Consider the following 57,671-nt stretch of genomic DNA (forward strand, 5'->3'; position numbering starts at 1 on the left):
CTTTAGTCTCTACAGAGCTAACCGTTGCAAGCGCAGTCATCATTCGTTAGATACCTTAGCTTTAAACTTTACTGATTGGGCAATACGCTTAGCCGTTGCTGGCGGAATATCCCCAACAACAGAGATTTCTTTACTGCCACTGATAAAACTGTGTAACGTGCGTCTACCTTGGCGAACCAACTGCCCTTTTGGTGAGAATTCATCGCTATCAGAAATATAAACCGAAAAGCTGAATAGACCATCGCTGAATAATTGGCTTTCAACCATTTTATTCGTTGTTGCCATTTGATATCTACTTAACTCTTTAGAGTTGAAGCCGTCAGGTATCCAACTCACCGTCCAATCACTTTCACTCACTAAACCTTCAGGTAAAGATAAGACTGTTGGTAATTTCGCTGTTTTAAGCGCGCCCATCGCATCTGCAATTTGATCATTAACTATGTATGAGATGGTTCTGTATTGCTCTAACACCTCTCCATCACGATCAAGAAGCTCTGCTCTTAATGGTAAGTGATTTTTTTCATCTACCCATAAAACATAGGAATAACGTAACCCATCTTTAGGGACGATTCGTAAAACTTGAGTGATATTTCCAGCTTCTCGATCCCGGCCGACTTTTATATAGTCGTAATATTTACTGAGATTATCGACATTACTATTAAGCATCGGAATGACAGGCGCGACCATATTCCCCGAAGCTATGGTAAAAGGCTCAACCCCAGGTTCTATGTAGCTAACTTCGCTACCTCGACGAATCACTTCTCTTACTGGTCCACTTAAATACACCAAATGAGCGAGTTGCTGGTTATCACTAACAGCGTGTCGATATAAGAGAGGTTCAATACTGCTCTTTTTAATTAGGATATACGAGAGTTCGTAATTTAAATGCTGGCTGGCTTCGTTCATTTGATGCAACAGAGCCTTTGCAGTTGGTTCTTCTGCAAAGGCTGGAGGAGTCATCAAACTGAACAGTGTCAGAGCACTGATCAGAATTTTTTTCATTCAACTACCGATTCTAAATGCTCATCAGTCGACTGCAACGAATCACCGTTCAATCTTAACTGTAATTCGTAATCTTGCAGTAAGGCGTGAACACGTTGACGTTGCTCTTGAAGATTAGCTTCAGATGCTGATTTCTGAACTGACTCACGAGTCAGGCTTACCGGCTCTGCAGAACCAGGAAACGGGATGGTCTGTAACACTGGCAGCTGCTCATTTTGAGGTAAAGATGGATCCGTACCTCCATATTGTTGCACGCCAATAATTACAGCAAAAGAGACACATGCCGCAACCGCTACTTGCCCAAATTGTTGTAACCAAGCTGGAAGTTGTCGTTTAGCGACCTTCGGTTTAGGCTGTTCTTCAATTGGGGTTACCTTGGGATCCGTATGTACTTCCTGGACCTTAGGCATTTGAGTATGTGCAGGCTCTAACTCTAAGGCTGCAGCTACATTATTTGCAATATTCCAATCAACATTCTCTGGCGCATCACCTCGCATTACATCACCAATTAAATGGTAATCTTGCCAAGCTGTCATGCTTTCTTGATCGGATTCTAACTCTGCAATTAGAGCTTCATCGATCATTTCACCATCCATGAGTGCCGAAAGCTTTTCTTTATCTGCCATTATTTTCACCATAATAATTACAAGTTTTAGCGCTGCAAAAGAGGTTTGATTTTCTTTTCCACCGCCTCACGAGCACGGAAAATACGCGAGCGTACTGTTCCTACAGGGCAATCCATTACTTCTGCAATTTCTTCATAGCTCAAGCCATCAAGCTCTCGCAATGTCATTGCAGTCTTTAAATCTTCAGGTAGCGCTTCTATCGCCCCAAAAACAACTTGCTTCAATTCTTTTGACAGCGCTAAGTTCTCAGGGTTCGATATTTCTTTTAAAGCACTGCCAGTTTCATAATATTCTGCATCTTCAGCATCAACATCACTTGCTGGTGGCCTTCGGCTCTGCGCAACAATATGATTTTTAGCGGTATTCACGGCAATTCGATATAACCAAGTATAAAACGCACTTTCACCACGAAAGTTAGGAATAGCGCGGTAAGCTTTAATAAAGGCTTCTTGTGCTACATCAGGTACATCACCGGAATTATTCACGTATCGAGAGATAAGGTTGCACACTTTATTTTGGTATTTGACTACCAATAAATTGAAAGCTTGTTTATCTCCACTCTGAACTCGCTCAATCAACACTTGATCGGTTAGCTGCTCGTTCATTCGAGCGGGTACTCCTATTGTTATAACCCTCACCTTCTCAGATATGGGCACTAATTATGCGAAATGTAGTATTGACACCACCGGCTACAAGAGCACTATTGTGACTCAACGAAATTTGGAAAGTTCCAATTTTCTACAAATTATTTGCCATTATTGTTTCACAATGTGATGTAATAAAAAATTGGTCTATCCCTTAAAATTGGGGATGCTTAACTAAAAGCAATGGTTTTGACCAAAATAATTATTTTTAGGTTGCTGTCTTTGTTGCGCATTTGCACAACGTTTAGGGCATATTGGACGTGATTGTGACGATACTATAATTACGCTTTCAGTATTTATGTCACGTAAAGGACAGAATCAAAACGAGAGTGGACAACTCTACTATAGCCCGGGATTTTAAAAGTTTTATGAACGCAAACCGTGAGCATCAGTGTGATGTATTAGTGGTAGGCAGTGGTGCTGCAGGCTTGTCGTTAGCCTTACGCGTTGCTGAACATGCAAAAGTAATTGTATTAAGTAAAGGACCACGTAGCGAGGGATCGACCTACTACGCACAAGGTGGCATTGCCGCTGTTTTCGACGAATCTGACAGTATTGAGTCACACGTTGAAGATACGCAAATTGCAGGTGCAGGGCTATGTGAAGAAGACACGGTTCAATTTATTGCTGAGAATGCAAAAGAATGCGTTCAGTGGTTAATTGATGGTGGTGTTCCTTTTGATAGAGACGAAAGCAGCACTGAAGGTGACCCTAAATATCACCTAACCCGTGAGGGTGGTCATAGCCATCGCCGAATTTTACATGCCGCAGATGCAACTGGCATGGCGATGCAAACCTCATTGCAAGATAACGTCAATAACCACCCAAACATTGAAATCTTCGAGCGCCATAACGCATTAGATTTAATTACTGAAGATAAAGTTGGTGGTGATAAGAACAAAGTTATCGGCGCTTATATTTGGAATCGTAATCAAGAACAAGTAGAAACGGTACGCGCTAAGTTTGTGGTACTGGCGACTGGTGGCGCCTCTAAAGTTTATCAATATACTTCAAACCCAGATGTATCTTCTGGTGATGGTATTGCTATTGCTTGGCGTGCAGGCTGCCGCGTGGCGAACTTAGAATTTAACCAATTTCACCCAACCTGTTTATTCCACCCTGAAGCAAGAAACTTCCTGCTAACAGAAGCATTGCGCGGTGAAGGTGCTTATTTACGTCGCCCCGATGGTTCACGATTTATGAAGGATTTCGATGAGCGTGGTGAACTTGCTCCTCGAGATGTCGTTGCTCGTGCCATTGATTTCGAAATGAAACGCCTTGGTGCTGATTGCATGTATGTAGATATCAGCCATAAGCCTGAAGAATTCATTACTGCGCACTTTCCGATGATTCACACTCGCTTAATGGATTTGGGCATTGATATGACCAAAGAACCAATTCCAATCGTACCAGCAGCTCATTACACGTGTGGTGGTGTTATGGTCGATCAGCAAGGTCAAACAGATTTAACTAACCTCTATGCGATTGGTGAAGTCAGTTATACAGGCTTACACGGTGCTAACCGTATGGCTTCAAACTCTTTACTTGAATGTGTGGTTTACGCTTGGTCTGCTGCTAAGCATATTGTTGAAAATATTGACCAATCTCAGCTGTGTGCAGAATTGCCAGCATGGGATGAAAGCCAAGTAACCAACAGTGATGAAGAAGTTATCATTCAACATAACTGGCATGAATTGCGTTTATTCATGTGGGATTACATGGGGATAGTTCGTACCGATAAGCGATTAGAGCGAGCATTACGCCGTATTCAAATGTTGCAGCAAGAAACTCATGAATATTACAGTAACTTCAAAGTTTCCAATAATTTACTTGAACTTAGAAACTTGTTACAAGTCGCAGAGCTAATGGTGAAATGTGCAATGCAGCGTAAAGAAAGCCGCGGCTTACATTACACGCTTGATTACCCAGAGTTAGCAAAAGATAGTGGACCAACAATTCTTAAGCCGACTAAGCAAAGTAACTGATCTAATTGTAATTTCACCCATTCTAAAACTAGTTAAGAATTTGGGTTATTAGAACTAAGCTGCATTAACGATAAGTATAATGAGTCCTATCACCAAATAATAAGGGAGCCTTGGCTCCCTTTTTTATCTTAATTTTGCCAATATCTTCCGATAGCATTTTTCATCACAACTGTCTCTCCATAACAAAACATGCTTTTGATTACTTAACTTAAACGCAATGAAAAAGTTAGACCAAATAAGATCAGATCGAATAATGTCATGCGAATTGGAATTTATGATCAGTTTGCCACTGTCAAACCAGTCAACTGAGCCCACTAATGGAGAATGGAAAAAATCTGAGCGTGTTGAGTGAATAAGAATGAGATAAAGACAGTAAAGAGATATTGATATTGGAATGCTAGAAAAAACTACTAAGCACAAAAGGCACCATAAAACAGTGCCTTTTGCTAGTAATGCATAGTTTGAACGATGAAGCCGTAGCTTAACGCACCTTGCTGAGGTTATGTGCAACAATCTTATCTACCATTGAAGCAAGCCCTAGATTCTCACTACGGCCGTGACCCATAATCCAAGTGAACAAATCAGGATCATCAGATTCAAGTAGCGACACAAAATCACGCTGCTCTTGATCTTGCAGTGAGTCAAAACACTCTTCAAAAAATGGCATAATGACAACGTCTAGTTCGAGCATACCACGACGGCAGCCCCATTTAATTCGTGCTTTCTGCTCTGCAGTGTACATTGGTTATCCTCACCTAATATCTATTTGGGTGGAGTGTAACAAGACTAACCTTCAGCAACTACTATGTGAGTCACAGTCCCCACCTAAGCTCGCAAAAAACTTAAATATTCGAAAAGTCATGCCATAAAAAATTAATCTATTAAAAACCTAAGCTGACAAAGAAATCGAACAGGATTAACATAGAGGTAAATGAATTGTTTAGGAAAAGAAAATGGATTGGCAAAATGAATTTCAGCCACTAGCTTACGCACCCAATGAAACGCTTCCCGAGCTTATGGTGACACACGTCTCTGATTGGAGTGCGATTACCATGGTAGGTGATGATAAAAAGTCATACTTACAAGGTCAGGTAACCTGCGATGTGGTGACTCTTCCTAGCGATATGTCGACACTTGGTGCGCATTGTGATGCAAAAGGTAAAGTTTGGAGTATTTTCCGTTTCTTTCATCACAATGGTGGCTATGCATTACTTCAGCCTAAATCTGCCATTGAAGTCGAACTACCAGAAATCAAGAAATACGCTGTATTTTCAAAAGTAGACATCACAGAAACAGACGATCAAGTTATCGGTGTTATGGGAGCATCTGCTAACGCATTTATTGATACCCTTTCAAACGATACAGGTGACGTACGTGTGATTGAAGGTGGTACAGCAGTAAAAGTCTCTGATGAGCGTTGGGCTTTACTAGTCAGTAGCGCACAAGTAGAGGGGCTGGTTGCATCATCTAATGCAGAAAAAGTATGCCAAGATTTGTGGCAATATTTTGAGATTATTGATGCTCAACCTCGCCTATCCAGCACTAATCAAAATGAACATATTCCCCAAGCATTAAACCTACAAGCAATCGGTGGGATCAGTTTTACTAAAGGTTGTTATACCGGTCAAGAAACTGTTGCTCGTGCTAAGTACCGAGGAATGAACAAGCGTGAAATGTGTATTGTTTCTGGAAGTACCACTGAGCCGCTCAACCTCAGTGGTTCAATCACGCTAGAAAGAAGTGTTGGTGATAATTGGCGTAATGCAGGTCAACTACTTAACGTGTACCAGTTCTCAAATAACCAAGCAATTGGGCTAATTGTTTTACCGAATAACCTGGATGATGACGTGAAATTACGTTTGGTCGATCAACCAACTACCGAATGGAAAATCTTACCGCTCCCATACAGCCTAAATGATGAATAATTAGTGTTGCACGAAACCCTAATAACTCAATATCTTGATGAACAGCAAGTAGAATATCACTTGCTCGTTCAGAGCAAGCCCACGACTACCATTGAAGACACAGCCCAAGAAAGAGGGATAGACCCAGCCCAAATGGTGAAGTGTATTCTTCTTCGAGATATGGGCGGACAATTAGCGCTTGCCTGTGTGCCAGGTGATCGTTCTGTTGATCCTAAAAAAGTTCGATCAGCTTTGAAATGTAGACGCATGACATGTGTTTCTCTAAACGAAGTCGAATCCATTACAGGTTTTAAAATCGGAACAGTTGCGCCACTTAAATTAAAATCATCATTACCAATCCTTTTTGATCCCTCTTTATTACAGCAAAAGATCGTCACGATCAGTTCTGGTCATAACATGATTGGCGTTGCGATAAACTGTGAGGCGCTTATTAAATTATGTTCACCAGCGATCGTTCCTCTTTGTCGGGTTCAGGACTAGTCATTAGCTCACAGAATTAAATCTAAAGTATTAACATGTTGCATATGAACGTGAAACACATCACAAGTAAATAATATTAATATAAAATAATTAATCATTTTTACAACATAAGTAGTCACTTTTAGTTTTATGCGGTAATCTAAATTTACTGGTTAGCCTTTAAGAAAAAGAACTGACTAGTGCAAGTGAATCCACTGAGTAATATCAGTATCCACTTTTGTGTAATGCATCTGTGACTATTCGCCCGTTTTTCTAAGACGGGCTTTTTTTATGCCAAAAATTTACCTTTCTCTTACACAAACAAAAAAATTACAACTATTCTTAAAAGCGTAACATTCATAATGCTTAATACGGCGAGTAGAAATCAGGATGGTTCACTGGCGCGTATTCTTTTGAGAAGAACCTCACGTTAAAGTAGATATTTGCGGTAATAACTGCACAGAGCAGCACAAATATCTAATTATGTTCAGTTCAACTGCATTTTACTCCAGTTTAATCACAATTCTCCCTTCGGAGTTTTCTTATAATATGCAGTGCTAGGTAAATATAAGGATAATAGAATGAGACTGTTTAAGCGCTATACACCAGGTATGATTGCTAAACATGTGAGTCGACTTTTTAAAGGACGAATCTACATTTACGGCGTTGGAAAATTTGAATTCGATAACGGAAAGTTAGTTTTGCCGGAAAGAGCAGAAAAGCGCCACTTCCAAACAGTGAAAGAAATTAACAGTGAGATAATGAAATTACGCTGTGCTTATGCATAGAATTCATCCTTCAAACTAATGTATTAATTTCAGTTCTAAAATTCTAAAAATTGAATAGCTCAAAAATACAAAGAATTAAAAAAGGGTTGGCTCATTGCCAACCCTTTATCATATATAATTCACATTAATTTGGGGTAACCGGTCGCTTTGCTAGCTCCGGTAGGTGACCAGATAAACCCAGAGCTCGCTTCATGATCTCATCTTTGGCTCCTGGTAACTGACCAGCGAGTTTCATTCCAATACCACGTATTAGTTTCTTCGCTGGGTTATCCCCTTCGAACAAGTCTTTAAAACCTTGCATTGAAGCAATCATTTTGGCGGCTTCTGCTTTACGCCATCGCTCATAGCCGCGTAAGTTGCGCTTCAGACCAAGGTCTTCCCCTGCTCTCCATAAACTTAAAAGCTCCTGAGCTAGGCTTGCAGCATCCAATAGACCGAGGTTCACACCTTGCCCAGCTAATGGGTGGATAGTATGCGCTGCATCTCCAACCAGAGCTACACGTTCAACCACGAAGTCTCGTGCATAGCGCATACGCAAAGGAAAAGCAAAACGATCGCCAACCACTTCACATAGACCTAATTTAGAATCAAATTCGGAGGTCAGTGCTTTATTGAATTCATGTTCAGACATGGAAACTAATTTATCGGCTCTATTAGGCTCAGTAGACCAAACAATTGAGCTCATGTGGCTATCTTGCATTGGCAAAAACGCTAAAGGTCCTTGTGGAGTAAAGATCTGACGAGCCACTGACTGGTGAGACTCAGCGGTTTTGATATTCGCTACAATCGCGCTATGACCGTAATCCCAATGAGTTAGAGGAATATCTTGTTGTTTTCGAACCCAAGAATTTGCCCCATCGGCTCCAACCACCAATTTAGCTGTCAGTGCTTGCCCATTGTCTAACGTTAACCAAGCCTCGCTTTCACCAATAGCAAGTGATTGGCATGTTGAAGGCATAAACAGCTGCACGTTATCCTGCTTTTTAACTTGCTCCAAAAGTGCCAGCTGAATCACTCGATTTTCAACAATATGTCCTAAGTTAGGCTGCGCTAAACGAGTAGAATCAAACTCGATACGAGCAAAGCTGTCTTGCTCCCATACTTCCATGGCTTGGTATGGCGCAGCTCGTCTTTGCTCTATCCCTTGCCATACTCCAAGGTTACGTAGTATCACTTCACTTGAACGGCTCAAAGCAGAAACACGTACATCAGGTAAGTCATTCAGCCCTTCAATTGGCTCTTTACCTTCAATCACTGCAATTCTTAAATCGCTGTCTTTTAGCGCTGCAGCCAACGCTAATCCGACCATACCACCGCCTACAATGGCAATATCAACACTTTGCATCATTTTTCTACCTTATCTTTCTATTAGGCCAAGCGTATGACGCAAAAGTGGACCTTTTAGTGGAGGGACATTATCAATTGCTGCGAGCCCTAGGTTTCGCCCTATTCTTGCCGCCGGCCAGTCATTAGAAAATAAATGGACTAAATTCGAAGTTAGATTAATAGTGGATTCTCTATCATACTCACGGCGTTTTCTAAAACGAACCAAGCCAGCATAAGCCCCAACGTCATCAAGTTGCTTAGATAACTCTTCAGCTAAAGAAGCAACATCGCGAATACCCAAGTTAAAACCCTGACCAGCAATAGGATGGAGGGTTTGCGCGGCATTACCAACAACGGCGAAACGATGGGAAATATTATACGGTCTATGACGTAAAATTAATGGGTAACAGGCTCGCTGACCCGTTTTCTGTAACTTGCCAAGTCGCCAACCAAATTCGTTTTGAAGTTGCTCAATGAATTCATGTTCGTTTAGAGACATAACACGTTCAGCTTCACTTGGTGGCAAGCACCATACCAAAGAAAGACGGTTGTCACTCATCGGCAATAAAGCAACCGGGCCGTTAGCAGTAAAACGCTCAAAAGCTCGCCCTTTATGCTCTTGTTCTGCAATGATATTTGCTATCACGGCAACTTGTTCGAAATCATGTTCATCAAGCTGGATTTGTAACTGCTGACAGCATGCAGAAATTGCCCCATCAGCAGCAACAAGAAGCTTTGACGTCAGCTTTTTACCACTTTGTAATTCAATATCTACCGATTGATTATGACGTTCAATCCCCGTCACTGAGTCAGGGCACAATAAAGTGATATTTGAATCAGCTTCTAGTTTCTGTTGGTAAATTCGACCAACATCAGCCAGCTCAACGACATAACCTAATGCATCGACAGAGTAATTATCACTGCGAATGTCTGTCATTCCTGCGTGATTTTTATCAGACACATGAATATGTTTAATAGGTGTCGTAACCGGCTCGATTGATTGCCATAGATTCAAAGAATCTAATATTTGAACGGTTCCATAAGACAATGCTATTGAACGAGAATCAAAACCAGGGTGTGAAAGGTGATCAACCTGGTAAGGTTCTACCACGGCAATAGACAATGCGCCTTTACTTAAGCGAGTAAGAGCAAGTGCTAACGTAGCACCTGCCATTGCACCACCAGCAATAACAACATCAAATTGAGCCATCATGACCTCGGAGGATAATGAAGAAATTAGTGAATAGTTGGTGTCGATTCTTCAGTCGGACGAGCACCAAACTCTGCATGAATAGTCAAAGCACATACTTTTACGTGCTCGATAACATGCTCTAACAACTGAGCTTGCTCTTCTAGATCATCTTCTTCATCGATACCTAGTTTTGCCATCTCTTCTAGATCAGCTAATGCTTCTTTTGCTTCTGTGGATGCTTTGTTTAACTTGGCACCTACAAGACCCAGTCCTGATATAAAATGATTGATCCAATCTGATACACCATCAGCTAAATCAAAAACACTTGCGCTCGCCTCTTCATCTGGCAATAAAAGAGATAGCTCCATGCCAGAACCTGTGACTTCACCAGTCGTCACTTTTAATGCCGCTTCCGCTAACGTAAGAACACGATCTGGCCATCCCATTCCTTCATTTGTGTAATCAAAGATAAGTGGCTGCCAACTTTTATCGTCAAGGCTTAAACCACCGCTTAGCATACCGGTCAATAAACCGTGCATTTCTGCTGGGTTTACCGCTAGGCTTGCTGATTGAAGTTCAGTGGCAACGGTTAGATAATCAGGTAAAGTTTTCTCACTCATCAGATAGCTCGCTTATTAGTCTTTGATACGATCTCAATATTCATACCGATCGTTCTTAATAATGGTAATCGTACCATTTCACCATTATTCACGTAAGCGTCGAAATCGACCAAATAACAAGATAGTGGATAGCAATTGTTCAATTTGTTGATTTACTGTGTGCTCAAGCTCTCATTTGCAAACACGAGGTCTGAAAAGCTTGAATCTTAATAGCGCTTTACCTATAGTTCTTCTCCCAGAGGGTAATACTTTGTCTTGCAGGTAAAGAACTAAATCTTTCAAGTAAAGAGCGAAAGTGCCTCAATTATTGCACTTCCTTATGCGTCATTAATTTAAGGAATGGCAAAGAGCGACAACCTTAGACAGCGCGTTAAAGAGTTCATCCATCATGAGTAATCAAGCGGTAGACGTTGAAATTTTAGGAAAACTGACTCGAGTCAATTGCCCAGCAGGTCAAGAAGAGTCATTAATTGAAGCGGCTGCAGATCTCGATAATCGTTTGAAAGAGATGGCTGAACGTACTAAGGTAACCAATGAGGTAAAACTCCTCACGATTGCTGCTCTAAATATTTGCTATGAATTACAAACTAAGCAAAATGATAACAGCCAAAAACAAAACGCACTGACCGAGCGAATGGAACTGCTCACAACATCTCTTGAAGATGCATTAAGTAAGGTCAAGCTAGGACAGCAATAGCGTACACAAATTTACCCTGGAGTGTTTGTCAGAGGATTCACGTCCCCGAGCCGATAAGCAATCCCTAAGGGTTAGTACTTGAGTGCTATTGAGCATACTCGGCTTGTACCGAGAAGCCTACGGTAATCATTGCTGATCCGCCTTGAACTCGCTGGTTCAAGGGCCATCTATTCTCAACGGCACTTTGGGGTATTCCTTCTATGAATTCACTATCTCGTAGCGAATTTCGCAAACAAATTCGCCATACTCGAAATGCACTTCCAAGTGATGTTCAGCATCAAGCCAGTATTGATTTAATTACTCAAGTTTCCACGCAGCCTGAACTCATCAAATCTCAACATATCGCGCTCTATATTTCAGCTGACGGGGAGCTTGATACTCAACCTTTGATTGAATGGCTTTGGGCTCAAGGTAAACAAACCTACTTACCAGTGCTTCACCCTTTCTCCCCAGGGCATCTACTTTTTCTGCATTACAATTCGACAACACCGCTGACTTACAATAAATACGGCATTATCGAGCCAAAACTCAACCAAACATTAGTCAAACCCGTTTCTCTGCTTGATCTCATTTTTACTCCACTGGTCGCTTTTGATACTCAAGGGCAAAGGCTTGGTATGGGAGGGGGGTATTACGATCGTACTCTATCCAAATGGTTCGAAACTGGAAAGGGAGCAAAACCGCTAGGGCTTGCTCATGATTGCCAACAAGTCGAGCGCCTTCCTACTGAAAGTTGGGATATTCCGCTGCCGAAAATCGTGACACCAAGTAAGACTTGGCAATGGGAAATTCATCGTTAAAGCGCTATAATCCGCCCGCAAACGTTAACTCTAACGCTCGTTCTATTAATTCAAACGCACTATCGTATTCAGGAGATTGGCATGACTCAAGATGAAATGAAGAAAGCAGCAGGTTGGGCAGCACTTAAGTATGTTGAAGAAGGCAGCATTGTAGGTGTAGGTACTGGCTCTACAGTGAATCACTTCATCGACGCTCTTGGCACAATGAAAGAAAAAATCAAAGGTGCAGTTTCAAGCTCTGTTGCTTCAACGGAAAGACTAGAAGCTTTAGAAATCAAAGTTTTTGAGTGTAATGACGTATTCAAACTTGATGTATACGTTGATGGTGCTGATGAAATTAACGCAGAACGTGACATGATTAAAGGCGGCGGCGCTGCATTGACTCGTGAAAAAATTGTCGCTGCTATTTCAGATAAATTTGTTTGTATCGTTGATGGCACTAAAGCGGTAGACGTACTAGGTAAATTTCCGCTTCCTGTAGAAGTTATTCCAATGGCTCGCTCTTACGTTGCTCGTGAATTAGTTAAACTAGGTGGTGACCCGGTTTACCGTGAAGGCGTAATTACAGACAATGGCAATGTTATCTTGGATGTTTACGGCATGGCTATTAAAGAACCTAAGAAACTTGAAGATACAATCAATGCCCTAGCCGGTGTTGTAACCGTTGGTTTATTTGCACATCGTGGTGCAGATGTTGTTATTACTGGTACCCCTGAAGGGGCAAAAATTGAAGAGTAATAACATAAAGTGAAAGCTACTTTCTGTTACTTCATTACAAGCGGTGCCTAAGGGCGCCGTTTTTTTTACTTTGCATCGTTAAAATTATGGCTTATTCCGTAATTTTCTTACCCAAAACAATTTTTTTTTGTTACTTTATTGGTCAGAAGACGCACAGGGAAATCGTTTGTCTCCTAACAAAATGGTCAGTTTATTCCCCTTTCGCCATTTTGTAGCACGTGCGCCGCATTTGCCCACCTTTCCCATTTTAAAGGACGAGAATAATGGCTAAAGTTTCACTGGAAAAAGAAAAAATAAAAATTCTACTTCTTGAAGGTCTTCACCCATCTTCTGTTGAAGTATTACAAGCAGCGGGCTACTCAAACATTGAGTACCACAAAGGCTCTTTAGCGGAAGACGAATTACTAGAAGCAGTAAAAGATGCTCACTTCATTGGTATTCGCTCTCGAACTAACCTTTCCCAAGAAGTCATTGATGCCGCTGAAAAACTCGTTGCTATCGGTTGTTTCTGTATTGGTACAAACCAAGTTAATCTAAACGCGGCAGCTGAGCGCGGTATTCCAGTATTCAACGCACCATTCTCGAACACTCGAAGCGTAGCGGAGCTGGTACTTGGTCAAGTGCTGTTGCTTCTACGTGGAATTCCAGAAAAAAATGCCCTGGCTCACCGTGGTATTTGGAAGAAAAGTGCAGACAACTCAAATGAAGCTCGTGGTAAACGTCTAGGTATTATTGGCTACGGTCACATTGGTACTCAGCTAGGTATTATTGCTGAAAACCTTGGTATGCGCGTCTATTTCTACGACATTGAAAACAAGCTATCTCTTGGTAACGCGACTCAAGTACACACAATGACTGAGCTATTGAATAAGTGTGATGTCATCTCTCTTCATGTCCCAGAAACAAATGAAACGAAAGACATGATGGGTAAAGAAGAGTTTGACCGCATGAAGCCAGGTTCAATCTTTATTAATGCTGCTCGTGGTACTGTTGTTGATATCCCAGCTTTATGTAATGCCCTAGAATCAGGTCACCTCTCTGGCGCTGCTATTGATGTATTCCCTACGGAACCAAAAACCAATGCAGACCCATTTGAATCTCCACTCATGAAGTTTGATAACGTGATCTTAACACCTCACGTTGGTGGCTCAACTCAAGAAGCACAAGAAAACATTGGTGTGGAAGTTGCCGGTAAACTAGCGAAATACTCTGATAATGGTTCAACTCTATCAAGTGTTAACTTCCCAGAGGTATCGCTACCACTACACACTGGTACTTCACGATTACTGCACATCCATGAAAACCGCCCAGGTATCTTGACTCAAATTAATACCATCTTTGCTGAAGAAGGAATTAACATTGCAGGTCAGTACCTACAAACCTCGGCAAACATGGGTTATGTAGTTATTGATGTTGAAGCGGACCGCTCTGAAGAAGCATTACTAAAGCTTAAAGAGATCGCCGGTACTATTCGTGCTCGTCTGCTGCACTAATCAGCCCTGATTATATCAAGCATAAAAAGGCTCTCATTGTGAGAGCCTTTTTAGTTGTATTTAGCCAAAGGTTATAGATTTTCAGCTTTTGGCCTATCGTAGTTAAAAGATCATTATGATCTCATTAGTCTTCTAACTGATAAACCACATCTACTCGATCACGAATAGTGATGGTCGAATCTTGGTAAGTGCTAGACTCAGTTCTTGCATCCATGGCCATGGAGCGCATGAGGACAGGCTGAACAGATTGGGCGTTATAATCAATTTTCCATACATCACCCAACTCTTTTTCAAAACCTGAAGCTAAAGACTTCGCTTTGTAAGAAGCATCTTTAATAGCTTCTAAACGCGCTTTCTCTTGATACTTAGCTTGGTCTCGAACTTGTAATTGAATATTATCAATTTGGTTGATGCCTTCACCCAATGCAATATCTAAATACTTATTTAGGTTAGTTAAATCAGTTACCTGAACGGTTACATTTCGAGATGCTCGGTATCCAACCAGTTCAGGTTTACCTGTTTTAGGGTAGTGATATTGAGGCGCCAGATAAATATTAGAACTATTAATACTCGCGTCTTCTACACCAGCACTTTGTAATTTAGTAAGAAAAGAGCTAACCACTTTATCAACTGTCGCTTTAGCTTGTTCTGCCGTCATGGTTGATTCCACCACTTTCACAGAAAATGTTGCCATATCAGGCTTTGCTACCACTTCACCATAACCGGTAGTTGAAATATGCGGAAAGTTCGGAGAATCAGCAAAAGAAGAGAAGCTCACTGCACTCAGAGCCGCGGTTAATGCACACGCTTTAACAATCACACTTGGAACAAACTTCATTTAAACAACCTTTATTGGTTAATAATACCCTTACATAATAGGCGATTTTTATCTGCAACCAATCCTATAAGTGAAGTTCTTACATAACTTTGACTATGTAAATAATGTCACTATTGGGGAAGGTTGTTTCGCGCATATTGTAATATTTCCTCTGATACTTCTTTTAATATCCCACTCTCAAGCTGCCAGTGGTGCCAATAGATAGGATATGACAAAAGAAAACCGGGAGTAATATCGATAAGTAAGCCCAAATTTAGCTCTTCGATAATCTGTAACCTAGGAATTAAACAGTAAGCAACACCTGATAAAGCTAACCGAACAAAAGCTTCGGAGCTTCCCACTGTATGGTTAATGATACTGTCGCGAGGCATATCGAAATGATCATGCAGAAACTTTTTATGGAGATCATCGTATTGATCATAAGAGACGGCAGGTGCATCTTTTAAACTAACATCGTTCACGCCTTTAGAAAAATATCGCTTATAAAAATCGGGGCTAGAAACGCAGACGTACTCCATAAGACCGAGATAATCAGCCCCGCAACCCGGTATGGATTGGGGTTCTAAACTGATAGCTCCTGCAACTTCACCACTTTTCAGTTTTTCAATCGTCCGAGATTCACCATGGATCGCAAGGTTAAGCTCTACAGATCGCGCCTTCATAACATTAGATAAAGCCGGTAATAGCCAAGTAGCTAAACTATCCGCATTGGTAGCAAAGGAAAGAGAAAGAGGACGCACTGTCTCTTCATTCATTATTTCAGGTAATACATCATTCTCGAGCAGTCGAACTCTTTGATAAAAAGCCAATAACTTCTGACCAACCTGAGTCGGCTTGGGTGGTGTTTCTCGAATTAATACTGGCTGAGCGAGCCATTTTTCAAGTTGTTTGATCCTTTGAGACACTGCTGACTGAGAGATATAAAGATGTTCAGCCGCGCGATCAAAGCTCCTTTTATTGACTACCGCATCTAGTGCTTCAATCCATTTATAATCTAAACCGCGCATCAAACTTCCCTTCTCAATCTATCGTGCAAACAACATTAGCAACTCTAATTAAACATTAAACTCATTAATTATACTTATTAATGAGTTCACGTTACTTTGCTTTCATTACGAAATACAACGATGGAATAAGTGAGACTGATATGAATTTTTGGATTCTTCTACAAGGGTTTGGTTTAGGCGCAAGTATGATCATTCCAATTGGAGCTCAAAACGCCTATGTTCTTAATCAAGGCATTAAGCAAAATCACCATTTAACGACTGCAACCATATGTAGCCTATTAGATACCCTATTCATTTCACTAGGTATTTTTGGTGGAGGCGCAATTCTTTCACAAAATGAATTTCTTCTGACTTCTGTCACTCTTGGAGGAATTACCTTCTTAACTATTTACGGTGTTCTTTCTCTAAAGAGTGCCTTCAGATCTAAAGAAAATGAAGAGTCTAAAGGTCAAATTACTGCGCGAGGAAAACGAACTGTCATTTTAGGAGCATTAGCTGTAACGGTCCTCAACCCTCACTTATATTTAGACACAGTGGTGATTCTAGGATCTATTGGTGGACAATTTGAAGGTAATGACCGTATAGCTTTTGCTATTGGGACAATTCTTGCCTCATTTACTTGGTTTTACTCTCTATCTATTGGCGCTGCTAAGCTAGGACCCGTCCTATCACGCCCTAACGTGAAGAAAGGAATTGATATTGCTGTCGCCGTTATGATGTTCTCTATTGCCTTGGTGCTAGCGAATGGTTTAATTGAACAATATGTAATTTTCACTTTCGAATAAGTGAGTAAACTGCACGAAAATGAAGAAGGCGGATAACCTAAGTTATCCGCCTTTAATTTTTCAAAGCTAATGTATGTCCAAGTTTACTTAGATAATTAAGCTTCTACTTTATTCATGTGCACATCCATTTGTGGGAATGGGATTTCAATACCTTCTTTATCCAAGCCTTCTTTGATTGCTTGCATCAGGTCGAAATACACATTCCAGTACTCAGCCGTTTCAACCCATGGGCGAACCACAAAGTTTACTGAAGAATCAGCGAGTGTATGAACACCGACTTGAACACCAGGAGTTTTAAGTACACGCTCATCAGATTCACAAATTTGAGTCAGAAGCGCTTTAGTCTTTTGTAAATCAGCGTTGTAAGAAACACCAATCATTAAATCAATACGACGAGTAGCATGACGAGAGTAGTTCGTAATTGGGCTACCAATAACGCTACCGTTTGGCACTACAACCATTTTGTTGTCAGGCGTTGTTAGAACCGTTTGGAAGATTTGAATTGAATCAACTGAACCTGCAACACCACCGATTTCCACATAGTCACCAGACTTGAATGGACGGAACGCAACAATAAGTACACCAGCTGCAAAGTTAGATAGTGAACCTTGCAGAGCAAGACCAACAGCTAAACCAGCTGCACCAATAACAGCAACCACTGAAGCGGTTTGAACGCCAAGACGACCAAGAGCTGCAATTAAAACAATAACAAATAGTAAATAGCGAACTAGACCGTGAATAAACTCAACGACAGCTCGGTCCATTTTCTTTTTCTGAAGAACCTTAGACACGCTATTCGCTACTGCTTTAACAATTAAGTTACCAATAAATAGAATAACGAGCGCTGAGATGATGTTTACACCGTATTGAATAAACAGATCTGAATTATTTGTTAACCACTGTTCTGCATGAGACAAACCATCCACAATTGGTGTCTCAATTGCTGTAGAACTATCAGCCATAATGTGCATCCTCTATAATATGCTATGAGCTAAACTGCCTTAAGCTAGAATTCTTTTTAACTAATTTACTAGAGTATTTTCTAACAAATCATCACGTTAAAAAAATCTAAACCAAGTCCTTTTTATAAACTGAACCACGTTCAATTTTTCGGCACGATATCCTATCTTTGTCAGATTTCAAAGTCATATTTATGTAAGTTATTGGATAACAATCACTTACATAGAAAGCCTCATATCGATGAATAAAAGACTACGCAATTTATTCACTTGAGGCTAGGGTTTTCACATAAATAGCACAACTTTTTATCACGCATAAAAAAACCCGCTCAATGAGCGGGTTTTCAAAGCTTAGATGTGTACTAATTTAAACGAATTATAGTACGTCTACAGCGTTAAGGTCAGCAAATGCTTTCTCAAGACGAGTAACCATAGAAGACTGAGCAGCACGTAGCCATACGCGTGGATCGTAGTACTTCTTGTTTGGCGCAGCTTCGCCAGTTGGGTTACCGATTTGACCTTGTAGGAAATCGAAGTTTTCAGCAGAGTACTGACGGATACCATCCCAAGTTGCCCACTGTGTATCAGTATCGATGTTCATTTTGATAACACCGTAACCGATAGACTCTTGGATTTCTGCTTCAGAAGAACCAGAACCACCGTGGAATACGAAGTTTAGAGCGTTAGGTGCAATACCGAACTTCTCTGCACAGTATGCTTGAGAGTCACGTAGAATAGTTGGAGTAAGTACAACGTTACCAGCTTGGTAAACACCGTGTACGTTACCGAAAGATGCAGCGATGGTGAAACGTGGGCTAACAGCCATTAGTTTCTCGTATGCGTATGCTACGTCTTCTGGAGAAGTGTAAAGCTCAGATGCGTCCATATCAGAGTTATCAACGCCATCTTCTTCACCACCAGTACAACCAAGTTCGATCTCGATTGTCATGTCCATTTTAGCCATGCGAGCTAGGTAAGTAGCACATGTTTCGATGTTCTCTTCTAGAGACTCTTCAGAAAGGTCTAGCATGTGAGAAGAGAATAAAGGCTTACCAGTTTGTGCGAAGAACTCTTCACCAGCGTCTAGTAGACCGTCGATCCATGGAAGAAGCTTCTTAGCAGCGTGGTCAGTATGAAGAATAACTGGAACACCGTAAGATTCAGCTACAGCGTGAACGTATTTTGCACCAGCTACAGCGCCAAGGATTTGTGGACCTTGACCTTCAAGTTTAACGCCTTTACCAGCGAAGAAAGCTGCGCCGCCGTTAGAGAACTGAACAACAACTGGAGATTTAACTTTAGCTGCCGCTTCTAGTACTGCGTTTACAGAATCAGTACCAACAACGTTTACTGCAGGAAGAGCAAATTTGTTTGCTTTTGCTACTTCAAATACTTTCTGTACGTCATCGCCAGAAATCACACCAGGTTTTACAAAATCGAAGATCTTAGACATGGAAATAGTCCTATTATTCTATTCGTTTTAAGATAAAAAACTTAAGTTTAAAAATTTGCAATCGTTTGCTCACAACTTATGCCATTCTAGCAAAAAACTGTGATGTGCAGCAAACGTTAAAAGGCGAGATTCACATCTCGCCTTTCTAAATCAATTATGCTTTTGCACGCTCTTCAAGCATTGCAACTGCAGGAAGTACTTTACCTTCAACAAACTCAAGGAAAGCGCCACCACCAGTAGAAATGTAAGAAACATCAGCTTTGATACCGAACTTATCGATAGCTGCTAGCGTATCACCACCGCCTGCTACTGAGAAACCTTCAGAGTCAGCGATTGCTTTAGAAATACCAGCAGTACCCGCTTCGAAGTTCTTGAATTCGAATACGCCTACAGGACCATTCCAAAGGATAGTTTTTGCATTCCCGATGATTTCAGCAAGAGCAGCAGTTGAGTCTGGACCAAGGTCGAAGATCATGTCGTCGTCTTGAACTTCAGAAACGTGCTTGATTTCAGCTTCTGCGTTTTCGTCGAATGCTTTAGCACATGCAACGTCTGTCGCTACTGGAATAGCACACTCTTTCATTAGTTTTTGAGCTGTTTCAACTAGGTCAGCTTCGTATAAAGACTTACCTACGTTGTGACCTTCAGCAGCGATGAATGTGTTCGCGATACCACCACCAACAACAAGTTGGTCAGCAATTTTAGAAAGAGATTCTAGAACAGTTAACTTAGTAGAAACTTTAGAACCACCAACGATAGCCACTAGTGGGCGAGCTGGGTTGTCCATTGCTTTACCAAGAGCTTCAAGCTCAGCAGCAAGAAGAGGACCAGCACATGCTACAGGAGCGTAAGTACCAACGCCGTGTGTAGAAGCTTGAGCACGGTGAGCTGTACCGAATGCATCCATTACGAAGATGTCACATAGTGCAGCGTATTGCTTAGAAAGAGCTTCTTCGTTCTTCTTCTCGCCTTTGTTAAAGCGAACATTTTCAAGAACAGTTAGTTCACCAGCGTTTAGCTCAAGACCATTTACGTAATCTTTCGCTAGTTTAACGTCGCAGTCTAGTGCGTCGTTTAGGTAGTTAACTACAGGAGCTAGAGAGAACTCTTCGTTGTACTCGCCTTCAGTAGGACGACCAAGGTGAGAAGTAACCATAACTTTTGCGCCAGCTTCTAGGCAAAGTTTGATAGTTGGTAGAGATGCAAGGATACGTGCATCTGAAGTTACTTTACCGTCTTTTACTGGTACGTTTAGGTCAGCACGGATGAATACGCGTTTACCTGCAAGTTCCAGGTCAGTCATCTTGATCACAGACATGATTTGTCCTCTCAAATTTAATAAATATAAAGTTTTGGAAACTCAGCAACCCTGCTAAGCCTATAAATTCTTCAACTGGTAACAATATGTGGACACAGCTCATTTATTTCAAGCCGAAAAATAAATAATCCTCATATTTGCTTCAAGGTATTACTTCTTACCTTCAGAAGCTTTCATTGCAAGTACCGTATCCAGCATTCGGTTCGCAAAGCCCCATTCGTTATCACACCAAACCAGCATTTTCACTAAATGCCCGTTACTCACTCGAGTTTGAGAACCATCAACAATCGCGCTATGGGGATCATGATTGAAGTCGATAGAAACGAGCGGCGCTTCAGTATAATCAACTATATTGTGTAATGTACACTGGGATGCATTAACAATGGTTTGATTTACGTCATTAACTTTCACATTTGTATTAATTGTGACACTTAAATCCATAGCCGTGACATTTACCGTCGGTACTCGCACAGATATAGCTTCAAATTTGTTAGAAAATTTCGGGAAGATTCTTTCAATACCTTTATGGAGTTTGGTATCAACAGGAATAATGGATTGGCTTGCAGCTCGAGTACGGCGTAAATCTGTATGGTAAGCGTCAATGACTTGTTGATCATTCATCGAAGAGTGAATGGTAGTAATAGTGCCAGACTCAATACCAAAAGCGTCATCAAGAACTTTTATAATAGGCACAATACAGTTTGTCGTACACGAACCGTTCGATACGATTCTATCATCAGATGTAATCGTGTCGTGGTTAACACCATAGATGATCGTGTTATCTAAATCATTTGCACCAGGATGAGAAAACAGTACTTTCTTGGCACCGGCATCTATATGGGCTAAGCCATCAGCTCGGCAACCATAAACACCAGTACAATCAAGTACGATATCTACTTCAAGATCTCGCCAAGGTAATAGTTCGATGTCAGCTAAATGAAGGATTCGAATCGTATCAAACTCACCTTTATCTTCAGCACCAATACCGTGATGAACATAGATGTGCTCTTGATCGTTAGATATTTTTTTACCAAAACGACCATGACTGGTGTCGTATTGCAATAGGTGAGCCATAGCGTCTGGCTGAGCAAGCTCATTAACAGCGACGACTTTGATCTGTTGGCTTTTGCCACTTTCATATAGCGCTCTGAGTACATTGCGCCCTATTCTTCCAAATCCGTTGATTGCGACCTTTAGCATAGTTCCATACATCTAACCAAAATTTCGTGCAACAGATAGTAACCGAATCGCACGCAAAGCGCATTAATTGAATACAAAAGGTGTCGTTGAAAATAGTCGTTTCGAGGAGATAAAACTGCCGACATTAAGTCGACAGTTTTATCAATATGGTTACTTTAACTTAGATTAGTAGACAACGAATCTGGCGTGCCACTTGTGTTCTCACTCATAATATCGGCAACAAATTGCGCTTTTGATCCAAGGATGATCTGTAAACCATTTGAGCCCACTTTAATTACCCCCATCGCGCCGAGATCTTTAATGGCAAGCTCATTCACTAATGTTTGATCTTTAATTTGTAAACGTAGCCTCGTAATACAAGATCCAATTGAGGTAATGTTTGCTTCACCGCCAATCAAGGTCGTGATTTCACTTGCTAGTGTTTCATTATCTAAAGTAATCGCCTTGCTTTGAGTATCTTCTCGACCGACCGTTTTCAAATTGAACTTTCGGATAGCAAAGCGGAACACAGTGTAATAAATCGCCGCCATCGTTAGTCCCCACAAAATGACATTGACCCAATTAGTTTTGAACCCATCCATTGCAGGCAACACACCAAACGACACAAAATCAATGATACCAGCGGAGAAGGTTTTACCGATATGGACATCCAACGCATAAGTCACCGCATAAGATACACCTGCCATTATCGCTGAGAATAAATAAAGTAATGGGGCAACAAAAATAAATGCAAACTCAACTGGCTCTGTTATACCAGTAACAAAGGAAGTCAAAGCTGCAGACCCTAAAATACCGGCTGCAATTTTTTTATTTTTACTGTTCGCTTCATGGTACATAGCCAAACATGCAGCAGGGAAAGCAAACATGTAAATAGCGAAGTTACCCGACAAGAATTTACCTGCTTCTTGGTATTCATCGGTTGAGAATGTTTTTACCCCGTCCTCAAGCATTTTGAACCAAATAGTATGGTCACCATTTACAATCGTACCGGCAGCAGTCGTGTACTCTCCAAAGGAGAACCAATAAGGGCTATAAAAAATATGATGAAGACCGACTGGAATTAAAGCTCGCTCCATAAATCCGTAGATAAAGGTCGAGATATACATGTTGCCGCCATTCGCCATATGTGAAAGCGCATCAATACCAGATTGAATGTATGACCAAATATGAGGTAAAACTAAACCGATGAGAAACGCTGAAAAGGCAGTAACAATTGGGACAAAGCGTTTTCCGGCAAAGAAGCCTAAAAAGTCAGGCAGTTTCGTATTATAGAAACGTTGATACATGACGGCGGCTAGAATACCGGCAATAAGCCCACCAAATACTCCTGTTTGTAAAGATGGGATCCCCATAACTATGGCATAACGACCACCTCCCATTGCCATCTCTGGTGTTATGTTTAGCGCTACTCCCATTGTCGCATTCATGACCAACATAGCGACAATGGCTGCTAAAGCTGCAATGCCTGATTCTTTGGTTAAACCAACCGCAGCTCCAACGGCAAACAAGAGAGCAAGGTTATCAAATATAACGCCACCAGCTCTCATCATTAGTGGAAGGTCGAGTTTGGCACCAAAGGCAAGTAATAAGCCTGCAGCAGGTAGAATAGAGATTGGCAGCATCAGTGCTTTACCAATTAAGGAAAGCTTAGATAAGCCACCTTTTAAACTATCGAGCATAATAAAGTCCTTTAATATCGATGGAATACCAACAAACTTTATCAATAACAACACGGCTCAAGGTTACAAATAGCAAGCAGTTTGTAACCCGTTTTTTACAATAGAATGAGATTGGAAAACATCAAGGAAGCAAGACGCAATTTAGTACTCAAAAGAAAATAAAAGATACGAGAATACGAGTAAAAAACTAGCGAAACACTTCATTATTAATGGCATGTAGATGACCAATAAGCGTTTCAGCACTAATCGAAGAGTCCATAAAATAACGGTATAACTCATTAGACACAGCATTCTGCAGTACCGGATTAACAGCCATTGAATCAGTCAAACTTGGCATGGATGCTCCCTTAGTACTCGCGTGAGTATAATCTTGATAAGATTTCTGTTGGCACCGAGATAATTCATTCACTGATATATTGGTTTGAGCTGGTATTGAGCCTTTCTTTTGACTGAATTTCAAAAGAAATTGAGGTGAGGATAAGGAAGACATAATCGGTACCATATTACGATCTTCCCCCGTTATTTTTGTAAAAAATGCCAAGCTATCTACGTTGTAAATAAAGCCTTTTTCCGTAGAAGGAAATGCACTGCACTCAATGTAATCTGGAATTTCACCCTCAAAACTGAACATCTCGCCCAAAGCCCAATCACCGGTGAATTGAAAGGCATACTCCCCATCAAGCAAGGCTTTGGTTCCTTGGTTCCAACTAATATTAGGTAAATCATTTCCTACAATATTAGCAAGAGCCCTAAAGCGGTTTAGCGCCTCTAGAGTTTCACTACTATTCAATGCATCAGGATCTAAATCGACAAAAGCCTGTCGATAATAATTCGCCCCTCCCACACCAAATGCAATATTTTCAAAAATTTGCACAATTTGCCAAGGGTCTTCCCCTAAAGCTAAAGGGCTCACACCATTAGCCTTCAAAGTTGTTAGTGCCAACAATAAAGACTCCCACGTCTGAGGAGATGAAAGTTGATGCTGATTAAGGACCTTTCGATTGATCCACATCCAATTCAATCGGTGAATGTTCAGAGGTATGGCAACATAATTGCCATCATATTGATGAATCGCTTTAATATCAGGGTACAGCGACTGATCCCACCCATGAGATGCAGCGACCTCATTAACATTATTTAAAAAGCCAAGTGCAGCCCATGACTGAATTGCCGGACCTTCCATTAAAGCAATATCAGGTGAGTACCCTGCAATGGCCCTAGCTTGAAGAATCGCTTTAGCCGGTCCCCCACCGCCACCAGTAATTGGTTCACTTTTTAAAGTAAACGGCAGAGAGTCAAACTGCTCTGCAACTACCGCCAAAGCCGACTCCTCTCCGTCAGCGGTCCACCAATGCAACATTTCAACTGATGGGGAAGAAAACGCAGGTTTCACAGACAACAACACACTTAACAGTAGCCAGTTTTTCATAAGGCATTAACCAAAATAACATCCACTTCAAGACCACCTTCAGGCGAATTAGATAATTGAATATCCCCCCCATGTGCTCTGGCGATACTACGTGAAATCGCTAACCCCAAACCAGATCCTTCTACCTCTGTATTATTTTCTCTGAAGTAAGGCTCAAAGACCTTTTCTAGCATATCCTCTCTGATTCCCTCCCCCGAATCACGCAACACGATTTGGATAGAATCAGAATGAGAAAACATAGTGATATTTACTGCATCACCATATTTAACGCCATTATCTACTAAGTTAAACAAGCAGCGCTTTATTGCCAATGGCTTACCATAAAGCTCGATCCTTGGCAGGTCGACAAGATGAACAGACACCCCATCTTTATTATGAACAGCCGCACATTGCTCAAGAATGTCATTGATATCAACCCACTCTAATTCTTCGTGAATATCATTATCTCGCATGCATTGTAATGCTCCATTTAGCATCATCTCGACTTCATTCAACAGCTTTTCAAATCTTAATTTTGTTGGTTCATCGCTCAGCATTTCAGTTCGTAATTTTAAACAAGCTAAAGGAGTTTTTATATCGTGAGAAATCGCGTTAAAAAACATATCTCTATCACGCAAATACGCTTTAATACGACGATTCATTTTATTGAAAGCATGAATAGCGGCTCTGGTTTCTGAGCTTCCTTCTTCTTTTATTTCTTCAATCTGCATTTGTGAGCCCATCAGCGTGGCAGATCTTGCTAAAGAACGAAAAGGACGAATTTCTTTCTGTAAGACGACATAAGAAACACCCATAAGCATAAAGGTCACGATGAGGAGAAAAATTATTTGCCTGCTATCAATAAAGTTATCGCTCAAACTATCAAAAGACAATGGAATAACCGTCGCTAAATAGAGCCACTCATTCTCTGAAAACTCCACCTGAATAACAGCGATGGGGAGATCCAGCTTGCCTAACACTAAGCTGTAGTCTTTCCACAAAGCAGGTAATTCATCGAGTTTGATTCCAGAATTAAACACCAGCAAATCTTCACGTTTAGCTAAATTGACATGCACTTTATGCGAACCTTTAAGTTGCTGCTCTAGGAGTTCAGTTGCTTGTGTTTCCATCTGAGGGACTAAAGAGTGATTAAGTAAAGAAGGGATCGGAAGTTGATGATTATTCATCGATATAAAAAACCTTGTTCCTCCAATGTTTCGTAACTGCTCTAACACCAAGTGGCGATAATTAATCGGCAGACCAGAAAAGTAGTTAATGGTGTCTGCTGCAGCTGATGATATAGCGGTCATAGCGTGGCTAGCCGATTCTCTTTTTGATGCAGATGTAGCAGTAAACCATACCGCACCGGCCAATATTTCGGCTAAGAGAATCACCAAGAATGTAGACAGAGTGATTCGTGCAACCATTGACTGAAAAATGTTTTTTTTCAAAATTGAATACGACTAATATGCGAATCGATCACTAACATGTAGCCACGATGCCTTACTGTCATAATCGTATTTCTATCTTCGTCCCTTAGTTGCTTTCTCAGCCTGCTAATTTGCACATCAATGCCTCTCTCTAGTGGCTCAGCATCCCTTCCCCAAAGGGCTTGCGCAATATCATTTCGACTTAATAGTTGGTTGGGAGAATCCAGCATAAGCGTAAGCAAGTTATAGTCGGCACTAGAAAGAGAGACCACCTCACCATCTTCATGTTTCAATTGTCGTTTAAGAGTGTCAAACGTCCAATCCATGAACTTTAATGTCCGTTCACCTTGGCTATGGCTAAACGTGGAACGCCTCAATAAAGCTTTAATTCTGGCTAAAAGCTCCCGAGGGTTAAATGACTTGGTAATATAATCATCAGCTCCAATTTCTAACCCAGCGATTCGATCAGCATCGTCAGTTACTGCGGTTAGCATAATGATTGGAACTTGAGATTGAAGACGTAGTTTTTGACATAAAGTTAACCCATCATCTCCGGGCAGCATAATATCTAGAATAATAAGATCTGGAGTGACGGTTTCGAGCTTCTTCCACATTTCATTGCCTTCAAGCGCTGTGATAACCGTAAAGCTAGACCGCTCTAGATATTCACTAAGAGCGTCGAGAATGTCCTGACTATCATCAACGACCAGGATAATCTTATTTGTCATTGCCAAGCCTTTTATATGAAAAAAGTGCACCAACATTCTCTTACTTCATTATATCTTTCAAGGGTGTTAGTGATGAAATGCGCTCAAACTCCTCAATGTAAGTTGCTCGTTACAAATGATTCGATAGAGATGCAAATTATCGGCGAGACCAGAAAGGCATAAGCAAACCTCCATCTAAAACATAAGATTTATTATCAAAATAAATAAAGTGATACAGCTCGACAAACAAGATTTATAAATCTAGCGAGTAACATGGCTATTGTGCAATTATATTGAGAATGAGTTTTACCTAATCCTACGGCTGTTTCTAACCTAGTTTTCTCAACCCAAGGAAAGGTTATGTCTGGATTCCCAGCAACTCATTGTTGTAAAAAGTGTAATGAAGAAACACCACATAGTGAAGTTCTTGTTCGCCAAACAAGCAGCTATGATACCGACAAAACTTTGTTAGGCAGAATTAAGCTGTTTGCTAACTCCATTATCAATGGTGGTCACTACTACAATATGGATCGTTACGTTGAATGTAAGGTCTGTGGAACTAGAGAGATCGATAATTGGGGAAAGGAATTCGAATAACTAATGCTTCTAAACACCAAATAAAAAACCGAGCCATGGCTCGGTTTTTTTCTGTTCATATTACCGCTGTTTATTAAGCTAGAAGCTCTTTTGCAGTGCTCACTACGTTTTCAGTAGTGAAACCGAACATCTTGAATAGCTCACCTGCTGGTGCAGATTCGCCAAACGTTGTCATACCGATGATCTTGCCACCGAAGCCAACGTACTTGTACCAGAAATCAGCGATGCCAGCTTCTACAGCGATACGAGCTGTAACGTCAGATGGMAGTACAGACTCACGGTACTCAGCGTCTTGCTTATCGAACGCGTCAGTTGCAGGCATAGATACTACGCGTACCGCTTTRCCTTCAGCTGTAAGTTCAGCAGCAGCGCTAACCGCTAGCTCAACTTCAGAACCTGTAGCGATGATGATTAGCTCTGGCTTACCAGCACAATCTTTCAGGATGTAACCACCCTTAGCGATGTTWGCYACTTGCTCAGCGTCACGGTCTTGCTGTGCAAGGTTTTGACGAGAGAAGATAAGTGCAGAAGGGCCATCTTTGCGTTCGATTGCTAGTTTCCAAGCAACAGCAGACTCAACTTGGTCACATGGGCGCCATGTGCTCATGTTTGGAGTYAGACGTAGAGAWGCGATCTGCTCAACCGGTTGGTGAGTAGGACCATCTTCGCCAAGACCGATAGAGTCATGCGTGTAAACTTGRATGTTCTGARYTTTCATCAGAGCAGCCATACGCATYGCGTTACGAGCGTATTCCATGAACATTAGGAAYGTTGCGCCGTATGGTACGAAACCACCGTGCAGAGCGATACCGTTCATGATAGCCGTCATACCGAAYTCACGTACACCGTAGTGGATGTAGTTACCAGAGAAGTCATTTGCTTCAAGAGACTTAGAACCAGACCACATAGTYARGTTAGAAGGCGCAAGGTCAGCAGAGCCRCCCATGAATTCAGGTAGCATAGCGCCGAATGCTTCTAGAGCATTTTGAGATGCTTTACGTGATGCGATGTTAGCTGGGTTAGCTTGAAGGTCAGCGATGATTGCCGATGCTTTCTCTTCCCACTCAGCTGGTAGTTCGCCGTTAGTACGACGTTTGAATTCTGCTGCTAGCTCAGGGTGAGCCGCTGCGTATGCGTCAAACTTAGCATTCCACGCTGCTTCTTTTGCTGCGCCCGCTTCTTTCGCATCCCATTCAGCTGCGATGTCAGCTGGAATTTCGAAAGGACCGTGTTCCCAACCAAGCGCTGCTTTAGTTGCTGTAATTTCATCAGTACCTAGTGGAGCACCGTGACAGTCGTGCGTACCCGCTTTGTTTGGAGAACCAAAACCAATGATAGTTTTAGTACAAATAAGTGTTGGACGAGGATCCGCTTTAGCCGCTTCAATAGCCGCGTTGATCGCGTCAGCATCGTGACCGTCAACCGCTGGGATTACATGCCAGCCGTATGCTTCAAAACGCTTAGGTGTATCGTCAGAGAACCAGCCTTCCACTTCGCCATCGATTGAGATGCCGTTGTCATCCCAGAAAGCAACCAGCTTACCAAGACCTAACGTACCCGCTAGAGAACATGCTTCGTGAGAGATACCTTCCATCAGACAACCATCACCCATAAATGCATAAGTGAAGTGATCGACGATGTCGTGACCTTCTTTGTTGAACTGTGCAGCAAGAGCTTTCTCAGCCATCGCCATACCAACAGCGTTAGTGATGCCTTGACCTAGAGGACCTGTCGTCGTCTCGATACCAGGTGCGTAGCCGTACTCTGGGTGACCTGGAGTCTTAGAGTGAAGCTGACGGAAGTTCTTAAGATCTTCAATTGAAAGCTCGTAACCTGCTAGGTGAAGCAGAGAGTAAATCAACATTGAACCGTGACCATTTGAAAGAATAAAACGGTCGCGATCTGCCCACTCAGGGTTTGAAGGATTGTGGTTCAAATGACCACGCCAAAGTACTTCAGCGATGTCAGCCATACCCATAGGGGCGCCTGGGTGACCTGAATTTGCTTGTTGAACACCGTCCATGCTAAGTGCGCGGATTGCATTGGCTAGATCTTTACGAGAAGGCATGTCTGCTCCTGGATGCGTAAGCGATTTAAGAAAAAGAGGATAAGGCTAAACTTTTCTTGTTATTTAGCCGCCAGTATTCTCTCAAACGACTATAGTGACTGCAAACGTTTTACAGGGCTTATAAGCGGCATTTTCTGCATTTTTATGACATTTATCCCTCTAAACCGTTGGTTATCCTTATTCATACGCAAACGTTTAGTTATGACATATCCGAAAAAAGAGCTTGTAATTCAACCTATGAAAACTAAAATAGACGTCTAGATGTAGAAACACCTACATAATATAATGTAATTATTAGCGACGACTTATAAATTTATCGGCGCTTTTTAACTATTTACGCCTCAACGTATTACGTTCTAAACTAAAAGTGGAGCTCTCATGGCTAAGCACCTTTTCACTTCTGAATCTGTTTCAGAAGGTCATCCAGATAAAATTGCAGACCAAATCTCTGATGCTGTTCTTGATGCCATCTTGGAACAAGATCCAAAAGCACGTGTTGCTTGTGAGACTTACGTAAAAACCGGCATGGTAATGGTTGGCGGTGAAGTAACAACGTCTGCATGGGTTGATATCGAAGAAATCACTCGTGAAACCGTTCGTGAAATTGGTTACGTTCATTCTGACATGGGCTTTGATGCTGACTCTTGTGCAGTACTAAACACAATTGGTAAGCAGTCTCCAGATATCAACCAAGGTGTTGATAAAGCTGACCCTAAAGAGCAAGGTGCGGGCGACCAAGGTATCATGTTTGGTTACGCAACTAACGAAACTCCAATCCTAATGCCAGCTCCAATTACTTACTCTCACCTTCTTGTTAAAAAGCAAGCTGAAGTACGTAAGAGCGGAAAATTAGATTTCCTTCGTCCAGATGCTAAATCTCAGGTAACTTTCCAATACGACCAAGGTCAGATCGTTGGTATCGATGCAGTCGTACTTTCTACTCAACACTGTGATTCAGTAACCACACCGGATCTACGTGAAGCAGTAATGGAAGAGATCATCAAGCCAGTACTTCCTGCAGAGTGGATCAACAAAGACACTAACTTCTTCATCAACCCAACAGGTCGTTTCGTAATCGGTGGTCCTATGGGTGACTGTGGTCTTACAGGTCGTAAGATCATCGTTGATACTTACGGTGGCGCAGCTCGTCACGGCGGTGGTGCATTCTCTGGTAAAGATCCATCAAAAGTTGACCGTTCAGCAGCTTACGCAGCACGTTACGTTGCTAAAAACATCGTTGCTGCTGGTATGGCTGACCGTTGTGAGATTCAACTGTCTTACGCTATCGGTGTTGCTGATCCAACCTCTATCATGGTTGAAACGTTTGGTACTGAGAAAGTAGCACACGAAATCATCATTGAAGCGGTTCGCCAAAACTTCGATCTTCGCCCATACGGCTTACAAGAAATGCTTAACCTTCTTCAACCGATCTACAAGCAGACAGCTGCATACGGTCACTTTGGTCGTGAAGAATTCCCTTGGGAAGCAACTGACAAAGCCGCTATCCTTGCGGACTTTGCAGGTCTAAAATAATTTAGATAACGCAAATCAGACTTTTAAAGCCCTTACTTTCTAGTAAGGGCTTTATTTTTATGAAGTTATTCAACTTAGCCACCTTCCCAGCTTTCCTTCTAAACATCCCCCCTCAAAAATAATCATTCAAAAAGCCTCTGTGTAAGTTGTATTTTTTGATACTACTGCCAATAGTTAATACTGTTCCTAGGCAATAATGTGCTTACATTAAATGCAAAAATGTTAGTTTCAGATTCAGAGTTTATCGACTCCCTCTCGCTAGCAAAATGCTTAAGAGTCTAGCTATACCATTAGCAACCACACCTTTTGCTAGTTTAGGTATAACAAACCTCTTTTATTGAAATTTGAGCACTGGTACTGCAGTACAACCTAGAACTCTAGCGTTGAAATAGTCGTGATAATGCATAGTTTGAAGTGCAGCAAATCAGCTACATTCAATGAATTTTAACTAGGATGTTATTAACTGGGGGGATCTATGCCTCGAACAGCACAACCAGCAGATTTTAATAATAAGAAAAAGCATAAGGTCAGCGATAGCGAATACGCACGAACGATTCCTTGCAATCAAGTCAGCGTATCAGCACCTTTCCATTGGCTTTCTCTTGCTCTACATGACTTCATTCGAATGCCTTTTATCAGCGCCTTTTACGGGCTTTGTTTTATGGCAGCCGCAGTTGCTATCGTTCAATTAGTGCAATGGCAAGGTACACACCTTGTTGTTATGCCAAGTTTAATTGTTTATATGCTTATTGGTCCCTTCTTAGCTTTAGGGCTTTATGATGCAAGCTGGGAAAGAGAGAAAGGTCATGATGCAAGCCTATTCCATTCAATTAAAGCCATTTCAAGGAACTCCTCTTCACAGTGGGCTTTTGCCATTGTGTTGATGGTTGCTATGATTTTTTGGATGAGAATTGCAGCATTATTACATGCCCTTTACCCTTCCGTTCAGGGGGCACCACTCACTGAGTTTGCTCCATTTTTAATAACAGGTTCAGTCATTGGTCTTGTTATTGCGAGTCTCATTTTTAGTATTTCTGCCTTCTCTATTCCGTTAATGATGGAAAGAAGAGTGGATGTAATGAGTGCTATATTTACAAGTTTTAATGCCGTTAAGTCGAATATCCCGGCAATGGTTGTGTGGGCAGCTTTGATAGGTATCGGCGTATTAGTTGGATTTGCAACTTATGGATTAGGAATGATAGTCACAATGCCATTGCTTGGTTACGGCACATGGCACGCCTATCACGACACTATAAAGAAAAAACATCATCCGTAGGTCTCCTACCTGTAGTCATTGTGATGATATTATTTGGTCTTAGCTCACCCTAAGGCCATTTTTTGGAGTTCATCAACTTGCCATACTGCTCTTTACAACACCGAGTGAATAAAAAGATCGTAGAATGCATCACTCAAGCGGATCAACACTTCTTACGTCAATTCCAAGTACCTAAGGTTTCTTTTCAGTTAAGAGGAAAAGCCGCAGGTAAAGCCTACTTGCAACTTAACGAAATAAAAATTAACCGTGTTTTATTCGAAGAGAATGTAGACGCTTTTTTGGCAGAAGTGATCCCACATGAGATCGCACATCTGATCACATATCAAGTGTATGGGCGAGTTAGACCGCACGGTAAAGAATGGCAATCTGTCATGGAAGGGATATTTCAAGTTCCAGCCAAAACTACACATAACTTTGAAATTAAATCGGTTCAAGGAAAAACCTTTGAGTATCAGTGCAGTTGCACTACATACCCTTTGTCTATTCGACGCCATAATAAGGTTTTACGTAGGCAATCAACTTACCGATGCCAACAATGTAGTCAGCTATTAACGTTTACGGGAATACAACTCAGTTAAAAGATCCTATCTAGTTGTACTCATTTTATCCTCGCATATTGCCTGTTATCCCTTTGTTCCCACACCTAACCATTCTCTTGGTCACAAGGTATTCAGCTAAACAAACGGTGCCTATGTAAAAATACGATATAGAATTTCATAAATTGAGTGCTAGACTGATATTTATCATACTTTTATCAGTCTTTATTTTATGAAACTCATAAGCTTGAAAGCAATTAGCCTATCAATATCCTTTTGCTTACTTCTAGGTTTTAGCCTCCCCCAAAGCGCCTTTGCCGCTCCTCCTAGTTCTTTTTCAAAAGCCAAGAAAGAAGCGGTGAAAATTTATCTTGATCACCCGACTTCATTTTACTGTGGTTGCGACATCACTTGGAAAGATAAAAAGAAAGGCATCCCCGACCTTGACTCATGCGGCTACGAAGTTCGAAAGCAGCTAAAACGCGCTTCTCGCATTGAATGGGAACATGTAGTGCCAGCATGGCAGTTTGGTCACCAAAGACAATGTTGGCAGTCAGGAGGGCGTAAGAACTGTACTAGAAACGATAAAGTATTTAAATCGATGGAAGCAGACCTGCATAACTTAGTTCCTGCCATTGGCGAGGTAAATGGCGATCGATCTAACTACAATTTCAGCCAGTGGAATGGGGTTGATGGTGTAAGTTACGGACAGTGTGAAGTTCAGGTTAACTTTAAACAACGTAAAGTAATGCCAACGGATCGCTCTAAAGGCGCAATTGCGCGTACATACCTGTACATGAGCCAAGAATATGGGTTCAAGCTATCGAAGCAGCAAACCAACTTGATGATGGCTTGGGATAAACAATATCCTGTGACTGAATGGGAGTGCACTAGAGACGAACGGATTCATAGCATTCAAAAGAACCACAACCCATTTGTCTATAAGCATTGTCAGTAACCACCGTTTCCTATCTAACAAAAAAGCACCGAACAAATTCATGTTCGGTGCTTTTTAATTTATATTCCAATAAAGAGTGGCAGTAAATTTACAGGATTAACCTACAAATCACTCCACTCTTGCTTGAATCTTTACGATTCAATATCGATATGAGTGACGCGCTGTAAACCTCTCGGTAGAAGCCCACCACGACGACCACGCTCACCGCGGAAGTTATCTAAATCAGCAGGTTTCAAACCTAGTTTACGCTTACCAGCATAAATGGTTAAGGTCGCCCCTTGCGGGATAGCCATCAAGTGGGAAACAAACTCTTCACGTTCCTTCGCTTTCGCAGATGGAATATTGATGATCTTATTTCCTTTACCTTTACTTAACTGAGGTAAATCTTTGATTGGGAATAAAAGCATTCGACCTTGATTGGTGATCGCTAATATTTCATTCGTTTCCAAATCATCAACAGAGCTTGGCAATAATACTTCAGCGGCTTGAGGTAAATTCACCAGAGCTTTACCGCTCTTGTTCTTAGACAATAAGTCACTACCTTTACAAACAAAGCCATAACCAGCATCAGAACCAACTAACCATAATTGTTCACTCTCGCCCATCACGACCTGGCGAATAGAACTACCAGGGCTAATGTTTAGGCGCCCTGTAATCGGCTCACCTTGGCTTCTTGCCGAAGGTAAAGAGTGAGATTCTAATGAATAACTTCGGCCATCACTGCCAAGGAACACAGCAGGTTGGTTACTCTTACCACGGGTGTGGGCTAAGTACTTATCACCTGATTTGTAGTTCAAAGTTTCAGCATCAACATCATGACCTTTCGCATGACGAATCCAGCCTTTTTCTGACAATACAACGGTAATTGGTTCACTAGGTACCAAATCACGCTCAGTCAGAGCCTTAGCTTCAGCACGAACTATTAGTGGTGAACGGCGGTCATCTCCGTACTTATCAGCATCAGCTTGAATTTCTTTCTTGATCAAAGTGTTTAGACGACGCTCTGAACCTAGCAGTTTCTCTAACTTGTCACGTTCAGCTTCAAGCTCTTCTTGCTCAGCTCGAATCTTAAACTCTTCAAGTTTTGCTAAGTTACGTAGCTTGATATCAAGAATAGCGTTTGCTTGAATCTCAGAAATATTGAAGCGGCTCATCAGAACTGGACAAGGTTCATCTTCAGTTCTAATTATTTCAATTACTTCATCAATATTAAGGTAAGCAGCCAGTAAGCCTTCCAAAATATGTAAACGAGCCAACACTTTATCTAAACGGTATTGCAAGCGGCGACGAACCGTTGAACGACGGAACTCAATCCATTCTTTTAATATCTGAACTAGACCTTTTACTTGAGGACGATTGTCTAAACCAATCATATTCAAGTTAACTCGGAAGTTTTTCTCAAGGTCTGTTGAAGCAAATAGGTGGCTCATCAACTGATCGCAATCGATACGGTTTGAGCGCGGTACAACAACGATACGAGTTGGGTTCTCGTGATCAGATTCATCACGCAAATCTTCAACCATTGGCAGCTTTTTAGCGCGCATTTGGTTGGCAATTTGCTCTAGCAATTTCGCACCGGATACTTGGTGTGGAAGAGCTGTGATAACAATATCAGAACCTTCTTTATGCCACACAGCACGCATTTTAATGCTGCCTTTACCAGTACGGTAGATTTTCTCGATATCCGACTTAGGTGAGATAATCTCAGCTTCTGTAGGGTAATCAGGTCCTTGAATGAACTCCATTACATCGGGGAGTTCAGATTTAGGCGTATCAATCAGGTGGATGGCTGCATTTGCCACTTCACGAACGTTATGAGGCGGAATATCTGTCGCCATACCAACAGCAATACCCGTGATGCCATTCAATAGGATATGAGGTAAACGCGCCGGCAACATTTGAGGCTCTTTCATCGTGCCATCAAAGTTTGGCTGCCAATCTACCGTTCCTTGACCTAATTCACCAAGAAGCACTTCAGCAAACTTGGAAAGTTTAGCTTCTGTATAACGCATCGCCGCGAATGATTTCGGATCATCCGGAGCACCCCAGTTACCCTGACCATCCACCAGCGGATAGCGGTAAGAGAAAGGTTGTGCCATAAGAACCATAGCTTCGTAACAAGCAGAATCACCGTGCGGGTGATATTTACCTAAAACGTCACCAACAGTACGAGCTGATTTTTTATATTTCGATGCGGCAGAAAGACCAAGCTCAGACATTGCATAGATAATACGACGCTGTACTGGCTTCAAGCCATCGCCAATATATGGCAATGCACGATCCATAATCACGTACATTGAATAATTTAAGTAGGCATCTTCGGTGAACTTGCGCATTGGCAACTGTTCAACGCCGTCATATGTAATTTCGTTAGACAKCCATTATACCTCGGCCATATCACCGTTATTTTGTAGCCATGCACGGCGATCATCTGCACGTTTCTTACCGAGCAGCATGTCCATCATTTCAATTGTCGCTTCGCTATCATCAATCGTTAATTGAACAAGACGACGAGTATTTGGATCCATTGTCGTTTCACGAAGCTGAAGTGGGTTCATTTCACCCAGACCTTTGAATCGCTGTACGTTAATCTTGGCTTTCTTCTGGGAAAGTCGCTCTAGCACGCCATCTTTTTCATCATCATCTAATGCATAAAACACTTCTTTACCGCAATCAATACGATACAAAGGAGGCATTGCGACATAGATATGTCCCGCTTCAACAAGTGCGCGGAAATGACGAGTAAACAGAGCACATAATAATGTGGCGATATGAAGACCATCCGAGTCCGCATCGGCAAGAATACAAATTTTGCCATAACGTAAACCGGATAAATCATCATTATCAGGGTCGATACCTAACGCAACAGAAATATCATGCACTTCTTGAGAAGCAAGAACTTGGTCTGCTGATACTTCCCAAGTATTTAGGATCTTACCGCGAAGTGGCATAACCGCTTGGAACTCACGATCGCGAGCTTGCTTAGCAGAACCACCTGCCGAGTCCCCTTCCACGAAGAAGATTTCAGTACGGCTTAAGTCTTGAACTGAACAATCCGTAAGTTTACCTGGTAATGCAGGACCTGAAGCTATCTTCTTACGAACCACTTTTTTGCTGGCACGCATTCGGCGATGAGCATTGGCAATACAAGCTTCAGCCAGTAACTCAGCTAGTTGTGGCTTTTCGTTTAACCAAAGACTGAAAGCATCTTTTACTACGCCAGAAACAAACGCAGCCGTTTGACGAGAAGATAAGCGTTCTTTTGTTTGACCAGCAAATTGAGGATCTTGCATTTTAACCGACAATACGTAAGAACAGCGGTCAAAAATATCATCACCCGTTAGCTTAACGCCGCGTGGTAAAAGGTTACGGAATTCACAGAACTCACGCATAGCATCAAGTAAGCCTTGGCGCAGACCGTTAACATGAGTACCACCTTGCTTAGTTGGTACCAAGTTCACGTAACTCTCAGTGATCATTTCGCCGCCTTCTGGCTGCCAAATAATCGCCCAGTTTGCCATTTCCTTTTCTGCGATGAATTCCCCAACATAAGGTTCTTCAGGCAGTAAGGTGTAGCCTTTTACGCCTTCTGCTAGATAATCTTTTAGACCATCTTCATAGAACCATTGATGTTCATCACCATTAACCTTGTCTGAGAAGGTAATTTCCAAGCCAGGGCAAAGTACCGCTTTTGCTCGTAAATTGTTGATAAGGCGTATGACAGAAAACTTAGCACTATCGAAATACTTGGCATCTGGCCAAAAATGCACAGATGTCCCGGTATTTCGGTGACCACATGTCCCTGTTACGGTTAAATCGGTAACAGTCACTCCGCCTTCAAAAGCGATTTCATTGACTTGTCCATCACGACGAACCGTCACTTCAACACGTTTAGACAGCGCATTTACAACTGAAATACCAACACCGTGTAAACCACCAGAGAATTGGTAGTTATTGTTGGAGAACTTACCACCCGAGTGAAGCTTAGTCATGATCAGCTCTACGCCTGAGATGCCCTTTTCAGGGTGAATATCAACAGGCATACCACGACCATCATCAATGACTTCAAGAGATTGATCGGCGTGCAGGATAACTTTGATCTTTTTAGCGTGACCCGCTAGAGCTTCATCCACAGAGTTATCGATAACTTCTTGTGCAAGGTGGTTGGGTCTTTCTGTCTCTGTATACATTCCTGGGCGATGTCGCACAGGGTCGAGACCTTCAAGAACCTCGAGGTCTTTTGCATTATATTGTTCAGTCATAATACGGAGTGTACTCAAAAAATTTACGTCGGTTCGCTTGTAGCAAAAACAACAAAAGATGAATTATTTGTTATGAACCTTCATAACAAAGCGAACGAGCGAAAGTATTGGAGAATATAGTCTGGAAGCTGAGGATTGTTGTCAAGCTAGTTCAAAAAGTATGGCGTCAAACTATGATATTTCCCCACTGATAGGTGAAATAACCGTCAGACTTTATTACATCACGTCATGATTGATGACATTAATTAAATATTTAAGAAAGCGAGGATTTGCTCTGGGTAACGTTCAAAGTTAACAAAGCTATGATCGCCACCTTGCTCTACTGTTTGTTTTGAACCTTGATACTTATCTACGGCTTGTCGGTAATCAAGCACTTCGTCTTCAACTTGTTGTAACAGCCAAAAGTCATTCACATCGTTCAACGTTTTCACTTCTAATACTTTCAGCTCATCAATATGTTTTGGTTCTAACAGGTATTTTTCATGAGTGTACGGGTTTTCTTGTTCACCCAAATAATCAGCCAAAAGCTCGTAAGGCTTAACTGCTGGGTTTACTACAACAGCTTTAAAACCATACTGAGCATTAAGCCAAGTGGAAAGGTAACCACCTAAAGAGCTGCCTACTAATGCTATTTGATAATCATTTTTGTATTGCTCAACGAGCTCTTTCAGATGAAGTGCGGCTTGCTGGGGAAAACTAGGAAGTTGAGGCGTTAATACTTTCACGTCAGCGCGGTGCGTTGCACAATAATCTCTCATTACGTTCGCTTTATGCGACAAAGATGAGCTATTAAAACCATGGATATACAAAAGAAGTGATGGTTTTTTATCAGCTGACAATACTGGCATGTCTAATAACCTTCTGCATTGAAATCAGGGGAGAAACTCCCATTAGGTAAACGCTTAACCTGAGTTTCAACGTATCCATCTTCTTTCAAAGTCAGCTCCCTCCAACCAGGGGTTAGAGTATCTAACGCAAAATCATCAGAATTAGGCTTAAACTGAACGCAGGTTGATGGCGTTGCCATGACTTGCACACCAAAATGCTCACGGTTCATGTCTTGATGAACATGACCACAGAGAATTGCGCGAACATTAGAATGCTTGTTTACTACATCCCAAAATTGCTCAGAGTCTTTTAATGAGTGTTGATCAAGCCAAGCACTGCCCACTAAAAGTGGGTGATGATGCAAAAGCACGAGAGTATGACGAGCAGAGTGTTCTGAAAGCTTGGTATCTAATAACTCAAGTTGTTGATCGCTTAAACGACCATGCGGAACGCCTACAACTTGTGAGTCAAGCATCACCATTTGCCAATGCTCACCAAGTAATACATGGTCAACACATTGGATTTGAGGAGAAGGTAATACACTACTCATATTAGGTTTAAAGTCATGATTACCAGGCAACCAGTAACAAGGCTTACTTAGTGGTTTGATTCCTGATTCAAACTTTTGGTACGATTCTTCACTGTGATCTTGAGAAATATCACCGGTTGCAAGAATCGCTTCAAAGTCAAAACTTTGCTCTAAGATCGCAGACACCACAGCATGAAAGCTGTCTTGTGTATTAATACTCAACAAACTGCCATTACTGGGCGCAAATAAGTGAGTATCAGTTAGCTGAACAAGCTTAATACTGTTGCCATCAAATTTTGAAGTGCGTGATAAATTCAAAATAACAAATCCAGATACATTACTGTGTAAACTTTACAATTGCTCTTAAAATAGCGTTATGAAAATGAGAGTGGTATGCGACTAATACCCGTTTTTAAACAGAACGTTAACCAATCACCAAGGAACTTATTAAGCTGATACTTTTCATCTTTTTGCATGAGTTTTGCGTTGGGATAGTCATAGCGCGCTTTTACTCTTGAAAAGTGCCCACTAGAACACACTTCTGCAACCCTAGCATCGTGATATAGCCTGACAGACATTTTAGGCAAAGGGAATACTGGCGTCTCATCACTCTGACATATATCTATTAATGTGGTGTATTTTGTGACCTCATTCACTGTCAGCTGATACACCATATTAACAGCTTGATAACAGCGAACATCTCCCACCTTGTGTCCCACCGGTAACAAGGCGTTCAACTTGGCATAATTTGTTTCATACACACGCATCAATTCTGCAAGATCAACGTGGTAAGGTTTCTTCGCTGCTATATTTGTCATTACTTTACTCTTTCCACTGTGATTGTAGATCTAAGTAGTTTAGCTGCAGCCATTGCATCGCAATGATTGTGGCACCATTCTCAAATTTACCGTCTTTCACATATTGGTAAGCTTGCTCTCGTTTCATTACCTGAACTCGAATGTCTTCACCTTCATAGTCTAACCCATGAACGCCTTTCGCTAATGAAGAATCCACTTGCCCAACAAAAACATCTAGCTTTTCAGAGCAACCTCCTGAAGATGGGTAATACGAAGTAATTGGTAACACCTTCTTCACCTCTAAACCCGCTTCTTCTAAAGCTTCTCTTCTTGCAACATTTTCAGCAGTTTCATCGGTATCAATAATTCCCGCTACGATTTCAAGCTGCCATGGATTTTCATGTTCTAAAGCACCTACTCGAATTTGTTCTATAATCACAACTTCATCACGAATAGGATCATATGGAACCAATGCAGCCGCATGACCACGCTCGAACATTTCACGTTCGATGGGCTGACTCCAACCGCCTTCAAATAATCGATGCTTGAAGGTGTATTTTACCATTTTGAAAAAACCACGGAACAATGTCTTTTTTGAGATTATTTCGACATCTTGTGGAGTAAATTCATTTGCTGGATTGTCATTGCTTTGCATTTGATACCTCACTCAGTGATTTTATAGTTTACTCATTGTCATCGATAACTACCAAGGATATGGCTCAACTTTTTATACAAAAATTATAACAATAGTTAAATTCTCAAAAAATATATTGCACAAGTGGATAATTAAAGGTAAAAAAGTGCAAATTTTCGAGTAAATTACCACCAAGTTGAGTTAAACTCTTGAGAAGAAACCTTATTTATAAAGGCAGGAATAGGAAAATGAAGAAACTGCTTCCACTACTTATCAGTGCAGCAATTGGTAGCCTTAGTACATCAGCGTTTGCTGATTCACTAGCTGAAGTTTATGACCTAGCAAAGCAGAATGATCCGCAACTTCTACGTTCAGCGGCTCAACGTGACGCTGCCTTTGAAGCTGTAACTTCAAGCCGCAGTACTTTGCTTCCACAAATCAATTTAACGGCTAACTACGATATCAATCGTGGTGAGCGTAATAGTCTTGATAACGATAGTAATGTTTGGGGTGCAGCAATTGGCTTCACACAAGAACTTTACCAACGTTCTTCATGGATAACTCTAGATTCAGCAGAGAAAACAGCTCGTCAAGCCGATTCATCTTATGCGGCAACACAGCAGGCTTTAATCCTTCGAGTAGCAACGGCATACTTTGAAGTATTACGTTCTCAAGATAACTTAGAGTTTGTTCGTGCAGAAAAAGCAGCGGTAGCTCGACAGTTAGAGCAAACTAAGCAACGTTTTGAAGTTGGTCTATCTGCTATTACTGATGTGCATGATGCACAAGCTCAGTTTGATGGTGTACTTGCCGATGAAGTTCTTGCTGAAAATACGCTAGTCAATAACTATGAAGGTCTTCGTGAAATTACAGGTCAAGAGCACTCTAACCTGAACATTTTAGATACTGACCGCTTCTCAGCAAGTAAAACTGCTGAGTCTGCTACAGCGTTAGTAGAACAAGCTCAAGAGAAGAACTTAAGCTTGTTGGCTTCTCGTATTTCTCAAGACATTGCGAAAGACAACATTGCATTAGCTGACTCTGGTCACCTGCCAAGCCTAACTTTAGATGGTAGCTACTCACTTGCTGATCAATCAAGCAGTCCAAATGACTATGATCAAGACAACTTAAACCTAGGTTTAAACTTGGTAGTGCCTCTATACACGGGTGGTAATACAACATCTCTATCTAAACAAGCTGAATACAACTATGTTGCAGCAAGTGAAGATTTAGAAGCGACTTACCGCTCTGTAGTAAAAGATGTTCGTGCATTTAATAACAACATCAGCGCATCAATTGGCGCACTACGTGCTTATGAGCAATCTGTAGTTTCAGCTCAATCGGCTCTTGAAGCGACTGAAGCTGGTTTTGATGTAGGTACTCGTACTATTGTTGACGTATTAGATTCGACTCGTCGCCTTTACGATGCAAACAAAAACCTTTCTGACGCTCGTTACAACTATATCTTAAGCGTACTTCAACTTCGTCAAGCAGTTGGTACATTAAGCGAACAAGACATTGTAGATGTAAACGCAGGTCTTAAAGCTGCAAGCTAATTTAGCTTATCGGGAGTCATTTCTCGGTAAAACCTAAAAACAAAAATGCCGCTCAATGAGCGGCATTTTTATTGCTTTTGATTAATCACTAGAAGAAAAATATTTTATATCGAGTGAATGATCTATCAGGGGTAACGCCTTATCGTAATTGACGATTTAGCCTCTACCACCTTTGATCGCTTCTATGATTTCAGTTGTTGAACAACCGTCTTCAAAGTTTAGAACCTTCACTTCGCCACCAGCAGCAATCACTTCTTCACCACCAGCAATATCTTCAGGTTTGTAATCACCACCTTTTACCAAGATGCTTGGTAAAACTTCAGAGATCAAACGTTGAGGGGTATCTTCAGAGAATGGAACAACCCAATCAACGGCACCTAAACCCGCTAATACCGCCATACGGCGATCAGTTGGATTAATTGGACGAGTTGGACCTTTCAAACGTTTAACTGAATCATCAGTGTTCACAGCGACAATTAATCGGTCACCTAGTTCAGCAGCATGGTTCATGTAAGAAACATGGCCAGCGTGTAAGATATCAAAGCAACCATTTGTCATGACGACTTTTTCGCCTTTCGCTCGAGCGCGTTTTACCGCTTCAACAAGCGCAGACTCAGAAATCACACCGAAATCAGTATCTTGGCTTCCGTGAATCGCTTCTGCTAATTCAATGATTGATAACGTTGATGTACCTAGCTTACCAACCACAACACCTGCAGCCGCATTCGCTAATGCACATGCTTCATCCAATGGTTTACCCGCAGCAACCGAAGCTGCAAGTACTGAAATAACGGTATCACCCGCGCCAGTTACGTCATACACTTCTTTTGCTAATGTTGGCAGATGGAAAGGTTCTTGCCCTTTACGTAGCAAAGTCATGCCATGCTCACTGCGAGTGACGAGTAGTGCTTCAAAATCAAACTCTTCAATTAAAGCTAAGCCCTTTTCGATAAGTTCTTCTTCTGATTTTACTTTACCTGCAACAAGCTCAAATTCAGCCATATTTGGCGTTAATAGAGTTGCGCCACGGTAGCGCTCAAAATCGGCACCTTTAGGGTCAATGAAAACAGGAACATTAGCCGCGCGCGCTTTTTGGATAAACTGCTGAACATGCTCTAAAGCACCTTTTGCGTAATCCGATAAGATCACAGAGCGAACATTAGGTAATGCCTGCTCCATACGAGAAAGCACTAATTCTGGGTCTGTATTCTCGAACTTATCTTCAAAATCTAGACGAATTAATTGCTGACCACGGCTCATCACGCGTAATTTCGTGATCGTTGGGTAATCTTTTAATTCAACAAAGTCACATTTCACTTTTAACGAACTTAATGTGTCTTTTAAAACTTGTGCAGGTTCATCAACACCCGTTAAACCAACGATATGCGCATAGCCACCTAGCGAAGCAATATTCATTGCCACATTGGCAGCACCGCCAGGACGCTCTTCGTTATTTTCTACTTTTACAACAGGTACTGGCGCTTCAGGTGAAATGCGCCCTGTTGGACCATACCAATAGCGGTCTAGCATTACATCACCGACAATTAGAACGCCTGATTGGCTGTAGTCTGGTAGAATTGGTTTCATTGTGGATCTCCAAAAATCATATCTGGATAGAGTTTAGCACACTGATTACAGCGGCTAAACCATAGAAAAATTTGATAAAAATGGGGTTAATCAACCATCCATTCTTGCCATGCTTGCTTCACCGCTTCCCTTTCTTGTGGGAATTTATCTATCGCGACATCGGCATCTAAGTTAAGTAAATTACGATGGTGGATTTCATCTCGTAAAGTAGTGTACGCATTCGTTAATGCTAAGCCTTGTGCTTCTTCCATAATGCCTTGCGATAACATGCTTTCAAAAACTCGGACATTGTCACACCAACGAGTTAATTTCGGTTTTTCATGGCTATAACGCAGCACTAAATATTGGGCTAAGAACTCAATATCCGTAATACCACCAGCATCTTGCTTAAGCATAAATCGGTCTGATTTCTTTCCACCTAAATGCCCACGCATTTTTTCACGCATATCCACGACATCTTTCTTGAGCTTCTCTTCACCTCGTTCAAGGCACAACACTTCATGGCGAGTTTTGTTAAACGCCTCAGCAAGCTGCCCATCTCCATAAATCATTCGAGCACGAGTCAGGGCTTGGTGCTCCCAGGTCCATGCATCATTATGCTGATATTCATCAAAAGCATCCGTAGGGCTAACCAGTAAACCCGAAACACCAGAAGGGCGTAGACGTGTATCGATCTCGTATAAGATCCCTGAAGCGGTTCGAGTGGAGAATATGTGAATGATTCGCTGTGCAAGTCTCAAGTAAAATTGACGACCATCAATCTCTTTTTTACCGTCAGTGTATACATTCACAGGGCAATCGTGCATGAACACAATATCAAGATCAGAGTTGTACCCTAATTCCCAACCGCCTACTTTTCCGTAACCGACTACAGCAAAACCTCGACCCTCACGATCTTTAATATGGGTAGGCTCTCCGAATTTAGCGGCAACTTGTAGCCAAGCTTGATTGATCCCTGCTTCTACAATGGCTTCAGCTAAATAAGTTAAGTGATCACTCACTTTCATTACTGGTAGAACCCCTGCAATGTCAGCCGCAGCAATACGTAAAATACAGGTTTGCTTGAATTGACGTAGCCCTTCCATTTGCTGTTCCATATCGTCTTCTGGAATACGAGCAAGGTAATCACGCAATTCTGTTTTGTAAGACTCTAAAGGGACTGGGTTATACAGTTGCTGAGGATCGATCAACTCATCGAGCAAAATCGGGTAACGCCCAAGTTGTTCTGAAATCATGGGGCTTGCTGTACATAACCGAACCAGCTGAGTCAGCGCAGCTGGGTGCTCGTCAAGTAATTCTAAATACGTTGTACGCGTAACAATACGATGCAATAAATGCAGAACTCTTGATAGACCAAACTCGGCATCCTTGGCGGTATACAAAGCTTGGAATACTTTTGGCATTAATCGATTTAGAACCTCTCTTCCACGTGGACCTAACGTTTTCTTGGCAAGATCGGCTTTGAATTGAATGATTGTTTTCGCGGCTTCTGGTGGATTAGCGATTGCAATGTCATTTTCTAGTACATGTTCTATCACATCTGGCTTATGTGCCATGTCCCAGAGTTCCGAAAAATGACTCGCAATGGGATTTGCATCTTCTTCTTCAACACCAATGAGATCTTCAAAAACAATATGTACTTTAGCCATGTGGTTTCGCGTTTCTTCGATTAAACCATCCCAATCTAAAAAATTCATCGCAACGGCTAATTGAAGCCGCTCTTGCTCACCATCAGGTAAAGTTTGAGTTTGCTTATCACCCATCGCTTGCAATAGGTTTTCAAGACGTCTTAGAAATAAATATGCCGAACTCAAATGCTCAACTTCTTTTGATTCTAATAAGCCAAGCGTTTCGATGGCAGATAGTGTTTCGAGTAAACCACGACCTCGCAAGCTAGGTTCTCGCCCACCGCGAATAAGTTGAAATACCTGGGCAATAAATTCAATTTCTCGGATTCCACCAGGACCAAGTTTAATATTGTTCGATAAACCACGGCGACGGACTTCGCTGCTGATCATTGATTTCATACGGCGCAAAGATTGAATGGCACTAAAATCAATATAACGGCGGAATACGAACGGGCGCAGCATTTGGCGAAGCTCTTGATATTCAGGGTACATTTCACTGCCCATCACTCTGGCTTTGACCATCGCGTAGCGCTCCCAGTCACGTCCTTGTTCTTGGTAGTAATCTTCAAGCGCGGCATAGCTCATCACGAGAGGTCCACTCTCACCGAACGGTCTTAAGCGCATATCTACACGATAACAAAAGCCATCAAAGGTGTGCTGATCAAGCGCCTTAATGAGCCTTTGCCCTAATCGAGTAAAGAACTGTGCATTTGCAATACTGCGCCTCGCACCCTGCGTTTCCCCGTTTTCAGGGTAGGTAAATATCAAATCAATATCCGATGAGAAATTCAGTTCGCCACCACCCAGTTTTCCCATACCAATAATAAGCATAGGTTGCGGCTCACCTTCACTATTACATGGAGTGCCCCACTCTTGGCAGCAGATATCATATTGCCATTGATAGGTTTCAAAGATCATAGCTTCAGCAAGCATCGACAGGTGAGATAAGCTCTCTTCTAACTTCCATGACGCTGTAAAGTCTTGCCATGCAATATAAGTCATCTCTCGATTTCGGAATTGACGTAAAACTCGTTGCCCACTCATTTCATCGCGGCATTCAGACAGTAAACCCGCTAGTTTTGCTCGGTACTGAGCTGATCTTTCATTCCCGCGAGTTGAGGCATCCAACATCGCTGGCAACTGCTGACAAAGTTCTTCATCTCGCTGTAGACAATCACCAATAAATGAACTCAAGCCTAAAACATAAGTCAGCTCATCAAGTCGCTCTGGTGACCATTGTTCAATATGTTCTTTTTGATGATCATATAAGCTCTCTAATGCGGACTGAGCATAAGGTACGAGTTGAGAAGGTAATTGCATGAGTCTTCCTTGTATTAAACCGATGACTGACTTGGCCTAAACTTTGTCTATTTAAGATTACTGTATTTTTCTTCCGAGCGAGTTTTATTTATATCAAACTCTTTGCGATTTGTATCAAACTCATCTTTGTTTGTATCAAACTTCAGCCAATAAAAAACGCCCACATCAACAATGCGGGCATTTTAATTTATCTATTCTAAATATCGACATCTAAGAAGGCTGTGATATTCCATTACACTTTGAATTGCTTGATTTTACCATCCAACTCTTCAGCATTTGTTTGCATGATTTCAGAGGTTTCTAGTAGCTCACCGACTACGGTTACAGACGCTTCTACTAGCTCTCTTACGTTAGTAAGGTTAACGCTCATTTCTTCAGCCACACTGCTTTGTTGACCTGCGGCCGTTGCAATTTGGAAGTTCATGTCATTTATTTGATTAACTTGCTCAACAATACCATCAAGTTCAGAACCGGCATTGGTTACCAGCTCTACACCATCTGCAGCTTCAACTACACTTTTCTCCATTAGTTCAACAGCTGAGTTCGCACTATTTTGCAAATGAGTGATCATCTCTTGAATTTCAACAGTTGCTTGTTGCGTACGTTGAGCTAGGTTACGAACTTCATCGGCTACAACCGCGAAACCACGACCGGCTTCACCCGCACGTGCAGCTTCAATAGCAGCATTCAATGCAAGTAAATTAGTTTGTTCTGAGATGCCTTGAATAGTACCAACAACGCTTCCAATAGATTCTACGCGCTCTTCTACTTGGTTCACGGCACCTGCTGACGCTGAAATATCTGTAGATAGCTCGCTCATCTTCGTCACAGTACCTTGTACAAACTTCTGCCCCGTTACGGCTTGTGCTGATGCTTGCTCGGTTAGTGCTGAAGCATTCTGAGCATGGTCTGCTACTGTTTGTACAGTAGAAGTCATTTCGCTCATTGCAGTCGCAAGCTGATCAATTTCATTGAATTCTTCTTGTGCCGAGTCTTTCGTTTCAGACATGCTGATTGTCATTACTTCCGTCAGCGCTGATAATTCATCTGAAGAGCTAAGCTGAGTTTTAATCATGTCATGAAGTTGAACGCGAGTTTTTTCTAACTCACGAGCAACATCACCATACTCATCTTTACAGTCCATACCAATAGGAACAGAAAGGTCTTTGCTTGCCATTACTTTAATTGCAGCGCTTAAGTACTGAGTTTGACGCAACATCACGTTAGCGGCCCCCATCAGCAGTACGATAAATACCGCAATCATAATTGCAGTTTGCCATGCCACCTGAACCAGGTAGGTTTCATAATGTTCTTGAGCAACTTGAGCGCTATTTGTGGCAGCAAGAAGCGCATCGTAGAATGTACTTGCATCCCACAATTGCTTAGCAATGATCAAAACCGTACTAAACACCATCAATACGATCATTTTCGGAACGAGACGGGTATCCGAGATAATCCTTTCCCAAGGCTTAAAGGCCAGTTTTGTCATTGTCACTTCTCCACTAAGTCTTATATATTAAAGTCTTTGCGTTAGTCGCAAGCACACTGTACAAAATTATAGTCGTGCGCTATTTATTTCGAGCTTCATAAGAATGTTAAATACTACCAAAGACACAGCAAAGCCGATGAGCTTATTGTCACTTATACTCTCTTTCATAGCGTTATTTGTGATCTCTAGCTTGTTGTTTGCCCCAATCGATCATGAGACTCGACAAATACTTATCGGCCTCGACTTTATTATCTGTAGTATTTTTATCCTACAGCTCACCATTGATCTCTTTCGAGCAGATGACAAAGTCCAGTACCTAAAAGTCCACTGGATCGATTTCATAGCCAGCTTGCCGCTCATTGAACCTCTGCGTTTCGCTCGAATCTTCCAGATCTTAAGAGTGATCCTGATATTAAGATCAGGAAAACGAGTATTTAGAAACCTGCTGAATAATAAGAAAGAAACAACACTAGCTTCTATTCTTTTGCTGCTCGTTATATTGCTTACCATCGGAGCTGGAAGCATTCTATTACTTGAGCACAAAGACCCAAGTGCGAACATCACCACAGGGCAAGATGCCTTATGGTGGGCATTTGTTACTATATCAACCGTGGGTTATGGGGATCATTATCCCGTCACAAGTTCGGGAAAATTGATCGCATCAATTGTAATTATTTGTGGTGTGGGTGTATTCGGTATGATCTCAGGGCTAATCACTTCACTCATCACCTCCCCTAACAGACAAGAAAACCTGCAGGCTGAGAATAATGATAAAAATATAGAACTGATCATCAAGCAGCAACAAGCAATATTAGAACGTCTGGATCAGCTCGAAAAACAGATAAAAAAATAGGGCTTTCGCCCTATTCTTCTATCTTGAACACTGATTTTCTCGATAAATTAGTCTTGCCAATACGGCTCAACTTCAACGCTAATCTGACGAGTTTGTTCCATTGCATGCAAGATTGATACTTCTTGCCGAGCTAACCAGCGCTCTAGCTGATCTTTTTCATCGCCTTCTAACTTCTCGATAAGTGGTGAAAGCGTTTTTAACATTAATAAATCATCAATACCTTGGATCATGTCAGCCCAAGGTAGCCTGAAGCTATTACGTTCTTCATCATCATAAAGGCTGGCAAACCCGACACCTGAGTATAAATTCCTCATTAATCGATATTGCTGCTCTATGTACGCTTGGCTAGACATTACTCTTTCTGGTGGGAAAGCTTCCATGAGCTCAGCCCAAGTTCTATCTAATTGCTTCACAGAGAACCACTCAATACCTCGAGCCATTTGCTCACGAGCTTTTTCATCTAAGAATGGTTGCCATCCTCTTGATAAGATCCAGCGACTCAAATCCAACAATAAGCCGGTGTAACGCGCAGAACTTAACAGTGTCAGCAACTCTTCACGCTCAGGCAGCTGTTGTTGCATCTCCTTCAATTCTGAAACCAAAAACTTACGTGCATCAAGCTTACGTAGTACGTGCCCTTTATCTTCAAGCAGGTCTTCAAGGTAATCGTACGTTTTTAGCCAGTTTAGTTCTTGCTCTAGCCATTTTAACTCTTGACGTAAAATAGCACTGGCTCGACGTGGAACGATGCCGCCGTAAATAGTAAAAGTTTGGCGAATAAAGCTGATTGAATGACTGATTTCATGCAAAGCTTCAATCGACTGACGCTCAGTAAAAATCTGTTCATGAGTATGCCAGTGAGATAAGGCATGCTCTAAAGACTGAATAAAACACGATTCGACTGTGTCATGTTTATCGGTATTCACCAATGTCAGTTCTTTCACTTCATCCCCAGCATAGCCTTGTGCAAGGCGATAACCTTTCGCAGCTTTGCTAAGATTACCTAAGCGCATGCCGCCATTTTCACAAAACTGGCGAGACAGAGTAAATAAAGCATCGGCTTGGCCGGATTTAAGTTCAAGCTCGACTTCGCAAATAGGATCTTGTTTATCACCTGAAACTACAAAGCCCTGATCAAAAGCAACTTCGATTTGACTTCCATCGGGCATCCCCACTAACCACTGCTCACGAGTAAAGTTAGTCGAGAAAAGGGGGAATAATTCGGATTGGACCGTTTCAATATCTTTTCCTTCTGGCCAAATGTCGGCAGGATGTAAAGATAAGTCGGGTTCATTACTGTTATGCTCGGCATTATATTCAGGTCTTTGATGTAGACCCGCGACAACTCGACCCGCCGTTTTTACGGTTTGTACAAATACGTCATCAAAACGTCGAATTCGTAAGCCAGTATCATGCTTACGTAGCCAGTTATCAGGGGTGTCGAAGTAGATGTTACCTAATTCACGACAACTGTGCTGAAGGACTTTAGTTTCAGCAATTTTATTGCGCAAAGTCTCTGAAAAGTCAGGAGAAACAAAAAACTTAAGCTCTATCTCGGTTTCCATAGTTATGCCTTTCTATAAAGATAAGAATAGGATATTGCCTATTTAGAATCCGGGCAAGAAAGAAATATCGCGATAATGATGATCTAAAACAGTTTTAATGAGAGATTGATTGGGTTAACATGCGCGACTTTGTAGCCATCGCTTAACATTTCACCACGAAAATGGTGTATGTTTTTTAGGTTATTATTTATTAGGTTGGATGACCATGCCAGTAAATACAATTATGGGGTTATTTGCAAAGTCCCCAATTAAGCCTTTGCAGCGTCACGTGGTTTGCGTGAATGAATGTTGTTCACATTTAGTCAATTTCTTTGAAGTTTCTTCAAAGGGTGACTGGGAAAAAGCATCTGAAATTCGAGCTCAAATTTCTCACTTAGAGAAAGAAGCAGACGTACTAAAACGTGAAATTCGCCTTAAACTTCCTCGCGGTTTGTTTATGCCAGTTGATCGCACCGATATGTTGGAGCTTTTAACTCAGCAAGACAAACTTGCAAACCTAGCGAAAGACATTGCTGGCCGTGTATATGGTCGTCAACTTGTCATTCCTGCTCCAATGCAAGAAAACTTTATTGCTTACGTTAAACGTTGCCTAGATGCAGCGAACCAAGCACAAAACGTAATCAATGAACTAGACGAGTTACTTGAAACGGGCTTTAAAGGTCGTGAAGTGACACTCGTTGCTGAAATGATTCATCAATTAGATGTAATCGAAGATGATACCGATGCAATGCAGATCGAGTTACGCCAACAATTAATGGCGATTGAAGGCGATCTAAATCCTGTCGACATCATGTTCTTATACAAAATTCTTGAATGGATTGGTGGTATTGCAGATCAAGCACAGCGTGTTGGCGCTCGTCTTGAAGTAATGCTTTCTCGATCTTAAATCATACGTTAACTATATAACGAAGAGCACTTTTTAACCAAACCACTTATGCGCTGAGTATTTCTCTCGCTGAGCGGTTTTTTGCGTCTAAATTTGTTCCGCTTGTTATCAAACAACTAGGTATTACGATGGATATCCTTGCTAATTACGGCACTGTCCTGATTATTGTTGCAGCAGCTTTCGGTTTCTTGATGGCTATTGGTATTGGTGCAAATGACGTTGCGAACGCAATGGGCACCTCAGTAGGCTCTAAAGCTTTAACCGTTAAACAAGCGATCATTATCGCAATGATCTTTGAATTCGCAGGTGCATACCTTGCGGGTGGCGAAGTAACTGACACGATCCGTAAAGGTGTTATCGAAACATCTCTATTTGCTCACCAACCTGATGTGCTTGTATATGGCATGATGTCTGCGCTATTAGCGGCAGGTACATGGCTACTTCTTGCGTCTTACATGGGCTGGCCAGTATCTACGACACACTCTATTATCGGTGCAATCATCGGTTTCGCTTGTGTATCTGTTGGTACTGAAGCGGTAGATTGGAATAGTGTTCAAGGTATTGTAGGTAGTTGGATTGTTACACCGCTTATCTCCGGCTTCTTCGCCTATGTGATATTTGTCAGTGCCCAACGATTAATTTTCGATACAGAGAACCCTCTGTTTAATGCTAAGCGTTTTGTTCCTGTATACATGTTCATTACCACGATGGTAATTGCACTTGTAACGATCAAGAAAGGTCTTAAGCACGTTGGTCTTCACCTAAGCAATACCGAAGCTTGGTTATGGTCTGCAGGTTTCTCTGGTCTAGTTATGTTAGGTGGTTACCTATACATCCAGAAAAAGTTTGCTAACCGCGAAGAAGATCATGGCTTTGCTGGCGTAGAAGGCATCTTCTCTGTACTTATGGTTATCACAGCTTGTGCGATGGCTTTTGCTCACGGTTCAAATGATGTAGCAAATGCGATTGGTCCACTTTCAGCGGTTGTATCAACTGTTGAGCACATGGGTGAAATTTCAGGTAAAACCTCAATAGCTTGGTGGATTCTTCCTCTTGGCGGTATTGGTATCGTTGTTGGTCTTGCGACTATGGGTCATAAAGTTATGGCAACTGTTGGTACTGGTATTACAGAACTAACACCAAGCCGCGGCTTTGCAGCTCAACTAGCAACAGCTTGTACTGTAGTATTAGCTTCTGGTACTGGTCTTCCAATCTCAACGACACAGACACTAGTTGGTGCTGTTCTTGGTGTAGGCTTTGCTCGAGGCATTGCAGCTCTGAACTTAGGCGTAGTTCGTAATATTGTTGCTTCATGGATTGTGACGCTACCTGCTGGTGCTCTACTAGCGGTTGTATTCTTCTACATGATTCAAGCTTTATTCATGAGCTTGTAATTTAGAATTAAGTCAGAGACATGTGAGTCAAGATATTCGTATGTAAATACAATGTCATTATTGACTCAAACGCACAGAAAGGGAGGCTTAGCCTCCCTTCTTTGTTGCACGAGCCAAAAAAACTAAATACTATTTGATAATTAAGGCTGACTCTCGCCTACCCCAAATTAGAATTGTTAAGGGAATTACTGTGAAAAAACTGATTTGCATGGTTTTATTTACAATGCTTGCTGCTCCTGCAGCATTCGCTCAAGATCGTTATATCGCTGACAAACTTTTTACTTACATGCACTCTGGTCCAAACAATACTTATCGAATTATCGGTAGTGTTGATGCTGGTGAGAAAATTAAACTACTGCAAGCGAACAAACAAACTGGATACAGCGAGGTTCTTGATAACCGCGGTCGTAAAGGTTGGGTTGAAAGTAAATTTGTTAGCCGTCAAGAAAGCATGGCATTACGCTTACCAAAAGTTGAAAAAGAACTCGCGGACGTGAAAGCAAAACTAGCTAATGCACGTCAAAGTGCTGATAGCGAAAAAGCTGGCTTAGCTAGCTCTCTTGATTCGCGTAACAAACAAATTTCAGAGCTTGAACAGAACTATAGTGAGATTAGCCAGCAGCTAACTTCATCTCAAACTGAGAATCGCGAATTACGTGCGAAAATTGATACTCAAAAAGACGACTTACTACTTAAATACTTCATGTATGGCGGTGGCGTTGCAGGTATTGGTCTTCTATTTGGTTTGTTGCTACCGCATATTATCCCACGCCGTAAGAAGTCACCAAACGGTTGGTCTTAAACGCTTACTCCTTCTTTAGCTACTTAGAGTATGCGTGAGTAGCTAAATTTCTGATGAGTTAATCAAGTAACAGACACCAAAAAGGGGCACATTGATATGTGCCCCTTTTATAATTATAACCGACCAATAATCGACATAAGCTATAGCCTTTAGCTGCCTCCTTAAACTGAAGTTTACCCCTGCCACTCATATAAGGCTGGAACTTCAATAAGCTCTTGCTGATATTCTATAATTATTGATTGAGGCTTGATTTCGATTAATTGCACGCCATTGGCAATCCAGTCACCCAGATACCTGTCTTTACCATTTACCTTCACCCAGCGTTTTGTCTGGTCACTAGAGTACATATGCGTTTGCAGGTTTAATTTAGGTAAAGAACCAGAAAAAAGGTGGGTATTTGATTCAAAGTCAATTGCACCGTTTTCTGCATTCCCGCGACCATCACTACTACCTGAATCACGATTATTCGTTGAGTCTTGCAATATAGATTCAATAGTCAGAGCTAGTTCTGGGGAGAACTCAGTTAAATCGATATCACCTAAATCCAGCTCAGGTTCATTTGGCTCAATCAGTCTTGGATTAGACCGTTCAAACTCTGACTTCTGATCGATTTCTGATGCACCTAAAGGCTCTGCTTGAACGATTAATTGAGAGCTTTCCTGTAAACCAGTTTCATCTTTTTTAGAAGTAACTCGAGAAACAATACTCGTTTCTGAGTATTCGATTTGACGAATCAATGGCTTCAAATCCTGAGCTAATATTGCCGGACGAACAGAGAATAAAGAAGCCCCTTCTGGTTCAATCCTAACTTGTTGAAGCTCGCGACTCTCCATCTCCATAACTGGAGCTTTATCTTCTTGCCATTGATAATACTGAGCACCAATAACCAATACAGAGGGCACGACCAATAGTGAACACAGCAAAAGCTTTGAAGTACTTTTAGTTTTATTAAGGTGGGTTGGCGAAGCCTGAAATTGATCCACAGGTTCTCCAGCCGAATGGAAAGTAGATTGCTGAAGCCCTGGCTTTCTTAATTCTGATTGCTTTAACGCATCCATAATCTGAGACATTATTTTTGTTCTCCAGAGTTAATGAGAAGCGCAGGGGCATCTAATTGAGTCAATTTTTGTAACCGAGCTAAAGTGCGACTACCTGCAATTCCATCAACTGTCATACCTTGCCAACTCTGAAAAGCGGCGACTTTAGATTTTAATTCTTCATCAAACACATCGCTACCCGACACCTCTTCACCAAGAGCCTCAGAAAGCAATAAGTCCAGCATGGTAACGGCTTCACCTTGATAGCCATATTTTAAGGTTTGCCTTAAAGGTTGCTTCCAAATAGCAACATAATCCCCACTCCATAACTCATTTAGAGCACCTATTGGAAGTTGTATCAGTTGTTCTCGAATGAGTAACTCAACTGAGTCTGATGAGACACTATAAAGCACACCAAATAATGGCACTTGGTTCAACTCAAGGTTTAGTACAACAGGCACATTCTCATTGATTAGTTCACTTAACGTTGCTTTTTGCTGGCGACAAATAAACTCACTCTGTGGCTCACTCAAACAAAGCCCATCTCGTACTGAAGATTTATATCCCCATAGTCCATATAGACTCTGTATCGCTAAAGAACGCTGCTTACCAGCTTCTAATGCTTCTTTAATATCATTAGGTATTTCACTTTCTTCTTTTACCGCTATTGCAGATTTAACAGCAATTTCAATTTCAGGCTCATTTGCTATTTCTAGCTGACTAAAAGTGAGCCTTTCAAAGTACTGGGGGCTGTAAATATAGGCTCCATAAGCCATCCCTAAACCACATAACGTTGCAGCTATGTATTTCAACCACTTAGGACGTTGGTATGTACGATTTACTTGTGGAGAATGATAAACTTCCGCTTGAAATGACATGACCTGTTGGCAAGCTCGTTGAACCGTATTACTAGGAATAGATCGACTTCGACCCTGTGAAGCTTCACCCGCATGAAAGCTCAGCTGTAATGCTTTATCACAAACTAAATTAATCAAGCGCGGGATACCATGAGTATGCTGAGCGATTGACTTAATTGATGCATTCGTGAAAAGCATGTCGCTGCCCCCCGCCATTTCGAGACGAAAAGCGATATATTTCCCGGTCTCTTCCACATTGAGAGGTAGTAAATGATAACGACCAGTAATTCGTTGGGCTAATTGGCGCAGCTGAGTGGTTTGTAAATGCTGTTGTAGCTCAGGCTGACCAACCAGCAGAACCTTTAACAGCTTTCGATGATCCGTTTCTAGATTGGTCAGCAGGCGTAACTGTTCTAGCACATCAGCAGCAAGGTGCTGGGCTTCATCAATAACAAGGAGGGTCTGAATATCTTGAGCATGATTATCTAACAAAAAATGGTGTATAGCCTGACTCAGCTGTTTCAGTGATGCTTGCTCTGGGTACGACACTTCAAACTCATCACAAATAGCTTCTAATAAATCAGTGTTAGAAAAAGTCGGGTTTAAAATAAGCCCTGCACAAGTATCTTCATCTAGCCCTGTTAGCATTGCTTTTGCTACGGTCGTCTTACCGGTACCTACTTCTCCAGTAAGCATTGCAAAGCCCCCACCTTCTCCTAAGCCAGCCTGTAAGTTCTGCATCGCCTCTTGATGACGTTGACTAAGAAACAGATAGCGAGAATTTGGTACAATCGAAAATGGCATCTCTACGAAGCCAAAATATTCCTTATACATGTGCAGCCCTATTATTACGATTATGGCAAAGTACCACTGCGCACGATAAAGTCCAGTAGTGATAAAAATTTCGAGGTGTTAGCTTGCAAATTACAGACAACCTGCAAAAAAATAAGCCATTACAGAGATATCTAGTAGGTGGTGCGGTTCGCGATAAACTTCTGAGTATTAAGTGCGAAGATCAAGATTGGGTTGTAGTAGGCAGCACACCAGAAGAAATGGAATCCTTAGGGTTCCTTGCCGTTGGAAAAGACTTTCCAGTATTTTTGCACCCAACGACCAAGCAAGAACATGCACTTGCTCGGACTGAGCGAAAATCTGGCACTGGTTACACAGGGTTTGAATGCCACTTTGCCCCTGACGTTAGTTTAGAAGAAGATCTCATGCGCAGAGACTTAACGATCAATGCAATGGCTCAAGATGAAAATGAAACCATCTATGACCCTTATAATGGGCAACAAGACCTAAAAGATAAAATTCTAAGGCACGTATCTCACGCATTTACAGAAGACCCTCTACGAGTATTACGCGTCGCTCGATTTGCCGCTAAGTTACATCACCTAGGCTTTAGTGTTGCTGAGGACACCCTATTACTCATGAGAGCGATTGCTGAGTCAGGTGAGCTTGCTTATTTAACGCCTGAGCGTGTATGGCAAGAATGGCACAAATCACTAAGCTCTCATCACCCAGAAATTTTTATATCCATTTTAAGAGAGTGCGGCGCTCTTAAAATTGTCTTACCTGAGTTAGATGCATTATTTGGGGT

The 57,671-nt window shown here is 41.6% G+C and carries 52 protein-coding genes, 1 other RNA gene and 1 pseudogene (2 of these 54 cut by a window edge); 22 read left to right on the plus strand and 32 right to left on the minus strand.

Features of this window, described 5'->3' with window-relative positions; translation table 11 throughout:
- The 4 genes in view from L4C37_RS01710 to rpoE are tightly spaced (at most 26 nt apart) and all read right to left on the minus strand, a layout consistent with a single transcriptional unit that may run on beyond the window.
- A protein-coding gene (locus L4C37_RS01710) for a SoxR reducing system RseC family protein (protein WP_429767705.1) crosses the window boundary here: on the minus strand, positions 1-43 show its beginning. The gene continues 428 nt to the left of window position 1, outside the view; the window shows 43 of its 471 coding nt (coding positions 1-43); its start codon is at positions 41-43; its stop codon lies beyond the left edge, outside the window.
- Entirely contained in the window at positions 40-1,002 is a 963-nt protein-coding gene (rseB, locus tag L4C37_RS01715; protein WP_429767706.1) for a sigma-E factor regulatory protein RseB, read from the minus strand. The genes L4C37_RS01710 and rseB overlap by 4 nt, the downstream gene beginning before the upstream one ends.
- Entirely contained in the window at positions 999-1,628 is a 630-nt protein-coding gene (locus L4C37_RS01720; protein WP_429767707.1) for an RseA family anti-sigma factor, read from the minus strand. The genes rseB and L4C37_RS01720 overlap by 4 nt, the downstream gene beginning before the upstream one ends.
- 26 nt (positions 1,629-1,654) lie before the next feature.
- Positions 1,655-2,233: an RNA polymerase sigma factor RpoE gene (rpoE, locus tag L4C37_RS01725; RefSeq protein WP_137373334.1), complete on the minus strand. Its 579-nt coding sequence runs from the start codon at positions 2,231-2,233 to the stop codon at positions 1,655-1,657.
- A gap of 407 nt (positions 2,234-2,640) precedes the next feature.
- Here rpoE and nadB point away from each other — a divergent pair, with 407 nt between their 5' ends.
- Positions 2,641-4,257 carry an L-aspartate oxidase gene (gene nadB / locus L4C37_RS01730; RefSeq protein WP_137373333.1) on the plus strand — a complete coding sequence of 539 codons (1,617 nt, stop codon included), beginning with the start codon at positions 2,641-2,643 and terminating at the stop codon, positions 4,255-4,257.
- Between the two features lie 123 nt (positions 4,258-4,380).
- Here nadB and L4C37_RS01735 read toward each other — a convergent pair whose 3' ends face one another.
- Together L4C37_RS01735 and L4C37_RS01740 are read right to left on the minus strand one after the other, a co-directional pair.
- The gene (locus L4C37_RS01735) at positions 4,381-4,770 is read right to left on the minus strand and encodes a protein YgfX (RefSeq protein ID WP_429767708.1); all 390 of its coding nucleotides are present in this window, start codon (positions 4,768-4,770) and stop codon (positions 4,381-4,383) included.
- Positions 4,739-4,999: an FAD assembly factor SdhE gene (locus L4C37_RS01740; RefSeq protein ID WP_137373332.1), complete on the minus strand. Its 261-nt coding sequence runs from the start codon at positions 4,997-4,999 to the stop codon at positions 4,739-4,741. The genes L4C37_RS01735 and L4C37_RS01740 overlap by 32 nt, the downstream gene beginning before the upstream one ends.
- 211 nt (positions 5,000-5,210) lie before the next feature.
- Between L4C37_RS01740 and ygfZ the strand changes: the two genes are divergently transcribed.
- The 3 genes from ygfZ to L4C37_RS01755 all read left to right on the plus strand — a co-directional run bounded on the left by ygfZ (position 5,211) and on the right by L4C37_RS01755 (position 7,429).
- Positions 5,211-6,182: a tRNA-modifying protein YgfZ gene (ygfZ, locus tag L4C37_RS01745; protein WP_429767709.1), complete on the plus strand. Its 972-nt coding sequence runs from the start codon at positions 5,211-5,213 to the stop codon at positions 6,180-6,182.
- A gap of 3 nt (positions 6,183-6,185) precedes the next feature.
- Positions 6,186-6,662 (plus strand): aminoacyl-tRNA deacylase, encoded by a 477-nt coding sequence (locus tag L4C37_RS01750; RefSeq protein WP_273296171.1) that lies wholly within the window; start codon positions 6,186-6,188, stop codon positions 6,660-6,662.
- 560 nt (positions 6,663-7,222) lie between these two features.
- Positions 7,223-7,429, plus strand: coding sequence for a DUF1107 domain-containing protein (locus L4C37_RS01755; RefSeq protein ID WP_017108134.1), 207 nt, complete (start codon positions 7,223-7,225; stop codon positions 7,427-7,429).
- Between the two features lie 124 nt (positions 7,430-7,553).
- Here the strand turns inward: L4C37_RS01755 and L4C37_RS01760 are convergent, their stop codons facing one another.
- Genes L4C37_RS01760 through L4C37_RS01770 form a run of 3 tightly spaced genes read right to left on the minus strand, consistent with a single transcriptional unit; the run spans position 7,554 to position 10,567 of the window.
- Positions 7,554-8,777, minus strand: coding sequence for an FAD-dependent 2-octaprenylphenol hydroxylase (locus L4C37_RS01760; protein WP_429767710.1), 1,224 nt, complete (start codon positions 8,775-8,777; stop codon positions 7,554-7,556).
- A gap of 9 nt (positions 8,778-8,786) precedes the next feature.
- The gene (gene ubiH / locus L4C37_RS01765) at positions 8,787-9,965 is read right to left on the minus strand and encodes a 2-octaprenyl-6-methoxyphenyl hydroxylase (protein WP_429767731.1); all 1,179 of its coding nucleotides are present in this window, start codon (positions 9,963-9,965) and stop codon (positions 8,787-8,789) included.
- Positions 9,966-9,991: 26 nt separating this feature from the next.
- On the minus strand, positions 9,992-10,567 hold the full coding sequence (locus L4C37_RS01770; protein ID WP_429767711.1) for a YecA/YgfB family protein: 576 nt from the start codon (positions 10,565-10,567) through the stop codon (positions 9,992-9,994).
- Between the two features lie 388 nt (positions 10,568-10,955).
- Here L4C37_RS01770 and zapA point away from each other — a divergent pair, with 388 nt between their 5' ends.
- The 5 genes from zapA (at position 10,956) to serA (ending at position 14,295) form a co-directional block, all read left to right on the plus strand.
- Positions 10,956-11,264: a cell division protein ZapA gene (gene zapA / locus L4C37_RS01775; RefSeq protein ID WP_137373611.1), complete on the plus strand. Its 309-nt coding sequence runs from the start codon at positions 10,956-10,958 to the stop codon at positions 11,262-11,264.
- A 10-nt stretch (positions 11,265-11,274) separates the two neighbouring features.
- A non-coding RNA gene (ssrS, locus tag L4C37_RS01780) (6S RNA) lies at positions 11,275-11,459 on the plus strand.
- 5 nt (positions 11,460-11,464) lie between these two features.
- Positions 11,465-12,064, plus strand: coding sequence for a 5-formyltetrahydrofolate cyclo-ligase (locus L4C37_RS01785; RefSeq protein WP_429767712.1), 600 nt, complete (start codon positions 11,465-11,467; stop codon positions 12,062-12,064).
- Positions 12,065-12,145: 81 nt separating this feature from the next.
- A complete protein-coding gene (gene rpiA / locus L4C37_RS01790) occupies positions 12,146-12,802 on the plus strand; it encodes a ribose-5-phosphate isomerase RpiA (protein WP_137373326.1) in 657 nt (218 codons plus the stop codon).
- A gap of 263 nt (positions 12,803-13,065) precedes the next feature.
- Complete coding sequence (serA, locus tag L4C37_RS01795) at positions 13,066-14,295, plus strand: phosphoglycerate dehydrogenase (protein WP_137373325.1); 1,230 nt, start codon at positions 13,066-13,068, stop codon at positions 14,293-14,295.
- A gap of 124 nt (positions 14,296-14,419) precedes the next feature.
- On the opposite strand, the gene L4C37_RS01800 is transcribed toward serA, so the two are convergent.
- Complete coding sequence (locus tag L4C37_RS01800) at positions 14,420-15,133, minus strand: oxidative stress defense protein (protein ID WP_171736875.1); 714 nt, start codon at positions 15,131-15,133, stop codon at positions 14,420-14,422.
- Between the two features lie 110 nt (positions 15,134-15,243).
- Positions 15,244-16,140, minus strand: a complete 897-nt coding sequence (locus L4C37_RS01805) for a LysR family transcriptional regulator ArgP (protein WP_429767713.1) — start codon at positions 16,138-16,140, stop codon at positions 15,244-15,246.
- Positions 16,141-16,280: 140 nt separating this feature from the next.
- On the opposite strand from L4C37_RS01805, the gene L4C37_RS01810 reads away from it, so the two are divergent.
- Positions 16,281-16,925 (plus strand): LysE/ArgO family amino acid transporter, encoded by a 645-nt coding sequence (locus L4C37_RS01810; RefSeq protein ID WP_429767714.1) that lies wholly within the window; start codon positions 16,281-16,283, stop codon positions 16,923-16,925.
- A gap of 95 nt (positions 16,926-17,020) precedes the next feature.
- Here the strand turns inward: L4C37_RS01810 and mscS are convergent, their stop codons facing one another.
- The 7 genes from mscS to L4C37_RS01845 all read right to left on the minus strand — a co-directional run bounded on the left by mscS (position 17,021) and on the right by L4C37_RS01845 (position 26,072).
- Entirely contained in the window at positions 17,021-17,887 is an 867-nt protein-coding gene (gene mscS, locus L4C37_RS01815; RefSeq protein ID WP_137373321.1) for a small-conductance mechanosensitive channel MscS, read from the minus strand.
- Between the two features lie 373 nt (positions 17,888-18,260).
- Positions 18,261-19,337, minus strand: a complete 1,077-nt coding sequence (gene fbaA / locus L4C37_RS01820; protein ID WP_137373320.1) for a class II fructose-bisphosphate aldolase — start codon at positions 19,335-19,337, stop codon at positions 18,261-18,263.
- Between the two features lie 154 nt (positions 19,338-19,491).
- The gene (locus tag L4C37_RS01825) at positions 19,492-20,655 is read right to left on the minus strand and encodes a phosphoglycerate kinase (protein ID WP_009847672.1); all 1,164 of its coding nucleotides are present in this window, start codon (positions 20,653-20,655) and stop codon (positions 19,492-19,494) included.
- 150 nt (positions 20,656-20,805) lie between these two features.
- Entirely contained in the window at positions 20,806-21,855 is a 1,050-nt protein-coding gene (gene epd, locus L4C37_RS01830; RefSeq protein ID WP_429767715.1) for an erythrose-4-phosphate dehydrogenase, read from the minus strand.
- A gap of 155 nt (positions 21,856-22,010) precedes the next feature.
- A complete protein-coding gene (locus tag L4C37_RS01835) occupies positions 22,011-23,534 on the minus strand; it encodes a PTS transporter subunit EIIC (protein ID WP_429767716.1) in 1,524 nt (507 codons plus the stop codon).
- A 187-nt stretch (positions 23,535-23,721) separates the two neighbouring features.
- Positions 23,722-24,963 (minus strand): ABC transporter substrate-binding protein, encoded by a 1,242-nt coding sequence (locus L4C37_RS01840; RefSeq protein ID WP_273297181.1) that lies wholly within the window; start codon positions 24,961-24,963, stop codon positions 23,722-23,724.
- A complete protein-coding gene (locus L4C37_RS01845) occupies positions 24,960-26,072 on the minus strand; it encodes an ATP-binding protein (RefSeq protein ID WP_273297182.1) in 1,113 nt (370 codons plus the stop codon). Before L4C37_RS01845 ends, L4C37_RS01840 begins: the two co-directional genes overlap by 4 nt.
- 145 nt (positions 26,073-26,217) lie before the next feature.
- On the opposite strand from L4C37_RS01845, the gene L4C37_RS01850 reads away from it, so the two are divergent.
- Entirely contained in the window at positions 26,218-26,376 is a 159-nt protein-coding gene (locus L4C37_RS01850; RefSeq protein ID WP_429767717.1) for a hypothetical protein, read from the plus strand.
- Between the two features lie 13 nt (positions 26,377-26,389).
- Here L4C37_RS01850 and L4C37_RS01855 read toward each other — a convergent pair whose 3' ends face one another.
- Entirely contained in the window at positions 26,390-27,100 is a 711-nt protein-coding gene (locus tag L4C37_RS01855; RefSeq protein WP_273297184.1) for a response regulator transcription factor, read from the minus strand.
- 339 nt (positions 27,101-27,439) lie between these two features.
- Here L4C37_RS01855 and L4C37_RS01860 point away from each other — a divergent pair, with 339 nt between their 5' ends.
- Positions 27,440-27,676 (plus strand): hypothetical protein, encoded by a 237-nt coding sequence (locus L4C37_RS01860; RefSeq protein ID WP_137373314.1) that lies wholly within the window; start codon positions 27,440-27,442, stop codon positions 27,674-27,676.
- Between the two features lie 73 nt (positions 27,677-27,749).
- On the opposite strand, the gene tkt is transcribed toward L4C37_RS01860, so the two are convergent.
- The gene (gene tkt / locus L4C37_RS01865; protein WP_429767718.1) at positions 27,750-29,744 is read right to left on the minus strand and encodes a transketolase; all 1,995 of its coding nucleotides are present in this window, start codon (positions 29,742-29,744) and stop codon (positions 27,750-27,752) included.
- Positions 29,745-30,122: 378 nt separating this feature from the next.
- Here tkt and metK point away from each other — a divergent pair, with 378 nt between their 5' ends.
- The 4 genes from metK (at position 30,123) to L4C37_RS01885 (ending at position 34,047) form a co-directional block, all read left to right on the plus strand.
- Complete coding sequence (gene metK, locus L4C37_RS01870; RefSeq protein ID WP_137375545.1) at positions 30,123-31,277, plus strand: methionine adenosyltransferase; 1,155 nt, start codon at positions 30,123-30,125, stop codon at positions 31,275-31,277.
- A 475-nt stretch (positions 31,278-31,752) separates the two neighbouring features.
- The gene (locus tag L4C37_RS01875) at positions 31,753-32,553 is read left to right on the plus strand and encodes a DUF2189 domain-containing protein (RefSeq protein ID WP_372267592.1); all 801 of its coding nucleotides are present in this window, start codon (positions 31,753-31,755) and stop codon (positions 32,551-32,553) included.
- A gap of 77 nt (positions 32,554-32,630) precedes the next feature.
- The gene (locus tag L4C37_RS01880) at positions 32,631-33,131 is read left to right on the plus strand and encodes a SprT family zinc-dependent metalloprotease (protein ID WP_429767719.1); all 501 of its coding nucleotides are present in this window, start codon (positions 32,631-32,633) and stop codon (positions 33,129-33,131) included.
- A 190-nt stretch (positions 33,132-33,321) separates the two neighbouring features.
- The gene (locus L4C37_RS01885; RefSeq protein WP_429767720.1) at positions 33,322-34,047 is read left to right on the plus strand and encodes an endonuclease; all 726 of its coding nucleotides are present in this window, start codon (positions 33,322-33,324) and stop codon (positions 34,045-34,047) included.
- A gap of 131 nt (positions 34,048-34,178) precedes the next feature.
- Here L4C37_RS01885 and parC read toward each other — a convergent pair whose 3' ends face one another.
- The 6 genes from parC to nudF form a co-directional block, all read right to left on the minus strand.
- Positions 34,179-36,425: a DNA topoisomerase IV subunit A gene (parC, locus tag L4C37_RS01890; protein ID WP_273296068.1), complete on the minus strand. Its 2,247-nt coding sequence runs from the start codon at positions 36,423-36,425 to the stop codon at positions 34,179-34,181.
- A 3-nt stretch (positions 36,426-36,428) separates the two neighbouring features.
- Positions 36,429-38,309, minus strand: coding sequence for a DNA topoisomerase IV subunit B (gene parE / locus L4C37_RS01895; protein ID WP_137375550.1), 1,881 nt, complete (start codon positions 38,307-38,309; stop codon positions 36,429-36,431).
- A gap of 245 nt (positions 38,310-38,554) precedes the next feature.
- Entirely contained in the window at positions 38,555-39,157 is a 603-nt protein-coding gene (gene yqiA / locus L4C37_RS01900; protein ID WP_429767721.1) for an esterase YqiA, read from the minus strand.
- Positions 39,158-39,159: 2 nt separating this feature from the next.
- Positions 39,160-39,984, minus strand: coding sequence for a 3',5'-cyclic-AMP phosphodiesterase (gene cpdA, locus L4C37_RS01905; protein WP_429767722.1), 825 nt, complete (start codon positions 39,982-39,984; stop codon positions 39,160-39,162).
- 56 nt (positions 39,985-40,040) lie between these two features.
- Positions 40,041-40,484, minus strand: a complete 444-nt coding sequence (locus L4C37_RS01910) for a DUF1249 family protein (protein WP_137375553.1) — start codon at positions 40,482-40,484, stop codon at positions 40,041-40,043.
- A 4-nt stretch (positions 40,485-40,488) separates the two neighbouring features.
- The gene (nudF, locus tag L4C37_RS01915) at positions 40,489-41,118 is read right to left on the minus strand and encodes an ADP-ribose diphosphatase (protein WP_273296197.1); all 630 of its coding nucleotides are present in this window, start codon (positions 41,116-41,118) and stop codon (positions 40,489-40,491) included.
- Positions 41,119-41,345: 227 nt separating this feature from the next.
- Between nudF and tolC the strand changes: the two genes are divergently transcribed.
- Positions 41,346-42,653: an outer membrane channel protein TolC gene (tolC, locus tag L4C37_RS01920; RefSeq protein ID WP_137375555.1), complete on the plus strand. Its 1,308-nt coding sequence runs from the start codon at positions 41,346-41,348 to the stop codon at positions 42,651-42,653.
- A 156-nt stretch (positions 42,654-42,809) separates the two neighbouring features.
- On the opposite strand, the gene hldE is transcribed toward tolC, so the two are convergent.
- The 3 genes from hldE to L4C37_RS01935 form a co-directional block, all read right to left on the minus strand.
- Positions 42,810-44,240, minus strand: coding sequence for a bifunctional D-glycero-beta-D-manno-heptose-7-phosphate kinase/D-glycero-beta-D-manno-heptose 1-phosphate adenylyltransferase HldE (gene hldE, locus L4C37_RS01925; RefSeq protein WP_372267580.1), 1,431 nt, complete (start codon positions 44,238-44,240; stop codon positions 42,810-42,812).
- An 86-nt stretch (positions 44,241-44,326) separates the two neighbouring features.
- Positions 44,327-47,188 carry a bifunctional [glutamate--ammonia ligase]-adenylyl-L-tyrosine phosphorylase/[glutamate--ammonia-ligase] adenylyltransferase gene (gene glnE, locus L4C37_RS01930; RefSeq protein ID WP_429767723.1) on the minus strand — a complete coding sequence of 954 codons (2,862 nt, stop codon included), beginning with the start codon at positions 47,186-47,188 and terminating at the stop codon, positions 44,327-44,329.
- A 232-nt stretch (positions 47,189-47,420) separates the two neighbouring features.
- On the minus strand, positions 47,421-48,677 hold the full coding sequence (locus L4C37_RS01935; protein WP_137375558.1) for a methyl-accepting chemotaxis protein: 1,257 nt from the start codon (positions 48,675-48,677) through the stop codon (positions 47,421-47,423).
- A gap of 103 nt (positions 48,678-48,780) precedes the next feature.
- On the opposite strand from L4C37_RS01935, the gene L4C37_RS01940 reads away from it, so the two are divergent.
- Positions 48,781-49,530: a potassium channel family protein gene (locus L4C37_RS01940; protein ID WP_137375559.1), complete on the plus strand. Its 750-nt coding sequence runs from the start codon at positions 48,781-48,783 to the stop codon at positions 49,528-49,530.
- 47 nt (positions 49,531-49,577) lie between these two features.
- Here L4C37_RS01940 and L4C37_RS01945 read toward each other — a convergent pair whose 3' ends face one another.
- Entirely contained in the window at positions 49,578-51,095 is a 1,518-nt protein-coding gene (locus tag L4C37_RS01945) for a CYTH and CHAD domain-containing protein (RefSeq protein WP_137375560.1), read from the minus strand.
- A gap of 205 nt (positions 51,096-51,300) precedes the next feature.
- Here L4C37_RS01945 and L4C37_RS01950 point away from each other — a divergent pair, with 205 nt between their 5' ends.
- The 3 genes from L4C37_RS01950 (at position 51,301) to L4C37_RS01960 (ending at position 54,177) form a co-directional block, all read left to right on the plus strand.
- Positions 51,301-51,981: a TIGR00153 family protein gene (locus L4C37_RS01950; RefSeq protein WP_167494084.1), complete on the plus strand. Its 681-nt coding sequence runs from the start codon at positions 51,301-51,303 to the stop codon at positions 51,979-51,981.
- Between the two features lie 128 nt (positions 51,982-52,109).
- Positions 52,110-53,375: an inorganic phosphate transporter gene (locus L4C37_RS01955; protein WP_137375562.1), complete on the plus strand. Its 1,266-nt coding sequence runs from the start codon at positions 52,110-52,112 to the stop codon at positions 53,373-53,375.
- 190 nt (positions 53,376-53,565) lie between these two features.
- On the plus strand, positions 53,566-54,177 hold the full coding sequence (locus L4C37_RS01960; RefSeq protein WP_137375563.1) for a TIGR04211 family SH3 domain-containing protein: 612 nt from the start codon (positions 53,566-53,568) through the stop codon (positions 54,175-54,177).
- Positions 54,178-54,350: 173 nt separating this feature from the next.
- On the opposite strand, the gene L4C37_RS01965 is transcribed toward L4C37_RS01960, so the two are convergent.
- Together L4C37_RS01965 and L4C37_RS01970 are read right to left on the minus strand one after the other, a co-directional pair.
- Positions 54,351-55,247, minus strand: coding sequence for a general secretion pathway protein GspB (locus L4C37_RS01965; RefSeq protein WP_429767724.1), 897 nt, complete (start codon positions 55,245-55,247; stop codon positions 54,351-54,353).
- On the minus strand, positions 55,247-56,905 hold the full coding sequence (locus L4C37_RS01970; protein WP_429767725.1) for an ExeA family protein: 1,659 nt from the start codon (positions 56,903-56,905) through the stop codon (positions 55,247-55,249). Before L4C37_RS01970 ends, L4C37_RS01965 begins: the two co-directional genes overlap by 1 nt.
- A gap of 36 nt (positions 56,906-56,941) precedes the next feature.
- Here L4C37_RS01970 and L4C37_RS01975 point away from each other — a divergent pair.
- Positions 56,942-57,671, plus strand: a pseudogene (locus L4C37_RS01975) (multifunctional CCA addition/repair protein); it runs 568 nt beyond the window's last position.

Origin of the sequence: Vibrio kagoshimensis (genome assembly GCF_050337535.1) — a bacterium.
Taxonomy (GTDB): domain Bacteria; phylum Pseudomonadota; class Gammaproteobacteria; order Enterobacterales; family Vibrionaceae; genus Vibrio; species Vibrio gallaecicus.

Excerpts from the sequence above, each read along its gene's own strand:
- rseB (WP_429767706.1), bottom strand. The coding sequence starts at position 1,002 with ATGAAAAAAATTCTGATCAGTGCTCTGACACTGTTCAGTTTGATGACT.
- L4C37_RS01720 (WP_429767707.1), bottom strand. The coding sequence starts at position 1,628 with ATGGCAGATAAAGAAAAGCTTTCGGCACTCATGGATGGTGAAATGATC.
- rpoE (WP_137373334.1), bottom strand. The coding sequence starts at position 2,233 with ATGAACGAGCAGCTAACCGATCAAGTGTTGATTGAGCGAGTTCAGAGT.
- nadB (WP_137373333.1), top strand. The coding sequence starts at position 2,641 with ATGAACGCAAACCGTGAGCATCAGTGTGATGTATTAGTGGTAGGCAGT.
- L4C37_RS01740 (WP_137373332.1), bottom strand. The coding sequence starts at position 4,999 with ATGTACACTGCAGAGCAGAAAGCACGAATTAAATGGGGCTGCCGTCGT.
- ygfZ (WP_429767709.1), top strand. The coding sequence starts at position 5,211 with ATGGATTGGCAAAATGAATTTCAGCCACTAGCTTACGCACCCAATGAA.
- L4C37_RS01755 (WP_017108134.1), top strand. The coding sequence starts at position 7,223 with ATGAGACTGTTTAAGCGCTATACACCAGGTATGATTGCTAAACATGTG.
- L4C37_RS01760 (WP_429767710.1), bottom strand. The coding sequence starts at position 8,777 with ATGATGCAAAGTGTTGATATTGCCATTGTAGGCGGTGGTATGGTCGGA.
- ubiH (WP_429767731.1), bottom strand. The coding sequence starts at position 9,965 with ATGGCTCAATTTGATGTTGTTATTGCTGGTGGTGCAATGGCAGGTGCT.
- L4C37_RS01770 (WP_429767711.1), bottom strand. The coding sequence starts at position 10,567 with ATGAGTGAGAAAACTTTACCTGATTATCTAACCGTTGCCACTGAACTT.
- zapA (WP_137373611.1), top strand. The coding sequence starts at position 10,956 with ATGAGTAATCAAGCGGTAGACGTTGAAATTTTAGGAAAACTGACTCGA.
- L4C37_RS01785 (WP_429767712.1), top strand. The coding sequence starts at position 11,465 with ATGAATTCACTATCTCGTAGCGAATTTCGCAAACAAATTCGCCATACT.
- rpiA (WP_137373326.1), top strand. The coding sequence starts at position 12,146 with ATGACTCAAGATGAAATGAAGAAAGCAGCAGGTTGGGCAGCACTTAAG.
- serA (WP_137373325.1), top strand. The coding sequence starts at position 13,066 with ATGGCTAAAGTTTCACTGGAAAAAGAAAAAATAAAAATTCTACTTCTT.
- L4C37_RS01800 (WP_171736875.1), bottom strand. The coding sequence starts at position 15,133 with ATGAAGTTTGTTCCAAGTGTGATTGTTAAAGCGTGTGCATTAACCGCG.
- L4C37_RS01805 (WP_429767713.1), bottom strand. The coding sequence starts at position 16,140 with ATGCGCGGTTTAGATTATAAATGGATTGAAGCACTAGATGCGGTAGTC.
- L4C37_RS01810 (WP_429767714.1), top strand. The coding sequence starts at position 16,281 with ATGAATTTTTGGATTCTTCTACAAGGGTTTGGTTTAGGCGCAAGTATG.
- mscS (WP_137373321.1), bottom strand. The coding sequence starts at position 17,887 with ATGGCTGATAGTTCTACAGCAATTGAGACACCAATTGTGGATGGTTTG.
- fbaA (WP_137373320.1), bottom strand. The coding sequence starts at position 19,337 with ATGTCTAAGATCTTCGATTTTGTAAAACCTGGTGTGATTTCTGGCGAT.
- L4C37_RS01825 (WP_009847672.1), bottom strand. The coding sequence starts at position 20,655 with ATGTCTGTGATCAAGATGACTGACCTGGAACTTGCAGGTAAACGCGTA.
- epd (WP_429767715.1), bottom strand. The coding sequence starts at position 21,855 with ATGCTAAAGGTCGCAATCAACGGATTTGGAAGAATAGGGCGCAATGTA.
- L4C37_RS01835 (WP_429767716.1), bottom strand. The coding sequence starts at position 23,534 with ATGCTCGATAGTTTAAAAGGTGGCTTATCTAAGCTTTCCTTAATTGGT.
- L4C37_RS01840 (WP_273297181.1), bottom strand. The coding sequence starts at position 24,963 with ATGAAAAACTGGCTACTGTTAAGTGTGTTGTTGTCTGTGAAACCTGCG.
- L4C37_RS01845 (WP_273297182.1), bottom strand. The coding sequence starts at position 26,072 with ATGGAAACACAAGCAACTGAACTCCTAGAGCAGCAACTTAAAGGTTCG.
- L4C37_RS01850 (WP_429767717.1), top strand. The coding sequence starts at position 26,218 with ATGGTGTCTGCTGCAGCTGATGATATAGCGGTCATAGCGTGGCTAGCC.
- L4C37_RS01855 (WP_273297184.1), bottom strand. The coding sequence starts at position 27,100 with ATGACAAATAAGATTATCCTGGTCGTTGATGATAGTCAGGACATTCTC.
- L4C37_RS01860 (WP_137373314.1), top strand. The coding sequence starts at position 27,440 with ATGTCTGGATTCCCAGCAACTCATTGTTGTAAAAAGTGTAATGAAGAA.
- metK (WP_137375545.1), top strand. The coding sequence starts at position 30,123 with ATGGCTAAGCACCTTTTCACTTCTGAATCTGTTTCAGAAGGTCATCCA.
- L4C37_RS01875 (WP_372267592.1), top strand. The coding sequence starts at position 31,753 with ATGCCTCGAACAGCACAACCAGCAGATTTTAATAATAAGAAAAAGCAT.
- L4C37_RS01885 (WP_429767720.1), top strand. The coding sequence starts at position 33,322 with ATGAAACTCATAAGCTTGAAAGCAATTAGCCTATCAATATCCTTTTGC.
- parE (WP_137375550.1), bottom strand. The coding sequence starts at position 38,309 with ATGACTGAACAATATAATGCAAAAGACCTCGAGGTTCTTGAAGGTCTC.
- yqiA (WP_429767721.1), bottom strand. The coding sequence starts at position 39,157 with ATGCCAGTATTGTCAGCTGATAAAAAACCATCACTTCTTTTGTATATC.
- L4C37_RS01910 (WP_137375553.1), bottom strand. The coding sequence starts at position 40,484 with ATGACAAATATAGCAGCGAAGAAACCTTACCACGTTGATCTTGCAGAA.
- nudF (WP_273296197.1), bottom strand. The coding sequence starts at position 41,118 with ATGCAAAGCAATGACAATCCAGCAAATGAATTTACTCCACAAGATGTC.
- tolC (WP_137375555.1), top strand. The coding sequence starts at position 41,346 with ATGAAGAAACTGCTTCCACTACTTATCAGTGCAGCAATTGGTAGCCTT.
- hldE (WP_372267580.1), bottom strand. The coding sequence starts at position 44,240 with ATGAAACCAATTCTACCAGACTACAGCCAATCAGGCGTTCTAATTGTC.
- glnE (WP_429767723.1), bottom strand. The coding sequence starts at position 47,188 with ATGCAATTACCTTCTCAACTCGTACCTTATGCTCAGTCCGCATTAGAG.
- L4C37_RS01935 (WP_137375558.1), bottom strand. The coding sequence starts at position 48,677 with ATGACAAAACTGGCCTTTAAGCCTTGGGAAAGGATTATCTCGGATACC.
- L4C37_RS01940 (WP_137375559.1), top strand. The coding sequence starts at position 48,781 with ATGTTAAATACTACCAAAGACACAGCAAAGCCGATGAGCTTATTGTCA.
- L4C37_RS01945 (WP_137375560.1), bottom strand. The coding sequence starts at position 51,095 with ATGGAAACCGAGATAGAGCTTAAGTTTTTTGTTTCTCCTGACTTTTCA.
- L4C37_RS01950 (WP_167494084.1), top strand. The coding sequence starts at position 51,301 with ATGCCAGTAAATACAATTATGGGGTTATTTGCAAAGTCCCCAATTAAG.
- L4C37_RS01955 (WP_137375562.1), top strand. The coding sequence starts at position 52,110 with ATGGATATCCTTGCTAATTACGGCACTGTCCTGATTATTGTTGCAGCA.
- L4C37_RS01965 (WP_429767724.1), bottom strand. The coding sequence starts at position 55,247 with ATGTCTCAGATTATGGATGCGTTAAAGCAATCAGAATTAAGAAAGCCA.
- L4C37_RS01970 (WP_429767725.1), bottom strand. The coding sequence starts at position 56,905 with ATGTATAAGGAATATTTTGGCTTCGTAGAGATGCCATTTTCGATTGTA.